Origin of the sequence: Streptomyces mesophilus (assembly GCF_011044995.1) — a bacterium.
GTDB classification, from domain to species: Bacteria; Actinomycetota; Actinomycetes; order Streptomycetales; family Streptomycetaceae; genus Streptomyces; species Streptomyces mesophilus.
Genome location: NZ_JAAKZW010000018.1, coordinates 1 through 57,671, shown reverse-complemented (window position 1 = coordinate 57,671; position 57,671 = coordinate 1). Strand labels below are relative to the sequence as shown.

The window sequence follows — 57,671 nt, the reverse complement described above, 5'->3', positions numbered from 1 at the left end:
CGCAGGTCTGCGGCGTCCCGACGTCCTCGCCATCGTGTCGCTGCCCGTCCTCGCCTCCTATCTCGCCCGCGACGAGACCACGCGGCCCGACGGCTTCGTGATCGAGACCCATGGCGCCGGCGGACACAGCGCCCCGCCGCGCGGCGCCCTGAAGCTCGACGCGGACGGAGACCCCGTCTACGGGCCACGCGACGTCCCGGACCTTGCCAAGATGGCCCCGCTGCGCGACCAGGGCATCCCGTTCTGGCTCGCGGGCGGCACCGCCCACCCCGAGCGCCTCGCGGCGGCCCGCGCCGCCGGTGCGGCCGGGGTGCAGATCGGCAGCGCCTTCGCCCTCAGCGAGGACTCCGGCATGGCGGCCGAGCTGCGCGATCAGGTCAAGTCCCGTGCACGGGAGGGGAGTCTGACGGTGCGCAACGACGCGGCGGCCTCCCCGACCTCGTTCCCCTTCAAGGTCGTCGCCCTGCCGGGAACCCTCTCCGAGCCCTCCGTACAGGCGGACCGACGCCGCGTCTGCGACCTCGGCTATCTGCGCACGCCCTACCGCACCCCCAAGGGCGCGCTCGGCTACCGCTGTGCCGCCGAACCCGCGGCGGCCTTCGCCCGCAAGGGCGGCGACACGGCGCAGGCCGAGGGCAAGGTCTGCCTCTGCAACGGGCTGCTCGCCACGGTCGGCCTGGGCTCGCGCCGCCCCGGCGGCACCGTCGAACCCCCGGTGGTGACCCTCGGCCAGGACCTCGGCTTCCTGACCGACCTCAGCCCGCGGGGCGAGCCGTACTCGGCGGTGGACGTGGTCGACTGGCTTACGGGTGCGGTGAGTTGACTCCGGTGTACGGTACGGCCGGTCGAGGCCGCGAGCGGTGCGTCAGCGCACGCCCGTCAGGTGCGCGTAGACGACCGTATTGCCCTGGTAGCCGCCTTGTACGCCGGGGCCCCCGGGCTGGTACGGGCCGCCGCAGGTGATCACGCGCAGCTCGGGGCGCCCGGTCGTGCCGTACACCTTGCTGTCGGGATAGGCGCCGCCGTCGTGCAGTTCGACGGAGTCCACGGTGAAGATCGCGGTCCGTCCGTCGGCGCGGTCGACCTCGACCGTGTGCCCGGGGCCGAGCTGCGACAGGTGGTAGAAGACGGCGGGGCCGGTCGCCGAGTCGTAGTGCCCGACCGCGAGCGCCGTGCCGGCCGCGCCCGGGGTGGTGCCCTGCTGGAACCAGCCCGCCAGCTGGGGCGTCAGGGGAGACGGCACGTCGAGCGACCCGTCGGGCAGCACATCGAGACCGACGAGCATCGACTCGACACCGATGGCCGGGATCCGGATCGTCAGCGGCTGGGAGGGCGCGAGCGCGGGGACGGCGGGTGCCTGTACGTGCTGCGGAGCCGGTACGGCGATCCGCGGCGGAGCCTCGACGGCATCCGCCTTCCGCACCCCCTCGGCCGCGAACCACGCCCCGATGAGCACCGCAAGCGCGGTCGTGCCGGCGAGCGGAGCCTTGACACCGGGGAGGCGGAAGCGGCCGGAGGAGGGCATGGGCACCTTCGTACGTTGCTTGCTTCTACGGGGAGTGTGGGGAGCGGGTGTTGCGGGGGACGGGGTTGGACGGGGTCGCGCGGACCGGGAGTTATGAGGCCTGCGCGACCCGGGAGTTACGACGCTTACGCGGACCCGTGCGTGAGGGCGGCTCGGCGGTTGCGGCGCCGGATCAGGAGCGTGCCGCCGACCCCGGCCGTGACGGCGAGCGCCGCGCCGCCCGCGATCTGCGCCGAGGTGTCGACCCGCTCGGGGGCGCCGCCGCCGAGCCCGGCCCGCACCCGGCCCTGCGGGATGACCTGCGGACGGGTGGTGGGCGTGACGACCGGGGCGGTCGGGCGTGTGGTGGGCGCGGTCGTGGGGGCGGCGGTTGTGGTCGGGCCCGTCGGCGAGGTCGCCGAGGAACCCGAGATGGTGACCCGCTGCGAACCGGCCGCGTCGCCGCCGGCGCAGACCACGGCCACGGTGTAGCTGCCGGGGTTCACATTGCTCCAGGTCGCCGACCCGCCCGCGAGGAGGGCCTGCTGGCCGCCGGCGAAGCTGCCGTTGCCGCCGCCGATCAGGGAGGCGCGGCCGCCCTTGGTGCAGGCCGAGGTGGTGGCCTGCACGGTGGAGCCGTTGACGGTGACCTTGATACCGGCCGCGTTGCCGCCCGCGACCGGCTGCGCACCCTTCTTGCCGGCCTCGGCCCCGTCCTTCGGCATCAGCGTCAGTGCGGCGCCGCCCGCGAGCACGGCGAGCACTACGACCGGGGCTGCTGTGGCGACGGTCCGTCGCACGTTCCGCTGCGTCCGCATGCGTATGCCTCCAGCGAAGCCCGGGGTGGCGGCACCCTGTCCGCCGCGGTCGCCTGGCACCCGCGCTCCATCCCCTTGAGCCAAGGGCCTCCGGGCCCTGCCCGCATGCGGGGAGCGGTATGAGGTGGTCGTGCGGGTGACGGGCTGGGCCGGATGGCTGACCTCCAGGGCACCTGCGCCCTGGAATGATGAGGCGGGTGGGCGGCCGGATCGCACCGGACCGCACCGGACCGCATCCGACGCATCCGACACAGCCGTCAGCCGGGGCAACAGAAGTCGAAGCGCTTCGACCCTCCCTGGACGCTCCTGGGACGTGCCCATAAAGTTGCGACGGATTTTGATCCCGCCAGATCGAAAGCAACGCGTCGAAGCGGTTCGCCGAGTCGGCCAGGGGGAGGGCCCGTATGGTCACCATCGCCGAAGTCGCCCGCAGGGCGGGGGTCTCGCCGAGCACGGTCAGCTATGTGCTCAGCGGCAAGCGCGCCATCTCCACGGAGACCAGGGAGCGGGTCCGGCGCAGCATCCATGAGCTGGGCTACCACCCCAACGCCGGCGCCCGGGCGCTGGCCGGCAACCGGTCCCATGTGATCGCGCTGATGATGCCGCTGCGGACGGACATGTATCTGCCGGTGATGATGGAGATCGCCCTCGCGGTCGCCACCACCGCCCGCACCCATGGCTACGACGTCCTGCTGCTCACCGGCGAGGAGGGTGCCGCGGCCGTGCGCCGGATCGCGGACAGCGCGTCGGCGGACGCGCTCATCCTGATGGACGTGGAGCTGGACGACGAACGGCTGCCGCTGCTCGACGAGATCGCACCCCCGGCGGTGCTCATCGGCCAGCCCGCCGACCCGGCAGGACTGACCTGTGTGGACCTGGACTTCGCGGCCGCCGGGGCGCGCTGTGTCGCCCATCTCGCCGAGCTGGGACACCGTGAGATCGCCCTGATCGGCGAGGCGCCGGCGGTGTACGCACGGCATACGGGCTTCGCCGAGCGCACCTTGCAGGGCGCCCGCGCCGCGGCCCGTGAGCTGGGGGTGCGGATGCTGCACCGGCCGACCGAAGGCTCGTACGACGCGATGGCCGCGCAGATAACCCGGATCTTCGACGAGCGGCCCGGCACGACGGGTCTCGTGGTGCAGAACGAGGCCGTCGTCGAACCGCTGCTCAGCCTGCTGCGGCAGCAGGGCCGCGCGGTGCCCGAGGACATCTCGGTCGTCGCGATCTGTCCCGAGCAGGTGGCCGCCCAGGCCTCCGTCCGCCTCACCTCGGTGGCGCTGCCCGCGCAGGAGATGGGCCGCCGCGCGGTGGAGCGGGTGGTCGACCGGCTCGAGGGCCGCGAGCATCGCCCCCTCGACCTCCTGGCCCCGCACCTCACCGACCGCGCCAGCTCGGGCCCGGCACCTGTCTGAGGCCGGGCACACAGACCCTCCGCTCGTACCCACCGAACGCGTAACCATCGAACAGCGGACAAGTCCGGCATCCCTCTGCGCGTGGCCGCACGGGTGGCTACGGCTCAGTTGCCGCCGACGGCCCGGAAGTTGCCGCAGTCCGCAGAAAACTTGAACCCGGATTTCGTGCCCCGCGCGCACCCGCCGCCGCACTTGCGGACGTATGAGATCCGATTGCTATGCTCGCCGCCCCGCAGCCGCAGAAGAGGCCCGGCAACGCGCTGAGCAGGGAGGGAGCGGACGGAAGTGGGCATAGCCCCCGAAGAGCCTGCCGCCGAGTTCCATGCCTTCTTCGAGCGCCACCACGCCGAACTCGCCCGCTTCGCCCACCTCGTGACCGGTGAGGCCGAGGCCGCCGACGACCTCGCGGCCGACGCGCTGCTCGCCGTCTGGGACCGCTGGGACCGGGTCCGCGCGGCCGACCACCCCGTCGCGTATGCCCGCGGGGTCGTGGCGAACATGGCGCGCAGCCGGATCCGCAGCGCCGTACGCGAGCGCCGCCGGGTCGCCCTGTACTGGTCCCGGCACGCCGAGGACAGTGCGGGACCGGACGTCGCCGCGGTGGTCGACGTGCGCCGCGCGCTGCGCAGACTCCCCTTCCGTAAACGGGCCTGCGTGGTGCTCCGTCATGCGCTCGATCTGTCGGAACGCGACACGGCGATGGCGCTCGGGATATCGGTGGGTACGGTGAAGAGCCAGACATCCAAGGCGGTGGCCGAGCTGCAGCGGCTGCTCGGCTCCGAGGAAGAGGGAACGACCTTGCTGCGGGCGGTGGAACGGAACCGGAGCCCTCAGGCGCCGGGCCCCGTCGCCCCGGCCCGGGAGGTCGGGCACTGATGGACGAGTTGCGCCGCGAACTGCGGGCCGCCGCCGAGCGGCACGAACCGGACAAGGCCCGTATGTGGGCCCGTATCGAACGGGGCATGGCCGAGGACACCGTCGTCACCGGCCGCGCCCAACGCCCGCCCACGCGCGGTTGGTTGCGGGTCGCGGGTGCGGCGGCGGGGGTCGCGGGGGTGCTCGCGGTCGCGGGTATCTCGGCGACGGCGGCGATGCGGGACGACAAGCCGGGGCCGTCCGCTGTGACCTCGGCGCCGCAGCCGGGCACACCGACGGCGGACCCGACGGCGACGGTGCAGGGTTCGGCGTCCCCGGATCCGTCCCGTACGCCCGACGCGCCCTCGGACAAGGAGTCCGGACCGGCGAGCACTCCCGACAAGTCCAAGTCTCCTCAACCGCCGCCGGCGACCGGGTCGCCCGGGACGACGGACGGGCCGCTGTGGTCGGACGGTTCGGTCAACCCGCACAGCAACGACTTCTGGGCGCAGAGCGATGTCACGGTGGACACCTCGAAGCCGCTCACGTCCCTGGTGGTCGAGCTGCGGATCGCGCGTACGGAAGGCGTCAAGTCCACGGGCGAATGGCGGACGTTGCCGGCGGAGGACTTCGTCTCCGATGTCGAGGAGACCGAGGACTTCCTGATCTACCGGTGGACGCTCCAGGCCGGGAAGACGGTCCCGGCGGGACGCCATGTGTTCGCGGGACAGTACGACCACAAGCAGGGCGGCCGCGACGCGAAGGGCGACTCGTACACGGCGGAGGCGACCGCGGAGGGCGAACGGGCGCGCGTGCGGGGCGACTTCGCCCGCACGTCCTAGTCACCCGGACAGTCCCCTCCCGCCCGGGGGTCAAGCCCTTCCAAGGCTATCGGCGCCCACTGACAACGCCGCCCCCGGCAACCTTTCCCGCCCCCGTGACCACTCCCTTGCGTCAACCCACACCCACGCAAGGAAACGTGGCATGAGAGCAAAGAACGAGACGCGTCCGCGGCACCGTCGGCGGATCACCCGGCGGCGGGCGCTGTTCGCCGGGGCCGGGGCGGTTCTGCTGACCGGCGGGGCGCTCGGCGCCACCTCGATGCTGTCCACGGCGGGCGCCGCCTCCGCCTGGCCGACGGCCAAGGGCAGCCAGGCGGTCAGCAAGTCGGTCGAGGTCTCCGGCACGCTGGACGGCGGCTACAAGCGCTACTACGGCAGCGGCGCACTCGGCGGCGGTGACCAGGGCGAGGGCCAGGACCCGATCTTCAAGCTCGCCGACGGCGCCGTGCTCAAGAACGTCATCATCGGCTCGCCGGCCGCCGACGGCGTGCACTGCATGGGCAGTTGCACCCTGCAGAACGTCTGGTGGGAGGACGTCGGCGAGGACGCCGCGACCTTCAAGGGCAAGTCCGCCTCGTCCGTGTACACGGTCTACGGCGGCGGCGCCCGCAAGGCGAGCGACAAGGTGCTGCAGTTCAACGGCGCCGGCAAGCTGGTCGTCTCCAAGTTCCAGGTCAACGACTTCGGCAAGCTGGTCCGCTCCTGCGGCAACTGCTCGACCCAGTACAAGCGCACCATCATCATCAACGACGTCGACATCTCCGCGCCTGGCACCTCGATCGTCGGCATCAACCAGAACTACGGCGACACCGCGGCCCTGCGCAACGTCCGTATCCACGGTGACAGCGGCAAGAAGATCTCCCCGTGCGACCGCTTCCAGGGCAACAACACGGGCGCCGAGCCCAAGAAGATCGGCTCGGGACCGGACGGCACGTACTGCCGCTACACCGCCGCGGACCTGATCTACAAGTAGGTCTCCGCGAAGGCCGGTTGACCGCAGCCACCCAGCTCGGCCCCCGGTGCGCCTTCGTGTGCGCCGGGGGCCTGGGCGCGTTGAGCGTCGGGTGCTCGGACGGCTCTGGGTCACAAGTCCGCGTACTCGTAAAGAAGTTCTGTCCGAAGCGTTGACGACGCCCCGGCTCCGCTCTAGCTTCAGCTCGTCATATTTCGTACGTCATATACGAGACGCCATACGCCATACGCGATGTACGACGGTGACGGCACCCCATCTCAGACAGCGAGAGCCGAGACTTCATGACCTTCGCAGCTCCCAGCCCGATCCCGTCCAGGACCGAGTATGTCCTGGAGGCGATCAAACACGGCATCCTCACCGGACAGCTGGTCCCCGGCCAAGCCCTGGTGGAGACCGAACTGGCCGCCCGCTTCGGTGTGTCCAAGACGCCGGTACGCGAGGCGCTGAAGACCCTGGCCGGCACGGGCCTGGTCCTCATGAGCCAGTACAAGGGCGCCACGGTGCGCATGGTCGACGCGGAGATGGCGCACGAGATCTACGACGTGCGGCTGCTGCTCGAACCCGAGGCGCTGCGCCGGGCCATCACCCGCAGGGCCGGTTTCGAGGAGGCCGCCGAGGCGCTCGGGCGCTCCGAGTCCGCGGCGGACGCGGCCGAACGGAGCCTCGCCAACCGGGACTTCCACCGCGCCCTCTACCTGCCCTGCGGCAATCCGCTGCTCGGCAAGATGCTGGACGAGGTCCGCGACCAGGCAGCCCTGGTCTCCGCGGTGGCCTGGGCGGCGCGGCCCTCCTGGGAGAAGGAGGCGGCCGAGCACGTGGAGATCCTGCGCCTGGCCCGCGCCGGAGACGCCGATGCGGCCGCCGCCGCGCTGCACGCGCACATCGCGGACTTCGTACGGCACGCCTTCCCCGGGCAGGACGGCCCCGACAGCACGGACGGGCCCGCCGCGGCGGGTAAGGCCGGAGAGGACTCTCGCGCATGAGCACCCCCGACTTCACCGCCCAGCGGACCGCGCTCGCCGATGTGGTCGCGATCCCCGTCACGCCGTTCGGCGAGGACGGCCGGATCGACGCCCCGGCGCACCGCGTCCTGCTGCGGCGCCTGCTCGACGCGGGAGTCCGTACGCTCACGCCGAACGGCAACACCGGTGAGTTCTACGCCCTCGATCCCCAAGAGCGCCGCGCCGTCGTCGAGTTGACGGCCGAGGCGACCGAGGGGGAGGCGGTCCTCATCGTCGGCGTCGGCCACGAGGTGCCCACGGCCATCGACGCCGCCCGGCACGCCCAGGACTCCGGCGCGCGAATGGTGATGATCCACCAGCCGGTGCATCCCTATGTGTCCGCCGACGGCTGGGTCGACTACCACCACGCGATCGCCGAGGCCGTCCCCGAGCTCGGCGTCGTCCCGTACATCCGCGCGGCGCGGCTGCCCGGTGGGCGCCTCGCGGAGCTGGGCGCGGCCTGCCCGAACGTGATCGGTGTGAAGTACGCCGTGCCCGACCCGGTGACCTTCGCGGCGTTCGCCCGCGACGCGGGCCTCGACCGTTTCGTCTGGGTCGCGGGTCTCGCGGAGTCGTATGCCCCCTCGTACTTCTCGGCGGGCGCGAGCGGCTTCACCTCGGGGCTCGTGAACGTCGCGCCGGCGCTGTCGCTGTCCATGATCGAAGCGCTTCGAGCCGGCGATCACCCGGCCGCGATGAAGGTCTGGGAGCAGATCCGCCGCTTCGAGGAACTGCGGGCCGAGGACGGCTCCGCGTACAACGTGACCGTGGTCAAGGAGGCCCTCGCCTCGCTCGGCCTGTGCCGCCGCGACGTCCGCCCGCCGAGCAGCCCGCTGCCGTCCGCCGTCCGTGCGGAGGTCGCGGCGATAGCCGGGGAGTGGTCGCTGTGAGCGAGCCGACACAGCTCAGGAGCAGTCAGTGGTACGAGGCCGGCGGGCTGCGTTCGTTCAGCCACCGCGCCCGCACGCGTCAGCTGGGCTATCTGCCCGAGGAGCACCTGGGCAAGCCGGTCGTCGCGATCCTCAACACCTGGTCGGACATCAACCCCTGCCACCAGCATCTGCGTGAACGCGCCCAGGCCGTCAAGCGCGGGGTGTGGCAGGCGGGCGGTTTCCCGCTGGAGTTCCCGGTCTCCACGCTCTCGGAGACCTTCCAGAAGCCGACCCCGATGCTCTACCGCAACCTCCTGTCCCTGGAGACGGAGGAGCTCCTCCGCTCGTACCCGGTGGACGGTGCGGTGCTGCTCGGCGGCTGCGACAAGAGCACCCCGGCGCTGCTCATGGGCGCCGCGTCGGCGGATCTGCCGGCGATCTTCGTTCCCGCGGGTCCGATGCTGCCGGGCCACTGGCGCGGGGAGACGCTCGGCTCGGGCACGGACATGTGGAAGTACTGGGACGAGCACCGCGCGGGCCGGCTCGGGGACTGTGAACTGACCGAACTGGAGAGCGGTTTGGCCCGTTCGGCCGGCCACTGCATGACGATGGGCACGGCCTCCACGCTCACCGCAGCCGCCGAGGTGCTCGGGATGACGATGCCGGGTGCGTCGTCCATTCCCGCGGTCGACTCGGGGCATGAGCGGATGGCCGCGGCGGCCGGACTGCGGATCGTCCCGCTCATACGGGAGGGCATCAAGCCCAGCGACATCCTCACCCGCGAGGCCTTCGAGGACGCGGTCACCACCGTGCTCGGCCTCGGCGGCTCCACCAACGCCGTGATCCACCTGATCGCGATGGCCGGCCGCGCCGGGGTCACCCTGACCCTCGACGACTTCGACCGCATCGCCCCCACGGTCCCGGTCCTCGCCAATGTCCGGCCCGCCGGCGGCCCGTATCTGATGGAGGACTTCCACTTCGCGGGCGGTCTGCCCGGCTTCCTCTCCCGGATCACCGACCTGCTCCACCTCGACCGCCCCACCGTCGCCCACGCCAGCCTGCGCGAGCAGCTGGAGGGCGCCCTCGTGCACAACGAGGCGGTGATCAGGCCGCGCACCAACCCCGTCGCGGACGAGGGCGGAGTGGCCGTGCTGCGCGGCAACCTGTGCCCCGACGGCGCCGTCATCAAGCACATCGCCGCCGAGCAGCACCTGCTCAAGCACACCGGGCCCGCGGTCGTCTTCGACGACTACCGCTCCCTTCAGCGCACCATCGACGACCCGGCGCTCGGCATCACCGCCGACCACGTGCTCGTGCTGCGCGGCGCGGGTCCCAAGGGCGGCCCCGGGATGCCCGAGTACGGGATGCTGCCGATCCCCAAGTACCTGCTCGAACAAGGCGTACGGGACATGGTGCGGATCTCCGACGCGCGGATGAGCGGCACCTCGTACGGCATGTGCGTGCTGCATGTCGCGCCCGAGTCGCACGTGGGCGGACCGCTCGCCCTGGTGCGTTCGGGAGACCTCATCACCCTTGATGTGGCGGCCCGTTCGCTCTCCCTCGACGTGGACGACGCCGAGCTCGAGCGCCGCCGCGCCGAGTGGAGCCCGCCGCCCGAGCGCTACGAGCGCGGCTACGGAGCCCTGTACGCCGAGCACATCACGCAGGCCGACACCGGCTGCGACTTCGGCTTCCTCGCCCGGCGGGGCCACAACCCCGAGCCCTACGCCGGCTGAGCCGCACCACCCGCACCACCTGCCCGAGATGTCGGACGACGTCCGCGAAGCGCTTCGAAGCACCGCGAACCGAGAACCGAGAACCGCCCCAGAACGGAGACCCGGTCATGGCCCAAGCCGCAGCCGTGGCGAAGCCGCCCCCGAAGCAACAGCCGCCGAAGCGCCGCAAGTCGGTGACGCCGCGCAAGCTCCCGTACCTGCTGATCGCGCCCGCGGCCCTGCTGATGCTGGGCTTCATCGCCTACCCGGTGATCAGCGTCTTCTACTACAGCCTCCAGCACTTCAACCCCACCAAGCCCTGGCGCAACGGGTTCGCGGGGTTCGAGAACTTCACGAAGATCTTCACAGACGACCCGCTGTTCTGGGACACGCTGCTGTTCAGCGCCAAGTGGGTCGTGGTCGAGGTCGGACTGCAGCTGCTCTTCGGGCTCGCGCTCGCGCTGATCGTCAACCAGACCTTCGTGGGCCGCGGACTCGGCCGCGCCCTGGTCTTCTCGCCGTGGGCCGTGTCCGGCGTGCTGACCTCGGTGATCTGGGTGCTGCTCTACAACTCCCAGACCGGTATCACCCGTTACCTCGCGGACTGGGGGATCGGCTCGTACGGCACCTCATGGCTGTCGGACACCGCCACCGTCTTCCCCGCGGCGATCGTCGCCGACCTGTGGCGAGGGGTGCCGTTCTTCGCGATCCTCATCCTCGCCGACCTGCAGTCCGTCTCGAAGGATCTGTACGAGGCCGCCGAGGTCGACGGAGCCAGCCGCATCCGGCAGTTCTTCCACATCACGCTGCCGCACCTCAAGGACGCCATCGTCCTGTCCACGCTGCTTCGCGCCGTGTGGGAGTTCAACAACGTCGACCTCCTCTACACCCTCACCGGCGGCGGCCCGGCCGGCGAGACCACCACGCTGCCGCTCTACGTCGCCAACACCAGCGTGGACGCCCACAACTTCGGCTACGCCTCGGCCCTGACCACGGTGGCCTTCGTGATCCTGCTCTTCTTCTCGTTCCTCTATCTGCGCCTCAGCAAGTTCGGAGGTGACCAGAAGTGATCACCGAAATCGCCCCCGCGGACACCAAGGTGAAGATCGTGGAGCCCCCGCGGACTCCTCGCGGCAGAGGCCTGCGCCGCCGCGCCTGGGACGAGGCGCCGCGCTGGCAGATCTATCTGCCGCTCGGCATCTACCTCCTCTTCACCCTGATCCCCTTCTACTGGATCCTGCTCTTCGCCGTACGCCCGGCGGGCTCGACCTCGCTCGTGCCCTGGCCGATGACCGGCGAGCACTTCGCGAAGGTATGGACCGAGCGCAGCTTCGGCACGTACTTCATGAACAGCGTCTGGACCGGTGTCGCCACCCTGATCATGACCACCGTGGTCGCGCTGATCGGCGGCTACGCGCTCGCCCGCTTCGACTTCAAGGGCAAGCGGGGCTTCATGCTGGCGCTGCTCTGCTCGCAGTTCGTGCCGGGCGCGCTGCTCCTGGTGCCGCTGTTCCAGATCTTCGCCGAGCTCCAGATGATCAACTCGCTGGTCAGCGTGGTCATCGCGGAGACGGTGTTCCAGCTGCCGCTGTCGATGATCCTCATCAGCGGCTTCATCAAGAACGTCCCGTACTCCCTTGAAGAGGCCGCCTGGGTCGACGGCTGCAGCCGGCTGCGCGCCTTCCTCACGGTGGTGCTTCCGCTGCTGAGGCCAGGGTTGATCGCCGTCGGCTCCTTCGCGTTCGTGCACGCCTGGAACCACTTCCTGTTCGCCCTGATGTTCCTGAGCGTCCAGGAGAAGCAGACCATCCCGGTCGGCCTCAACACCCTGCTCAGCGCGGACAGCGTGGACATGGGCGCGCTCGCGGCCGGCGGCATCATCGCGGCCGTCCCGGTGGTGATCGTGTTCGCGTTCATCCAGAAGTGGCTGATCACCGGCTTCAGTTCGGGGGCGGTGAAGGGATGAGCGCGCTCAAGGTGGTGCTCGCCGGGGCCCGCGGTCACGGCGTCTGGCATCTGCGCAATGTGCGCCGCCTCGCCGAGCGGGGCCTGGTCGAACTCGTCGGCGTCTGCGACACCGTGCCGGGGACTTCCACGGAGCTCGAAGGCTTCGACGGCGTACGGCAGGACGCCGACCTCGCCGCCCTGCTCGACGCCACCGGCGCGCGGCTCGCGATCCTGTGCACTCCCATCCCCACCCATGCCGACCTGGCGCTCACCGCCGCACGGCGCGGTGTCCATCTGCTCCTGGAGAAGCCTCCCGCGGCGTCCTTCGCCGACTTCCGGCGGATCCAGGACGGGGTACGGGAGGCCGGTGTGGCCTGCCAGATCGGCTTCCAGTCGCTCGGCTCGCGCGCCGTCCCCGCGATCCGGGCCCTGCTCGCCGCCGGTGAGCTGGGCGAGGTCACCGGGATCGGTGCGGCGGGCAACTGGTGCCGCGACGAGGCGTACTGGCAGCGGGCGCGCTGGGCCGGGCGGCGGCGCCTGGACGGCGTCGACGTGATCGACGGAGTGCTCACCAATCCGCTCGCCCACGCCCTGGCCACCGCGCTCGCCCTGGACGGGTCCACGCTGGCCGAGGACGTGGCCGGTGTGGAGACCGAGCTCTTCCACGCGTACGGCATCGAGGCCGACGACACCTCGTGTCTGCGCCTGACCACCGCGCGGGGCCGCCGGATCACCGTCGCGGCGACGCTGTGCGCCGAGCGGACCGCGGAGCCGTACGTGATGGTGCACTGCACCCGCGGCCGGGTCACCCTCTACTACCGCGAGGACCTGGTGCTGCTCCAGCGGCCGGGCTGCGGCCCCGAGGAGATCCACTACGGGCGGACCGACCTCCTGGAGAACCTCGTCGAGCACCTCACCGACGGCACCGAGCTCCTGGTGCCGCCGGAGCGGGCCGGGGCGTTCATGCGCGCGCTCGAAGTGATCCGGCTCGCGCCCGCGCCTCGCCAACTCCCGGGATCCGCCTGGCGGTTCGCACCCGACGGGCGTCGCGTCGTCCCCGGGATCGACGCGCTCACGGCCGAGTCCGCCGAGCGGCTCGCCCTGTACTCGGAGCTGGGCGCCGACTGGGCCATGAACTCCTCAGCAGCCATGCCAACAGCAGGCGACCGGGCCGAGCAGACGGAGGTGGAGGCACGATGACCATGGACGTACTGGGCGATCTGGACCTGCAGTGCGGCGAGCTGAAGGTGGCCCGCTACCGGACCTATCCGGAGGTCCCCAAGCGTCTGTCGCCGCGCCCCTATCTGCACCCCGTACGCACCCTCGCCGGCACCCTCGTCACCGAGGAGCGGCCCGAGGACCATCTGCACCACCTCGGCGTCGGTGTCGCGATCCCCGATGTCGAGGGGCACAACTTCTGGGGCGGCACCACCTATGTGCCGGGCCGGGGACCGACCGAGCTCGACAACCACGGCACGCAGGTGCACACCGGGTACTCGCTGCGCGACGAGGACGGATTCGTCGAGGAGCTCGACTGGACGACCGGCGGCGGGCAGGTCCTGCTGCGGGAGCACCGCACCGTCGCCGCCGTGCGGCTCGGCCCCGGCGCCTGGGTCCTCGACTTCACGTTCTCGCTCCTGAACGCCACCGGCTCCCCGCTGAGCTTCGGCAGTCCGCAGACCAACGGGCGCTCCGGCGCCGCGTACGGCGGCTTCTTCTGGCGGGCGCCCAAGGAGGCCATCGCGCCCCGGGTGTTCACCGCGCAGGCCGAGGGCGAAGTGGAGGTGCACGGCACCCGCGCCGACTGGGTGGCGTTCACCGGCTCGGCCTGGTCGCTGGTCTTCGCCGCGGGCACGGACCGTACGCGCAAGGACCCTTGGTTCGTACGGGCCGCCGGCTACCCCGGCGTCGGCTCCTCGCTCGCCTTCGACGAACGCCTTCCGCTCGGTGCGGGCAAGACGCTGGTCCGCCGGGTCCTCACCGTCGTGGCCGACGGCCGGCTCGGCAAGGACGCGGCCGCCGAGCTCGTGCACGAGGCCACCGAGGCGGTGGGCCGGTGAGCACCTCCTTCGGCGCCGACCTCGGCGACGGCACGTACCGCAATCCGGTCCTGAACGCCGACTGGTCCGACCCCGACGTGCTGCGCGTCGGCGAGGACTACTACCTGACCGCGTCCAGCTTCGGCCGCGTCCCGGGTCTGCCCCTGCTGCACTCCCGTGACCTGGTCAACTGGACCCTGATCGGGCACGCCTTGGACCGCCTCGTACCGGAGGAGTCCTTCGCCGAGCCCCGGCACGACTGCGGGGTCTGGGCGCCGTCCCTGCGCCATCACGACGGACGGTTCTGGATCTTCTGGGGTGATCCCGACCAGGGGATCCACCAGGTCAACTCCCCGTCCATGGAAGGTCCTTGGACCTCCCCGCACCTCGTCAAGGAGGGCAAGGGACTCATCGACCCCTGTCCGCTGTGGGACGAGGAGAGCGGCGAGGCGTATCTCGTGCACGGCTGGGCGCGCTCACGGTCCGGCGTGAAGAACCGGCTCACCGGTCACCGGATGCGACCCGACGGCACGGGGCTGCTCGACGAGGGCAAGGTGATCGTGGACGGGGACGCCATCCCCGGCTGGTTCACCCTCGAAGGGCCCAAGCTCTACCGGCACGACGGCTGGTACGTGATCCTCGCGCCCGCCGGGGGAGTGGAGACCGGCTGGCAAGGGGCGCTGCGGTCGCGGGACTTCTTCGGCCCGTACGAGGAGGGCATCGTCCTGTCCCAGGGGGACACCCAGGTCAACGGACCCCACCAGGGCGGCTGGGTGCGCACCCACAACGGTGAGGACTGGTTCCTGCACTTCCAGCAGCGCGGCGCCTACGGACGGGTCGTCCACCTCCAGCCGATGCGCTGGAGCACCGACGGCTGGCCGGTCATCGGGGACGACGGGGCGCCCGTCGCCGTCCACCCGAAGCCCGACCTGCCCGAACAGGCCCTCGCCGTACCGGACATGGACGACGACTTCCCCGGCGGGCACTTCGGACCGCAGTGGCAGTGGACCGGCAACCCGGACGCCTCCTGGACCGACGGCGGCCCACGCTCCGCGGACGGGCTGCGGCTCAGCTGTGTACCGACAGCGGCGGCCGGCGATCTGCGGCGGGTGCCGAGTGTGCTCACGCAGCGGCTGCCCGGCGCCCCCGCGACCGTCACCGTCGACCTCGACCTCCGCTCCGGCGTGCCCGGTGCGCGTGCCGGGCTCGTTCTGCTCGGCGACGCCTACCGGTGGGTGGGTCTGGAGCGGGGCGCGGACGGGGCCGTCTCGCTCGTGCACCGTTTCGGGGAGACGGTGGCGGTGCACGAGCGGGACGCCGCGTACGCCAGGACCTTGACCCGGGGGAGCGGCGCACGGCTGCGGATCGAGGCGGGGGCGGGCGGCCGGTGCCGGTTCCTCGCCGACACCGGGGACGGATTCCGGGCCGCGGGGCCCGAGTTCGTGGCCGCGCCCTGGCGGTGGGTGGGCGCGCTGCTCGGACTGTTCGCGCTCGCGCCGGAGGCTCCTTCCACACCTGCCTCACAGGACACGGGCTTCGCCCACTTCACGCACTTCCGGATACGGGCCGACTGAGCGCCCGCCCGAACCGGGCACCACGTACGACCGCACCCGCCGAACCGGGCACCAAGCACCACCGCACCCGCCGAACCGGGCACCAAGCACCACCGCACCCGCCGAACCGGGCACCAAGCACCACCGCACCACGTCACGCACGCCAACTCCCTACTGCCGCATGCCTTTTTCAGGAGCCGCAATGCCGCATACCGTACGCAAACGACGCCGCCTGGCCGCCGTCGGCGCCCTGACCGCCTGCCTCGCGGCCGCCGCGACGCTCCCCGCGTCCGCCGCCACGTCCGCCGTGGCACCCGGCAAGGGCGGCCGGCCCACCGTGCTCAAGGTCCCCGCCCAGTACCCCACCGTGCAGGCCGCCGTGGACGCGGTGCCCGCCGGCAACACACGGCCCGTGACGATCGAGCTGGCGCCCGGCACGTACCGCGAGAAGGTCAGAATCGGGGACGAGCAGCACCGCATCACACTCGTCGGCACCGGCGACGACCGCGACGACACCGTGATCGTCTTCGACACCCCCTCGGGGGAGCCGAAGCCCGAAGGCGGGACACAGGGTTCCTCGGGCAGCGCCACCGTGATGGTGCGCGGCGACGACTTCACCGCCCGCAACCTCACCTTCGTCAACGACTTCGACGAGGCCGCGCACGAGATCAACGGGGAGCAGGCGCTCGCCGTGAAGACCACCGGGGACCGGCTGTTCTTCGAGGACGTCGCCTTCCTCGGCAACCAGGACACCCTGATGACCGACACCCCGGCGCTCACCGAGATCTCCCGGGTCTACGTCCGCGACTCCTACATCGAGGGCGATGTCGACTTCATCTACGGGCGGGCCAGCACCGTCATCGAGAAGTCGGTGATCAAGGCCCTGAGCCGCGGCTCCGACACCAACAACGGCTATGTGACCGCGCCTTCGACCTGGAAGGACAACCCGTACGGAATGCTCATCACCGACTCCACGGTGATCAGCGACGCCCCCGACGGGACCTACCACCTCGGCCGCCCCTGGCATCCGAGCGGCAACCCGGACGCGATCGGCCAGCTCCTGATCCGCGACACGAAGCTGCCCGCGGCGGTCAAGGCCGCGCCCTGGAGCGATATGAGCGGCTTCTCCTGGCGCGACGCTCGCTTCGCCGAATACCGCACCTACGGACCGGGCGCCGCACCCGCGGGCCCGGACCGCCCGCACCTCGACCCCGCGCTCGCCGACGACTACGAGCGCTCCGACTACCTGCGCGGCTGGGACCCGTGCTGAGCACCGAGCCGACGGCGGTGAGCGTCCGTTCGGAGCACGCCGCCCCCACACCACGACCCCGCTGGGCCACACCCTCGACACGAAGAGAGCCGATCATGAGCAGTAACCCGTTCCGTACCGGACGCGGGCGCCGCGGCGCCACCGCACTCGCCCTCGCCACCGTGCTCGCCCTGACCGCCGCGGCCTGCGGCGACGACGGGTCCGGCGCGGGCGGCGACAAGGGCGACGAGGGCTCCGGCAAGGGCGAGATCACCTTCTGGGACAACAACGGCGGTGTGCGCACCGACATCTGGAAGGAGATCATCGCCGACTTCGAGAAGGCCAACCCGGACATCAAGGTCAAGTACGTCGGGATACCGGCCGAGTCCGTCCAGTCCAAGTACGACACCGCCATCCAGGGCGGCGGTCTGCCGGACGTCGGCGGCATGGGCACGGCGATGCTCTCCGCCTTCGCGGTGCAGGGCGCGCTCGACCCGGTGGGCGACCGCATCGACAAGAGTGCGCTCAAGGGCAAGCTGACCCAGGCGATGGTCGACAGTGTGCTCTCCGCGGGCGGCGGCAAGGAGCTGTACACGGTCCCGACCTCCGCGAACAACGGCACGCTGTGGTACCGCACCGACCTGTTCGAGGAGGCCGGTCTCGAAGAGCCTTCGACCTGGCCGAAGTTCTTCGAGGCCGCCGAGAAGCTGACCGACACGGGCAAGAACCGCTTCGGCTACACCATCCGCGGCGGCGAGGGCTCCATCGCCCAGGCGCTCGACGCGACGTACGGACAGTCGGGGATCACCGAGTTCTGGGACGGCGACAAGACCACCGTCAACGACCCGAAGAACGTCGAGGCCCTGGAGAAGTACGTCGGCCTCTACAAGAAGGCGACGCCGTCCGCCGACGTCAACAACGACTTCAAGAAGATGGTCGCGCAGTGGGACAGCGGCCAGATCGGCATGCTGAGCCACAACCTCGGCTCGTACCAGGACCACTTGAAGGCGCTCGACGGCAAGTTCCGCGGCATCCCGAACCCCACGCAGGAGGACGGGACCCGGGTGCAGATCTCCAACCCGGTGGACGGGCTCGCCCTGTTCAAGTCGTCGAAGAACAAGGAGGCGGCCTGGAAGTTCATGGAGTTCGCCGTCGGCCACGAGTCCAACAGCAAGTGGAACGAGTCGGCCGGCGCCATCCCCTCCAACACGGAGGCGGCCGGTGACGAGTGGATCCAGAAGGCGGAGGCCACCAAGCTCGCGGCCGGGGCGCTCAACGACGGCACCATCAAGATCGTCCAGCTGCCGTACTACCTGCCGGACTGGAACGCGATCTCCAAGGCCGACAACGAGCCCAACTTCCAGAAGGTCCTGCTCGGCAAGATGTCGGCGAAGGACTTCCTGGACACCCTCGCCGAGCAGCTGAACGAGGCGCAGGCGGAGTGGAAGCAGCAGCAGTAGGACTCCTCCTCCGCGGTACGGGTGGCCGCGCCGCAAGCGGTGCGGCCACCCCTGCTCGTATCCCTCCTGCGAAAGCGAGGCACAAGGACGTGTCCCTCACCCGTAGACAGATCGGCGCGGCCGGAGTGCTCGCGGCGGCCACCGTGGCCGCCGGCGCGGGTACCGCGACCGCTGCCTTCGCGGCCGGGGGCGGCAGGCACCCGGGCCGCACCCTGTTCATCGCCGGCGACTCCACAGCAGCGCAGAAGTACGCGGACGCGGCGCCCGAGACCGGCTGGGGGATGGCCCTGCCCTTCTTCCTCGGGCGTGGCCTCACCGTCGCCAACCACGCGGTCAACGGCCGCAGTTCGAAGAGCTTCCTCGACGAAGGCCGCCTGGACGCGATCCTGCGTGTGATCGCCCCCGGTGACCTGCTGCTCATCCAGTTCGGGCACAACGACTCCAAGTCCACCGACCCCACCCGCTACACCGAGCCGTGGTCGACGTACCAGGAATGTCTGCGCCACTACGTGGACGGGGCGCGCGCGGCCGGCGCGCGGCCCGTGTGCGCGACCTCGGTCGAACGGCGCCGCTTCGACGAGGCGGGACGGGCCGTACCGACGCACGGTGAATACCCGGCGGCGATGCGGGAGTTGGCCGCCGAGCAGCGCGTTCCGCTGCTCGACACCCAGGCGCTGTCCCTCGAGCTGTGGGACAAGCTCGGCGCCGAACCCGCCAAGGCGTACTTCAACTGGACGCCCGAGAAACAGGACAACACCCACTTCAACCCGCTCGGCGCCATCGAGGTGGCGCGCATGGCCGCGGGCGAACTGCTGCGCACCCGCGTCCTGGCCCCGCGCGAGCTGCGCCGCCTGGACGACGAGATCCCCGCCTCGTGGATCACCTGGCCGACCGCGCCCGCGAGCTGAGGCTCATCCGGCCGACCGCGCCCGCGAGCCGAGGCTCACCCCCGTGAACTGACAAGGAGCCGCCCGTCATGTCCCGTACCGCCAGACGCACCTCCCGCACCTCTCACACGACCCGCACCCTCCTGCTCGTGACCGCCACGGCCACCGCGGCCACCCTCTGCATCGGCGCCCCGGCCGAGGCGAAGGGCCACGACCCCGCCCGCGCGACCCTCCCCGCCGGTGACGGCTGGGCCTCCGAAGGCGCCGGAACCACCGGTGGATCCAAGGCCGCCCGCGAGCACGTCTACACCGTCGACACCTGGGAGGAGTTCCGTACGGCCCTCGCGCAGGGCGGTACGGCCCCGAAGATCATCAAGGTGCGCGGCACCCTGAACGCCACCGCGAGCGGCTGCGAGGCCTTCGAGGCCGAGGGCTACGACTTCGCGAAGTACCTCGCCGACTACGACCCCGCGGTCTGGGGCCTCGACACCCCGGTCAGCGGCCCCCAGGAGGACCTGCGTGCCGCATCGGCCGCCGCGCAGAACGAGGGCATCAAGGCCTTCGTGCCGTCCAACACCACGATCATCGGTGTCGGCCGGAACGCCGGCATCACCGGCGGCAGCCTCCAGATCAAGGACGCGGACAACGTCATCGTCCGCAATCTCACCGTCGAGAGCCCGCTCGACTGCTTCCCGCAGTGGGACCCCACCGACGGGGCGACGGGCGCCTGGAACTCCGAGTACGACGCCGTGGTCCTCTACCACTCCACCCGTGTCTGGATCGACCACAACACGTTCACCGACGGCCGCCACCCCGACAGCTCGCTGCCCTCGTACTACGGGGAGACCTACCAGCAGCACGACGGCCTCCTGGACATCGTGCGCGGCGCGAACCACGTCACCGCCTCCTGGAACTCCTTCGAGGACCACGACAAGACGCTGATGATCGGCAACAGCGACAGCGCGACCGCCGACGACACCGGCAAGCTGAAGGTCACGCTGCACCACAACCGCTTCACAGGCGTCGTCGAGCGCGCGCCCCGGGTCCGTTTCGGCCAGGTCGACGTCTACAACAACCACTTCGAGGTCAAGCCCGGCCAGAAGTACGGGTACAGCTTCGGCGTCGGCAAGGAGTCGCGGATCTTCGCGGAGAAGAACTCCTTCTCGCTGCCGACGGGCGTGGGCGCGGGCCGCATCCTCAAGAAGTGGAGCGAGGCCCCGCTGACGGCCCAGGGCAACTACGTCAACGGCAAGGAGACGGACCTGATCGCCGTGCACAACGCGGAGTTCCCCGCCGAGCTCCTGCAGTCCGGCGCCGGCTGGACCCCCGAGCTGCGCACCAAGGTCGACGACCCGCGGGGCCTGGCCCGGCAGCTCGCGGCCAGGGCGGGCGCCGGCAAGATCTGCTGACACCCGGCCCGCCTCGGCACCGAGCAGCCCGGAGCGCCAGGGAGCCCTGGAGCGCCAACCAGCCCCGGAGCGGCGGCATTTGACCTGCCCGTCCATGCCGCCGCTCCGGTCTTCTCAGACCTCGCTTCCCCCGATACGATTGTCCGGAGTTTCGAAAGCCGCCCGAAATCCCGGACAACCACCGGAGGGGGCGAGGGAAGGGGAGACGTATGGGACGCCTCGTACCGGCTGTGACCCGGGCCATGGACATTCTCGAGCTGTTCCTCGGGCCGGACGACACCCTCTCCGCCCCCGAGATCACCCGCAAGCTGGGGCTTCCGCGTACCACTGTGCACGAACTGGTGGCGACTCTGACAGCCCGCCGCTACCTGGATTCCGTGCCGGGCCAGACCGGCCGCTACCGCCTGGGCGTGCGTACCTATCAGCTCGGCAGCACCTACGGCGAGCGGCTGGATCTCGCCGCCGAGGGCCGCGACGTGGCCCGCAAGGTGGCCGAGACCTGCGACGAGACCGTTCATGTGGCGATCCTCGAAGGCACCGATGTCATCTATGTCGCCAAGGTCGACTCCACCCATGCGGTGCGGATGGTGTCCGCCGCCGGCCGCCGGCTTCCCGCGCACTGCACGGCCGTCGGCAAGATGCTGCTCGCGACGCTGCCGGAGCAGGACCTGCGGTCCCGCATCGAGAGCGCCGAACCCCTCTCCGCGCTGACCGACCGGAGCATCACCGACCCGGACGCCCTGCTCCAGCACCTCACGGGCATCCGCGAGCAGCAGATCGCCGTGGAGGAACGGGAGTCGAACCCGGATGTCTCCTGCGTCGCCGCCCCGGTACGCAACTCGGCGGGCCAGGTCGTGGCCGCGCTCAGCATCTCCGTACCGATGATCCGGTGGAGCGACGAGCGCCAGGAGGAGCTGACGCAGCTCGCGGCCAAGGGCGCCCAGGAGCTCTCCGAGCGGCTCGGGTTCGGACGGGGGCGCCGGTGACCAGGGCGACGGCGACCGGCTCGGCACGCATCGAGGTCGCCCTGCGTGCGAGGGCCGAGCTGGGGGAGGGCCCGACCTGGGACCCGGCCGGGCAGCGGCTTCTGTGGGTCGACATCCTCGGCTCCCGTATCCATGGCTTCGACCCGGTCTCGGGGCGCCGCACCGTGCAGCTCACCGAGCAGCACGTGGGCGCCGCGAAGCCGCGCGCCGGTGGCGGCACGGTGGTCAACCTCCGTGACGGCGTGGGGCTTTACGACCCCGACGGCACCTTCCGCTGGCTGCACCGCGACCCCCTGCCCGGCCGGCGCGGCAACGACGCGGCCGTCGCGCCGGACGGTGCGCTCTGGTACGGCACGATGCGCTACGACGAGAAGCCCGGCGGCGGCGCCCTCACCCGTATCGCCGCCGACGGCAGCGCGACGACGGTGCTCGACGACGTGGCCGTGAGCAACGGCACGGGGTGGAGCCCGGACGGCTCGCTGATGTACTACGCCGACTCCCCGACGGGCCGTGTCGACGTCTTCACGATGGACGGCGTCCGGGCCACGGACCGCCGCCCCTTCGTCCGTATCGACAAAGGCCAGGGCTTCCCCGACGGACTCTGCGTGGACGCCGAGGGGTACGTCTGGGTGGCGCTGTGGGACGGCGGCGCGGTCCGCCGCTATGCGCCGGACGGGGCCCTGGACCGCGTGGTCGAGGTGCCCGTCGGGCGGCCCACGGCCTGCGCGTTCGGCGGCGCCGCGCTCACGGACCTGTACATCACGACGGCGGCGGTGGGCGACCCGCACCCGCTCGCGGGTTCACTTTTCGTCGTACGGGACGCGGGCCTCGGTCTGCCCCAGGCGGCCTTCAAGGGCTGAGCTCGACCCAACTGAAAGCGCCCCGGGACCATTTGGTCCCGGGGCGCCTCAGCGAGCAAGGCCGTCAGGCACCCGCCCGCCGCTTGTTCCACACGTCGAACCCGACCGCCGCGAGCAGTACGAGCCCCTTGATCACCTGCTGGTAGTCGGTGCCGATGCCCACGAGCGACATGCCGTTGTTGAGCACACCGAGCACCAGACCGCCGATGATCGCGCCGAGCACCGTGCCCACACCGCCGGACATCGACGCACCGCCGATGAACGCGGCCGCGATCGCCTCGAGTTCGAAGTTGATACCGGCCTGCGGGGTGCCCGCGTTGAGCCGGGCCGCGTACACACAGCCGGCCAGGGCGGCGAGCACACCCATGTTCACGAAGACCAGGAAGGTCACGCGCTTGTCCTTGACGCCGGACAGCTTGGCGGCCGCTTTGTTGCCGCCGAGCGCGTACACATGCCGCCCGACCACCGCGTTGCGCATCACGAAGCCGAGCGCGATGAGCAGCCCGGACATGATGAGCAGCACGATCGGGACGCCCCGGTAGCTGGCGAGCAGCATCGTGAACACCATCACCGCGGCCGCGATCGCCGCGCACTTGGCGACCCACAGCTTCAGCGGCAGGACTTCCAGCTCGTACGCGAGCTGGCGGCGCCGGTCACGCCACTGCTGCCAGAGCACCACCACGGCGACCGCGGCGCCGATGAACAGCGTCAGGTTGTGGTAGTTCGTGTCCGGCCCCACCTCGGGCAGGAAGCCCTGGCTGATGTTCTGGAAACCCTTGGGGAAGGGGGAGATCGACTGCCCTTCCAGAACGATCTGCGTGGCACCGCGGAACAACAGCATTCCGGCGAGTGTGACGATGAACGAGGGGATCCCGACGTATGCGATCCAAAAGCCCTGCCACGCACCGGCGATCGCCCCGATCACGAGCGAGGCGGCCAGCGCGAGCGGCCAGGACCAGCCCTGCTCGACCATGAGGACCGCGGCGATCGCCCCGACGAACGCGGCGAGCGAACCCACCGAGAGGTCGATGTGGCCGGCGATGATGACGATCATCATGCCGATCGCGAGGATCAGGATGTAGCTGTTCTGCTGGACGATGTTGGACACGTTGCGCGGCATGAGCAGCGTGCCGTCGGTCCATATCTGGAACAGGACGACGATCAGGCCGAGCGCGATCAGCATCCCGTACTGACGCATGTTGCCGCGCATCGCCGCCATCAGCGCACCGGTCAGCTGTGCGCCGGAGCGGTCCTTCGACGGGGCGCTCGGTGTGGGGGGTTGGTCGGTGGTGACGGGGCTCATGACTCGTTCCTTGCGTGCTGGGTCATCTGGCGCATGAGGACTTCCTGGGTGGCCTCGGCCCGCGCCACCTCACCGGTGACGCGTCCTGCGGCCATGGTGTAGACGCGGTCGCACATGCCGAGCAGTTCGGGCAGCTCGGAGGAGATGAACAGGACCGCCTTGCCGCGCGCCGCGAGCTGGTCGATGACCGTGTAGATCTCGTACTTGGCGCCCACGTCGATGCCGCGGGTCGGCTCGTCGAGGATCAGCACCTCGGGGTCGGCGTGGATCCACTTGCCGAGCACGACCTTCTGCTGGTTTCCGCCGCTGAGCCGGCCCACCGTCTCGTACACCGTGGGCGCCTTGATCTTCAGCGAGGTGCGGAAGGATTCGGCGACCCTGCGTTCCGCGTGCTCGTCGACCACACCGCGCCGGGCCAGTTTCGGCAGCGAGGCCAGCGAGATGTTGCGGTTGATGTCGTCGATCAGGTTCAGACCGTAGGTCTTGCGGTCCTCGGTGACGTACGCGAGTCCCTGCTTGATGGCGTCGGGGACCGTACGCGTGGAGACCTCCTGGCCGTCGACCAGGACCCGGCCTCCGTCGTACACCCCGTAGGAGCGCCCGAACACGCTCATCGCGAGCTCGGTGCGGCCCGCGCCCATCAGACCGGCGATCCCCACGATCTCCCCGCGCCGCACCTCGAGCGAGGCCGAGTCGACCACCTTGCGCTCGTGGTCGATCGGGTGGCGCACCGTCCAGTTCTCGACGGCGAGCGCCACCGAGTGCGGGCCCTCGTACGCGGTGCGCTCGGGGAAACGGCGGTCGAGATCGCGGCCGACCATGCCCCGGATGATCCGGTCCTCGCTCGCCTCGACGGCGTCGAGCGTCTCGATGGTGCGGCCGTCGCGCAGGATCGTGACCCGGTCGGCGACCCTGCGCACCTCGTTCAGCTTGTGCGAGATGAGGATGCAGGCGATCCCCTGCGCCTTGAACTCCAGGATCAGATCGAGCAGCGCCCGGCTGTCCTCGTCGTTCAGGGCCGCGGTCGGCTCGTCCAGGATCAGCAGCTTGACCTGCTTGGAGAGCGCCTTCGCGATCTCCACCAACTGCTGTTTGCCGACGCCGAGATCGGCGATCCGGGTCTGCGGCTTCTCGGCCCCGAGGCCCACCCGCTTGAGCAGCGCCGCGGCGTGCCGCAGCGTCTCGCTCCAGGAGATGATGCCGCGGCTCGCGTGTTCGTTGCCGAGGAAGATGTTCTCCGCGATCGAGAGATACGGGACGAGCGCGAGCTCCTGGTGGATGATCACGATGCCGCGCTGCTCGCTGGCCCCGATGTCCTTGAACGCGCAGCTCTGCCCCTCGAAGAGGATCTCTCCCTCGTAACTCCCGTGCGGATGAACGCCGCTGAGCACCTTCATCAGTGTCGACTTGCCGGCGCCGTTCTCGCCGCAGACCGCGTGGATCTCGCCGGGGGCGACGCTCAGGTCGACCCCGGACAGCGCCTTGACGCCGGGGAAGGTCTTGGTGATGGCCCGCATCTCGAGGACGGGGGCCTGCACGTCGTGCTTGTCGGTGGTGGCCGTGCTCACTTCAGCTGACCCTCGGTGTAGTAGCCCTCGTCGACCAGCGTCTGGTAGTTCGTCTTGTCGATGCTGACCGGGTCGAGGAGGTACGACGGGACGGTCTTGGAACCGTTGTCGTACGACTTGGTGTCGTTGACCTCCGGCTTGCCGCCTGTCAGCATCGCGTCCGCCATCTGCGCGGCCTGCTTGGCGAGCTTGCGGGTGTCCTTGTAGACGGTCTGCGTCTGCTCACCGGCGATGATCGACTTGATCGAGGCCAGCTCGGCGTCCTGCCCGGTCACCACCGGCAGCGCCTTGCCGCCGCTGCCGTAGCCGGCGCCCTTCAGCGCGGACAGGATGCCGATCGAGATGCCGTCGTACGGGGAGAGGACCGCGTCGACGTCGTCGGAGCCGTAGTTCTTGGAGAGCAGGTCGTCCATCCGCTTCTGCGCGGTGCCGCCGTCCCAGCGCAGCGTGGTGACCTGGTTGAGGCCCTTCTGCCCGGACTTGACCACCAACTGACCCTTGTCCATATAGGGCTTGAGGGTCTCCATCGCGCCGTCGAAGAAGAACTTGGTGTTGTTGTCGTCGGGCGAGCCCGCGAACAGCTCGACGTTGAACTTCTCGCTCTTCTTCTCGTCCAGCTTCAGGGCGTCGACGATGTACTGGGCCTGCAGCTCGCCGACCTTGTGGTTGTCGAAGGTGGCGTAGTAGTCGACGGCCTCCGTGCCGCGGATCAGGCGGTCGTAGGAGATCACCGGGATCCCGGCCTCCTTTGCGCGGCCGAGCACATCGGTAAGCGAGGACCCGTCGATGGCCGCGATCACCAGGGCCTTGTGGCCCTTGGCGATCATGTTCTCGATCTGCGCGACCTGGTTCTCGACCTTGTCGTCGCCGTACTGCAGATCGGTCTTGTAGCCCTTGGCCTCGAGCTCCTTCTCCATGTTCTTGCCGTCGGCTATCCACCGCTCGGAGGACTTGGTGGGCATGGCGATCCCGACGGTGCCGCCCTTGGCGTCACCGGACTTCTGCTCCTTGGAGCCGCCCTCGCTGTCCTGGCCGCAGGCGGACAGGGCGGTGAGGGCGGTGAGCGCGGCGAGGGAGGTGAGGATGCGGGTGCTGCGGTGCTTGCGCATGGTCGATGGGTCCTCTCGGGCGTACGGGTGCGGGTGGGGGGATACGAACGGTGAAGCGCGGGTCAGTCCTGCGGCAGGGGGAAGCGCTTCAGCTCACCGGGCAGCCGCGAACCGAGCGGGGACATCCCGGAGTCGGCTCCGAGGCGGGCGAGCAGATCGAGGACGAGCCGGCCGCGGCGGACCCGTTCGCGTGCGGTGGCCAGCGCGGTGTCGCGCATATGGGCGCCGTACGGATAGATGCCGGGCGCCTTGCTGAGACCGAACTTGAGATAGACCGGCGCGGCCCTGCGGATCAGCTCGGGGACGTCGTACATCCGCACATAGCCGCCGAGGTCGTCGGGCGCCTCGACATAGAGGTCGACGGGGGCGCTGCTGACCCGCCGTATCTCGGTGAGCTGCTGGAGGCTGAGGTCCGAGGGCACATTGAGGGAGTCGGCGCCCAGGCGCTCCCAGACGCTGTACGAGGCCGGGTTGACCGGGCCGACGAGCGCGGAGACCTTGAACGTGGTGTCGGTGGGCAGCACGCCCTGCGCGCGCATCCGGTGCAGCAGCCAAAGGACGCCCTCGTCGGCGACGAGCAGGCACTTCACGCCCAACTCGGCGGCGCGCACGGCGTCTTCGACGCAGCCGGCCAGCTGATCGTGACCCCGTGCCCGCAGGCCCGCGCCGCCGGAGGGGGTGCGGGTCGCCGCGCCGGCGTCCCAGGTGCCGCGGGGGCCGGTGAACAGGCAGAGTTCGATATCGCGTTCGGCGCAGGCCGCGACCATCTCGGCGATCTCGCCGTCGGTCAGCATCCAGATGCCGCTGCCCTGGCTGACGCGGTGGATGGGCACGTCGAGCTGTTCGCTCTCCTTGAGCACGACGGCGAGCGCCTCGGGCCCTTCGACGCTGGGTATCTCGGTGCGCCAGCGCCCGCCGTCGGGAAAGGCATACGGCGAGCTGTCGGCCTCGCGCAGCTCGGCGGCGCCGAAGCCGAGGCGGCTCAGGGCCGGTTCTCCGGGGGAGTGGGGCACGGCGATCCTTTCGGTTGTTCGAAATCTCGGGCGACGTTCGGAGGTCGGAGGAGGGGTGGAGAGCGGGGTGGAGGGCGGATGGAGAGAGGGGTGGTGAGAGGGCTGGAGAGCGGGGCGTACGGCGTGGGCGCGGGCGTCCGCCGAGGTCAGGCCTTAGGGCCTGAGCAGGACCTTCCCGACCCCCGGATCCCCGCTGCCGACCAGGGAGACGGCCTTGTCGTAGGCGCTCAGCGGCAGTTCATGGGTGATGAGGGGCGCCGGGTCGAGGACGCCGGAGCCGAAGGCGCGCACGGCGTACGACCAGGCCGCGGACGGTGCGCCGAACACGCCGTACACCGTGGTCTGCTGCATGGCCAGCGCGACGGGGTCGACGCCCTGCGCGCCCGGAGCGGGGATGCCGGTGAGGGCGACCCGTCCGCCGCGGCGGGTCAGGGCGATGGCCAGCGCGGCCGAGCGCGCGGCGCCGGCGGTCTCGACGACCAGATCGAAACGGCCGGCCTGTGTCTCGGCCTCGGAGGGGTGCAGATGTCCGGTGGCTCCGAACTGCCTTCCCTGCTGGGCCCGTTGCTGCCTGGGCTCGATCAGCGCCAGCTCGCCCGGGGTGTACGCGGCGAGCAGCTGTACGGCGAGCAGCCCGAGCGTGCCGCCGCCGACCACCGCGATCCGCTCGGCCGTGCGGGGCGCCCCCTTCATGACCGCGGAGGCCACGACCGCCGCGGGTTCGAGGAGGGCGGCCGCCCGCAGATCGGCCTCGTCGTCCAGGAGATGAAGGAGCCGGGCCGGCACGGTCACGTACGCGGCGAACGCCCCGGGCCGGGTGAAGCCCGTCTCGTCGTAGGCGGCCGTGCACAGGCTGGTCTCACCGCACCGGCACCGCTCGCACGTCTGGCAGTTGCGGAAGCCCTCCGCCACCACCTTGCGTCCGACGAGCGCCGGATCGACTCCAGAGCCCACGGCCTCGACGGTGCCCGCCCACTCGTGGCCGGGTGTCACGGGGTAACGGACATAGCCCGGGGGCCGGTTGCCGTCGAACAGCTCGCGGTCGCTGCCGCAGATCCCGGCCGCGTCCACCCGGCAGCGCACCTCACCGGACTCGGGGTCCTCCGTGGCCTGCCGCTCCAGACGCCACGTGCCGGGCCCCTCCAGGACGACCGCTTCGTGCGTCACCGGTCGGCCCCGGCCGGATCGCGCTTCTCCCAGCCCTCGGCCCACAGGTCGAACCGGGCCTGCTGCTGGGGGAATTCGGCGGCCGCGTCGACATCGAGCTCGACGCCGAGACCGGGTGCGTCGCTGAGGTGGAAGTAGCCGTCGATCACCTCGGGCGCGCCCTTGACCACCTTCTTGATCTCCGCGTCGGCGAAGTCGTTGAAGTGCTCCAGGATCTTGAAGTTCGGGGTGCTGAAGCCGACTTGGAGCGAGGCGGAGGTCAGGACCGGGCCGCCGACATTGTGCGGAGCGATCAGCATGTAGTGGGTCTCGGCGGTCGCGGCCAGCTTCCGGGTCTCCCAGATGCCGCCGATATGGCCGACGTCCGGCTGGATGATGTCGACGGCCTGGCTCTCGAACAGCTCGCGGAACTCGATGCGGTCGTGGATCCGCTCACCCGTGGCCATCGGGATGTCGACCTTCGCGGCCACCTTCTCCAGTGCCTTGAGGTTCTCCGGCGGCACCGGCTCCTCCAGCCACGCCGGCCGATACGGTGCGAGGTCCTTGGCGAGCCGTACGGCAGTGGAAGGCGAGAACCGGCCATGCATCTCCAGCATCAGCTCGGCCTCGGGCCCGATCGCGTCCCGTACGGCCTCGATCAACGAGACGGCGTACAGGCTCTGTTCGTGGTCGAGCTCGAAGTGCCCGGTGCCGAACGGATCGATCTTGAGCGCCTTGTACCCGCGCGCCATGACCTGCTGCGCCGCCTTGTGGTACGCCTCCGGGGTCCGCTCGGTGGTGTACCAGCCGTTCGCGTACGCCTTGACCTTGTCGGTGACCTTGCCGCCGAGCAGCTGCCACACCGGCACCCCGAGCGCCTTGCCCTTGATGTCCCAGCAGGCCATCTCGATCACGGCGATACCGGACATCACGATCTCGCCGGCCCGCCCGTAGTCCCCGTACTTCATGCGCTTGACGAGGTCCTCGATCGCGAACGGGTCCGAGCCGACGATGTGGTTGGCCGCGGCCTCGCGCAGATAGCCGACGAGCGCGTCGGTGCGTCCCAGCATCCGGGTCTCGCCGACGCCGGTGAGGCCCTCGTCGGTGTGCACCTGTACATAGGTGAGATTGCGCCAAGGGGTGCCGACTACGTGGGTGCTGATGCCGGTGATGCGCACGGCAGTTGACCTTCCCGGTTGTTCGAGATTTCGTCACACGTTCGAAATGCTGGCGTGACAGTAACCGATGCGTTCGGGGAGGTGTCAATGGTCACAACCAGGTCCGTTGCCGGGGAACTTGAGGACAGCGCGAAGGGGCGGGCGGCCGGGCCACCCGCCCCTCGTGCGCGCTCCTACTTGCTGCCGAGGTAGTAGCTCACCTGCGGCGGCTGGTTGTAGCCCGTGTTCTGCCACGCCACCCCGAGCCGGTACACGGGGTCGTGCATCAGCGTCGGCAGCCGGTACTCGGTGGGATGGGGTGTCGTGTAGAGCCTGAGCGCCGTGGAGTCGGCGTTGCGCCAGAGCATCTCCTCGCGCCAGTCGCCGAGCAGGTCCGCGGTGAGCGCCGGGTTGCCCTTGGTCCAGTTGCCGGAGCGTGCGTCGGTGTCGGACCAGATCCGCGTGAGCTCGCTGTCGCCGTCGTACTTGAGAATCTGCCCGTAGCCCGACCCCGCCGACCCCGACCAGCGGTGGTCGAGCAGCTCGCGGTGCGGATCGCCGTCCCACCAGAGCGCAGAGTTGTACGAGGCCGCGCCGCCGAAGCCCGGCACCGCGTCGCCGATCTTCGTCCCGTTCGCGGCATAAAGGCCGCCGCCGCTCGACCAGCACTCGGCCCCGGTGTGCGCACGCGTCAGATCCGCACAGATCCCGCGCCCCACGTCCGTCCCCGTGCGACTGCCCCACAGGACCTGCCCCGTACGGGCGTCATGCATCTCGAAGCCGTACGCGGAGTCGGTGTGCTCGTGCACGTTGAAGGACTCGAGCCCGGGCCGTGCCGGGTCCAGATCGCCGACGTGCAGGGCGTCGCCGTGCCCCAGCTTCGTGGTCCACAGCCCGCTGCCGTTGTCGTCGACGGCCATGGCGCCGTACAGGATCTCGTCCTTGCCGTCCCCGTCCACATCGGCGACGGCGAGGTTGTGGTTGCCCTGCCGGTCGTAGCCCTTGCCGTAATTGCTTGAGCTGTTGGTGTCGAAGGTCCAGCGGCGGGAGATCTGCGAGCCGTTCCAGTCGTACGCGGCGATCGCGATCCGCTCGTAGATCCCCCGGCTGAAGATCATGCTGGGCCTCGACCCGCTCACGTACGCGGTGGCGGACAGCAGCCGCCCCTCGCGGTTCCCCCAGGTGTCACCCCAGTCGGCCACCGACCCGCGCGCGGGTCGGAAGGGCTCGGAGTCCATGACGCGGCCGGTCCGTCCGTCGAACACCGACAGGTACTCCGGTCCGCTCAACACCGCGCAGTTACCGTCCAGATGGGACGCGGTCGCGCTCCCGATCACGGTGCCCGCGCTGTCCTTGGACCCGTCCGAGGTCCGGGCGGCCAGCTCCGCCTTGCCGTCGCCGTCGTAGTCGTACACCTGGAACGAGTCGTAGTGCGAACCGCTGCGCACATTCGTCCCCAGGTCGATCCGCCACAGCCGCTCACCGCTCAGCTCGTACGCGTCGTAGACCGTCGGACCCGTACAGGTACCGGAGTTGGCCACGTCCGTGGCGTTGGACGGCGCCCACTTGAGGACCAGCTCGTACTGGCCGTCGCCGTCGAGATCCGCGGCCGAGGCGTCATTGGCCGTGTAGGTGTAGGCCACCCCGTCGCGGGTGGTGCCGCCGGCCGGCTTCCGCAGCGGGATGTCCTTGCGCCCGGCGCTCCACACTCCGGCCTTCTCGCCCGGCCGCTCCACACCGCCGACGACCGCCCGGATCTCATACGTGGCGCCGGAACTGCCGCCCGTATCAAGGAAGTTGGTCTTTGCCGTCTCCTCGATCAACGAGCCGCCGCGGTACAGCCGGAACGACACGGCGTCCGGATCGTCCCCGAGCATCCGCCAGCTGACCAGCACCCCACCGGAGGCCGGCACAGCGACGAGCCCGCGGTCGAGCCGTTCGGCGACCCGCGCCGCGGCGAGCGCCTTCGCGGCACTGTTCACGGGCGCGGACGGCTCGTCCGCGGCGGCACTCGCGAACCGGTCGACGGCGAAGGACCCGGCTCCGCCGAGCACGGCGGTCGCGACGAGCGCGGCGAGCAGATGTCTGGGACGGCGGCGGTGGCGCCGGCCGGGCGGGGGGAGCTGCGGCATCAGGACCTCACGGGTGGGGGCTGGGGACTGCTGACGTACTCCGGTCGCCGCTGAGGGCCCGCAGGTTGCCGCCTCCGCGTGACCTCCGCGTCACCTCTGCGTTCACTCGAACGGCCGCGCGTGGATCGCTGTCACCTCGCCCCCGGGTTTCGCTGTCCGTTACGACCTGGAGGTGGCCACGTGCCGGACGACACGGGCAGGACAAGCGCGGACGACGAAGTCAGGCGCCTGCGCGCACGCGTCGCCGCGCTCGAGGCCGAGGCCCAGGCGCAGCCGGCCGGACGCCCCCGGCGGCGCGGCCGCTCCACACTCGCGACCGTCCTCATCGTCCTCGGCTGTCTCCTCGCGCCCCTGAGCGTCGTGGCCGCCTGGGCCTCCGGCGTCATCGGCGACACCGACCGCTACGTGTCCACCGTGCAGCCGCTCGCCGCCGACCCCGACGTCCAGGACGCCGTGGCGGCCCGTGTGACCGACGCGGCGATGGACCACATCGACCTCCAAGACCTCCTCTCCTCGGCGGCGAGCGACGAACGCCCGCTCCTGGAGAAGGCCCTCGGCAAGCTCGGCAACTCCCTCGAGGACGCCGTCCGCAGCTTCGTGAACGACAAGGCGCGCGACGTCGTCGCCTCCGACGCCTTCGAGACGCTGTGGACCGAGCTGAACCGCAAGGCGCACGCCGCCATGAACAAGGCGCTGACGGGCGACGGCGGCGGCGCGGTGCAACTCGACGGGAACACCGTCACCGTCGACCTCGCCCCCGTCGTCGAGCAGGTGAAACAGCGCCTGATCGACAACGGGCTCACGCTCGCCGAGAAGATCCCCGAGGTGCACACGGACTTCGCCGTGGCCAAGTCCGAGGACATCACCAAGGCCCGCACCGGCTTCCGGCTGCTCCAGCTCGTCGGCAACTGGCTGCCGGTGCTCGCCCTGCTCCTCGTCGCGGGCGGCGTCCTGCTCGCCCGCAACCGCCGCCGCGCCGTGGTCACCGCGGCCCTGTGCGTGGCCGTCACCGTCGCCCTGCTCGGTCTCGCGCTCACGGTCTTCCGGCCCGTCTACCTGGACGCCCTGCCCGAGGGCGTCTCGCAGCCCGCGGCCGGTTCGGTCTACGACGCGCTGACCCACTTCCTGCGCACGACCGTACGGATGACCGTCGCCCTCGGCGTCATCGTCGCCCTCGCGACCTGGCTGACCGGCACGGGCCGGCGGGCCGGGCTCGTACGGAACCTGTGGTTCTCGGGCATCGGCGCCGTACGCGGCACCGCGGACCGCGCGGGGATGAACCTCGGACCGGTCGGTCCCTGGGTGGCCGGACACCGCAAGTGGATCGTCTGGGTCCTGATCGCGGCCGCCGTCCTCACGTATCTGCTCTGGAGCTACCCGACGGGCTGGGTCGTCATCGGCCTGGCACTGGCGCTGCTGTTCGCGCTGGCCGTCGTGGACTTCCTCGCCGGACCCTCCGGCGACACCGAGACCGACACCGACACCGCACAGCCCGCGGACCCCCCGAAGACCCCGGTTTCCTGACAGCTCACCAAAGGAGAGCGCCATGACCATCGCCGCCGACTACCCGCTGCTCAACCTCTTCTGGACCATGCTCCTGCTGTTCTTCTGGGTGCTCTGGTTCTTCCTGCTCTTCAAGGTCATCGGCGACATCATTCGCGACGACTCCCTCAGCGGCTGGGGCAAGGCCGGCTGGCTGATCTTCACGATCCTGCTGCCGTTCCTCGGCGTCTTCGTCTACGTGATCGCCCGCGGCCGCTCCATGGGCGAACGCGATGTCGCCCAGGCGAAGAAGGCCGAGGCCGCCTTCAAGGACTACGTACGCGAAGCAGCCGGCACCGACGGCGCCGCCGCGGGCCCGTCGAAGACCGACGAACTCGCCAAGCTGGCCCAGCTCAAGGAGAGCGGCGCGCTCACCGAGGCGGAGTTCGCGAAGGCCAAGGAGAAGTTCCTCGCCTGACAGCCGGGTTCCGGCAGCCGGTTTCTGACCACCGGCTGCCTCCGACCGGCGGCCGATGTCCGATCAGGGGAGTGACGACGTGGACAGCAGCACCTCGGAGCAGAGCCCTTCGACCGAGAAGGGCACGGCCCTGCTGCGCAGCACCCTGCTCAGCCCGGGCTACCTCCGGCTGCTGCTGCTCTGCGCCCTGATCGGCATCCCGGTCGCCCTCGCCTGCTTCCTCTTCCTGACCGCCGAGCACGAACTGCAGCACCTGGTCTGGGAGAAGCTCCCCGAAGAGCTCGGCTACGACCGCGCCCCCTGGTGGTGGGCCCTGCCGACGCTGCTGCTCGCCGGCCTGATCCTCGCGCCGATCATCACGCGGATGCGCGGCCGCGGCGGCCACGTTCCCGTGCATGGCCTGGGCGGCGCACCGATCGGCCCGCTCGACCTGCCCAGCGTCGTGCTCGCCGCGCTCGCCGCCCTGCCGCTCGGTGTCGTGCTCGGCCCCGAGGCGCCCCTGATGGCGATCGGCGGCGGCCTCGCGCTGCTCGCCGTACGGGGAATGAAGCAGCAGGCCGGGCAGGGTCCGGTGGCCGCGAAGGCGCCCATGCTGCTCGCGACCGCAGGATCGACCGCCGCGATCTCCAGCATCTTCGGCGGCCCGATCGTGGCCGCCATCCTCGTCGTCGAGAGCGCGGGCCTCGGCGGCGCGGCGCTCGTGATGCTGCTCCTTCCCTGCCTGATCGCCAGCGCCACCGGGGCGCTGGTCTTCACCGGGTTCGGTGACTGGACCGGTCTTTCGATCGGTGCGCTCCACCTGCCGAAGGTGCCGCCGGACATGACGCCCGACGCGGGTGACTTCCTGTGGGGCGTACCGGTCGCCGCCCTGATCGGCGTGGCCGTCGCTTACCTGCGTGGCCTCGGTTACCTGGTGGAGCGCTGGCTCGGCGAGCAGACCGCGTTCCGTATCGTCCTGTGCGCCCTCGGCGCCGGAGTCCTGCTCACGCTGTACGCGCTGCTCACGGACCGCTCCCCGGAAGAGGCCGCGCTCTCCGGGCAGTCGGCCCTCGGGGCACTCGCCGCCGATCCGCACAACTGGTCCGTGGTGGCGCTGCTGCTGCTGTTCCTGTGCAAGGGCCTCGCCTGGAGCCTCTGCCTCGGCAGCCTGCGCGGTGGCCCGATCTTCCCGGCGATCCTGCTCGGCGGGGCCATCGGCATCGCCTGCTCGGGACTGCCGGGGCTCGGCACCACACCCGGGCTCGCGCTCGGCATGGCGGCCGCGAGCGCGGTCGTCACCGGGCTGCCCCTGAGCGCCTCGGTCCTCACCGTGCTGCTGCTCGGCAACGACGCCCACAACCAGATGCCGCTCATCGTGATCGCGGTGGTCGTGGCCCTGGTCGCCGCCCAGCTCGTACCACCCCGCGACCAGCAGGCCGTGCTGCCGAACGCGCCCTGAGCAGGGGCCCGTCACCGCCTCGCCCGTCACCGCCGGGCCCGTCCCGCACCGTACGGACGGGGCCCGCATCCCCGTACGGCAGAAGGGAGCCATCCGGACATGGCGCGAGTCGACGCGGACGCCGCCCGGCGGATGACCGAGGCGCTGTTCATCGAGCGCTCCCTGCGCAGCCGGTCCTCCACCCGTTTCTGGGCGCTGCTCGTGCTCGCGTCCGTGATCGCCGGCGCGGGCGTCATCGGCGACTCCACGGCCACGGTGATCGGCGCGATGATCGTCGCCCCGCTGATGACCCCGATCCTGGGCAGCGCCCTGGCTCTGGTCCTCGCCGACCGCGACCACGTGCTGCGCGGCGTGCTGCTCGTCCTGCTCGGCGCGAGCGCCGTCGTCGTGATCGGCATGCTGCTCGGCTGGATCGTCTCGCCGCCCGACGCCTTCGCCTCCAACAGCCAGGTCTCGTCCCGGATCAGCCCCCGCCTCATCGATCTGCTCGCCGCCCTGGCCACCGGTACGGTCGGCGCGTTCGCCCTGGTCCGCACCGATATCTCGGACACCCTGCCGGGCGTCGCCATCGCGATCTCCCTCGTACCGCCGCTTGTGGTCACGGGCCTGCTGATCACCGCGCACCGCTACCACGACGCCGGTGAGTCGGCGCTGCTCTTCGCCACCAACGTGGCCGCGATCGTCGCCACCGGCACCATCGTCTTCCTCGTGTACGGGGTACGGGACGCGGCCGCCGAAGCAGGGCTGCACGTCGGCGAGTTCAGCGGCCGCACGCTGGCCGTCATCCTCGGCGTCGTGGTCCTGATCGCCGTCCCGCTCACCACGGGCACGGTGAGCGTGGCCCGCGACCGCTCGCTCGCCGCCGGCGCCCGGCCGGTCGCCGAGGCGTGGGCGGCCACCGGTCAATGGCAGATCGCCTCCGTCGAGGCCCGCAACGGCATCATCGTGATCGGTGTCCTGGGCCTGCCGCCCCAGCCGGCCCCCGCTGCTCTGCGCACCGCGCTCGACCGCCACGGCATGCGCGACGCCGACCTCGAACTCCACCTGGTCGGCGGCCGTACGCACTGGTGTCCGGCGGACACCGACACGTGCACGGTGCAGGAGTCACCCCGCAGTTGACGCCCGCCACCCCATCGGGCGCGGCGCTGCTGCATTCGGCCGCATCTTGCTGAGGGATCGTCACATCTGTGGCGTGGGACTGCCGCCCGTCCGGTCGCCAGTCTTTACGTTGCCTTGAGCAATCGCATCAGGCAGCCGGACGAAGGACCTCCATGCCGGGACATCTCCGCGGGCTCACTCGCCTGTCTCTCAGTACGACGACGGCGCTCGCGCTGCTCTACGGCTCGCAGGCGGCCGCCGTGCCCGCGGTGCCGGCACCGCCCGACGATCCGCGGAGCGCGGTCAGCATCACCAAGACCAATGACACGGGCGGCGATCCGCTGGAGCCCGGCGACGAGTTCGTCTACACCCTCACCGGCCAGTGCTCGGGACTGACCGTCGACTGTGTGGACTTCACCGTCACCGACACCCTGCCCGAGGGCCTGGACGTCACCACCCTGCCGCAGTCCACCAGCAGCCGAGATGTCACCTACGACGAGTCGACCCGGCTGCTGACCGTCACCTACAAGCAGCCCCTGCAGAACCCCGCCGGCAAGACCGGCCTGCGGGCGGGCCAGGCGGGCAGCATCGAGATCGGCATGCGCGTGCCGGCCGACACCCCGCTCGAAGACGGCACGGTCATCACCAACACGACCGAGGTGAAGGCCGACAACGCCGACCCCGCGACCGCCGCCACCGACGTCACGGTGACCATCCCGCGCGTGGTCAAGCCCGTCGCCACCAAGAGTTGGAAGGACGGCTCGGCCGTCGCGGGCAGCGGCGAGACCAGCACGATCACCCTGGGCGTACGGAACAACTCCTCGTCGTCCGCGGAGGTCAGCGAGCTGTCGGTGTCCGACACGAGCGCGGAGACCTTCGAGAACTTCGACTTCGCCGGCGCCTCGGTCACCGCGTTCCCCAAGGGCGCCGACACCGCCCGCCTCCAGGTCACCACCGCCGACGGCAGGACGCACACCGGCGCCGCGATCAGCGAGCCCGGTGAACTGCCGCTGCCCCGGGGCGTGGACCCCGAGGACGTGGTCGGCTTCGAGGTCGTCTTCACCAACAGCAAGGGCGACCCGCTCCCGTACGACGAGACGGGCGGCACCGTCGACGTGGAGCTGAAGCTCCGCGACACCAAGCGCTCCGACGGCTCCCCGCTGCGGCCCACGGACAAGATCACCGTCAACAACTGCGCGACCCCCGCCGTCAAGGAGAAGACGGAGGGCGAGGTCGAAGGCACCGACGCCTGCGCCCCGTACGACATCCTCCCCGACATCCTGGTGCTCCAGCCGACCAAGCGGTTCTACCCGGACACCGACGGGGACTTCGGCCAGGAGACCGGTGAGCATGCGGTGCTCGGCGAGAACTCGCCGGTCAGCACCGAGGTCGACGTGAAGAACGCGTCGCCGTTCCCGGTGAAGTCGATCACCGTCACCGAGCCGTCCGCCGACACCACCAGCGAGTTCGACAAGCTCGACGTCGACAAGGTCCGGCTGCGCTTCCCCGAGGGCGCCACCGGGGCGAAGCTGACGGTCACGTACGCCGACGGGTCCACCTTCGAGTAGACGTACACCGAGAACACGACGGTGGACGTCGCCAAGCGCGGCACCACCGTCACCAAGGTCGAGGTGACCTACACGGGCGTGGACGCGGACGGCAACCCGGCCATCGCGGAAGGCGCCACCGCAGGGCTCGACCTGCACGGCACCCTCACCGACGACGTCACCGCGGAGGACCTGCCCGGGGGCAGCAGCCCGGGGGTCGACAACTGCGCCTCGTACAAGGGCGACGCGGGCCGCACCGACGGCAGCGGCACCGCCTCGGGGGATGCCTGCAAGAACCTGCCGATCGAGGAGCCGAACACCTCCGGCAGTGGCACCAAGGACTCCTCGCAGCACGAGATCCCGGCCGACCAGCCGATCACGATGAACCTGAAGGTGACCAACAACGGCAACAAGCCGCTGGTCCGCCCGACCGTCACCGACCCGTCGGCGGGCCCGGACGGATCTCCCGCCTCCACCTCCCCGTTCGACGTCCTGCAGATCACCTCGGTGACCGTCAGTCCGTCGGACGCTCCGGTGACCATCGAGCTGTGGGACCCGACGGCGAACGCCTGGGTCGCCTACGACGCGACGGACACCGCGCTCCTGGAGCGCGCCACCGGCGTACGCGGCGTCTACGACGGCGAGATGGCGCCGCAGACCGGCTTCACCCTGACCGTGGTCGCCGAGCGGCGCCCCGGGGTGCCCGACGGCACCACGCTGCAGAACTGCTACTCGATCGACGCGGGCGGCGACTACACGCCCGGCGCCCCGGTCTGCGGTCCCTCGATGGACACCGCGCCCGCGTCCGACTCGGCCTCCCTGAACAAGTCGATCAGCCCGGGCTCGCTGCCCGAGTATGTGCCGGGCCTGCCGCGCCAGCACGCCGACATGGCGCTCACCATCGCCAACACCGGCAACATGTCCGCCAAGACGCTGCAGATGACCGACCGCGACGCCGACTTCTTCGACGCCGTCGACCTCGTCTCCATCAAGTCCAATCAGATGCCGGCCGGCGCCAACCGCGTACAGATCGACGCGTACGTGAACGGCGCCTGGGTGAACGGCACCCCGGCCTCCTCGGCCGCACTGCCCGCCGGCGTGAACGCCGCCGACGTCACCGGCATCCGCGTCACGTACAGCTCCACCAGCACCGCCAACGGCGGCTACGTCATCAAGCCGGAGTGCGCGAGCAGCAGTTGCTCGGGCATCCTCGTCCTGGACGTCAGCCCCCGCGAATCCCTGCGCTCCAACGGCGAACCGGTCCCCAGCCACTTGGAGGACACGGTCAGCGGGTCGTTCCTCACCAAGCTGCAGCCCGCGGACAAGCCCAAGGCGATCGACCCGGTGAGCGCCACCCTCGACCTGGTCAAGGGAACGCCGCGGATCACCATCAGCAAGGACCCCGACACGGTGCTCGCTCCCGGCGAGGACGCGCCCTTCTATCTGAAGGTCACGAACACCGGTACGGCGAACGTCCCGAACCTGGTCGTCAAGGACGCGCTGCCCGAGGGCATCCAGTTCGTCGACACCTTCGCGGGCGACAACGGCGAACCGTACAAGGTCATCAACACGGCCGTGCCGGACGGTACTCCGCCGGTCCCGGCCCCCGAGTTCACGCAGACCACGTCCGGCGACCGCGTCTCCGGACTGACATGGGACTTCTCTCAGCAGGCGAACGGTGATCCCTGGGTCTTCGCCCCGGGCGCCACCCTCACCATCGAGATCCACGTGAAGCTCGAACCCGGCATCGACGCCGGTGACGTGGTCACCAACAAGACCGGCGCGACCTCCTCCGACCCGGACCTCGCCTGCGAGGCCGCCTCGGAGACGGACGGCGCCTTCGGCAGCGGCCTGTACTGCACGGCCACCGCGACCCTCACCGCCAAGTCGGGCGCGGCCTTCGCGGCCCGCAAGTGGGTCTCCGGCAACGACTCGCTCGGCTGGTACCACACCCGCGACAAGAAGACCGTCCCGGTCGGCGACTCCTCCTGCCTGTCCACCACGGACGCGTCCGGCCGCCGCTACACCGCCAACCCCTGTATCGCGCTGGTCAATCCGGGCGACGAGTACCACTACCTGATGCGCATCCAGAACGCCGGTACGGAGGCGGGCACCGCGATGCGGATCGTCGACCGTTTCCCGGTGCAGGGCGACAAGGGCGTCATCATCGACCAGTCCCGCGGCACGGCCTGGGACAAGCGCCCCACGCTCGCCTCCGAGCCGCAGCTCGACGGCCCGGGCACGATGACGGTCTCGTACGAGAACTCCGAACCCCTGTGCACCGACGACCTCGACATGGGCGGCGCGGGTTCGGGCGAACCGCGGTGCCCGGCCTCCACCTGGGACGACGCGTACGGCGCGCAGGCCGTGGGAGCCCGCTACGACCTGGCGTTCTCCCCGGCCATGGCGCCGGGCGAGAAGGTGGACATCAGCTGGGCGATGGACACCCCGCTCGACGTGAAGAAGAACGGCGACCCGACGATCGCCTGGAACTCCTACGCCCACAACGAGACCACCGACCGCGCCGGCAGCCCCCGGGTGCTTCAGCCCAACGAGCCCATTCAGGTCGGAGTCGCCCTCGCCTACGGTGACTTGAAGCTGGTCAAGCGGATCGGCGACAGCCCCGACGCGCTGGATCCGGTGCTGGCCCGGGTGCCGTTCCCCTTCCACGTCAGGTGTGTGATCCACCCCGAGGGCGGCCGTCCGCGGATCGTGCTCGACGAGGACTACCGGGTCTCCGCGAACAAGCCGGTCACCGTCAGCGGTATCCCGGCGGGCGCGGAGTGCGAGGTCTGGGAGACCTCGGCGCACGGCGGCCAGGCCACGCACACCAAGGACAACCCGGCCGAGGTCACCATCGATCCCGGCTTCGGCACGACGACCGTCGAGACGGCCCGGATCACCAACGCCTTCCGCTTCGGCTCGCTCCAGCTGGTCAAGGAGCTGGACGGCGACGCCGCCTCGTACGCGAAGGACCGCGAGTTCGACGTCAGGGTCACCTGCGCGCTGCCGAATGCGGCGGGCAAGCCGACCGATGTGATCCTCCGCAGGCAGTACACGGTGACGGCGGACTCCCCGGTGACGATCAAGCCGCTGCCGGCCAACACCCGTTGCTGGGCCTCAGAGGTCGACACGGGCGGCGCCGACACCGCCGTCGTGGACCACGGCACTCCCCGTACGGCGGTCGTGGTGACCGAGGACGGCGGCCCGCAGGACCGGGCGACGATCACGGCGACCAACACCTTCGACGCGGCGAAGCTCGTGATCAACAAGAAGGTGATCGGCGAGGACGAGGCCGGCTCGTACTCCTTCGCGCTGGCCTGTACGACGGCGCAGGGTGAGGTGGCCCTCGCGGCCGGGGACCGGTCCTTCCGCCTCCCGGCCGGCGGCAAGCGCACGGTCACGGTCCCCGAAGGCGCGCACTGCACGGTCAAGGAAGTGGGCGTCCCCGCCGAGGCGACGGTCACCTACTCGCCCAAGGGCGGCACGGTCGACGTGACCGGCTCGGCCTCGGTCACGGTGACCAACAAGTTCCCGCCCCCGCCGAACCCGGACGGCCACGACAAGGACGAAAGAAAGCTGTAACAATTCACGATGCGAGACGATTTCGGGGCGCCATTGACGCCGTCGAAATGCACTGCCATTCTCTGTGCTGTGAGTCAAGCCGACCTTCTCGTATCGCGTCTGCACGTCGATCTCCGACGGCACGCCAGCGCACTCTGTGCCGCCGGCCGCTGAAACGCGCCCAGCTGACCACACCACGGGCAAAACCCTTGTGAGGCCCGAGGCTTCGGCTGCCTGAGCGGCAAGCCCACCCACTCCTTCACCGGTGCCGGACGACTTCTCTTCGCCTGCCATCGGAATTTCCGCGATCTCCTCTCGCGTCATCCCCATGCTGCATTTCCGTTGTTGAATTCCGCGTACCCAGAAATGGAAAAGGAATACGACGTGCACACCACAACCCGGCGCAATTTCCTTGCCCTGAGCGGCATATCCCTCCTGGCCGCCGCGGGCTGCGGCACCGCCGCAGGCAGTGCCGGCGGAGCCCGCAACACCACCACCGTCCGCTACCAGGGCTCCTCCGGCGCCGTGTCGCCGCTCGAACTCGCCGCCGCCCTCGGCCACCTGGGCGACCTGAAGCTGGACTGGGTCGGCGACACCATCAGCGGCCCGCAGGACATCCAGTCCGTGGCCTCAGGACAGACGGACATCGGCGGCGCCTTCAACGGGGCCGTCGTCAAACTGGCCGCGCGCAAGGCCCCCATCACGTCGGTCGTCAGCTACTACGGCGCCGACCAGCACGCCTTCAACGGCTTCTACGTGAGCGAGAAGAGCACCATCCGCGGCGCCCGCGACCTCGTCGGCAAGAAGGTCGGCATGAACACCCTCGGCGCCCACCACGAGGCGATGCTCGACATCTACCTCAAGAAGAACGGCCTGAGCCCGTCCGAGGCCGAGCAGGTGGAGCGGATCGTCGTCCCGCCCGTCAACACCGAACAGGCCCTGCGCCAGGGCCAGATCGAGGTGGCGGTCCTCGGCGGCATCCTGCGCGACAAGGCCCTGGAGACCGGCGGCATCCGCAAGCTGTTCAGCGACTACGACCTGCGCGGCTCCTTCAGCGCGGGGACCTACGTCCTGACCGACCGGTTCATCGAGCAGAACCCCGAGACCGTGCGCACGCTGGTCACCGGCGTGGGCAAGGCCCTGGACTGGTCGCGCGCCACCTCCCGCGAGGAGGTCGTGGCCCGCCTGTCCGAGATCATCGCCAAGCGCAAGCGCAACGAGAGCGCCGAGGCCATCAAGTACTTCCGCTCCTACGGCGTCGCGGCCCCCGGCGGACGGATCGAGGCGGAGGAGCTCTCCGTCTGGTCCGACTGGCTGACCGACCGCGGCGAGATCAAGGGCGGACAGGTCGACATCCCGGACCTGTACACCAACGAGTTCAACAAGACCCCTGCCACGAAGGGGAGTTGAGCGCGCGATGACCGCGAAGATCAGCCTGCGGGGTGTGACCAAGACCTTCCCCGTACGAGGCCCTCAGCCCGATGTCACCGCCCTTGACGGGATCGACCTCGACATCGCCGACGGCGAGTTCACCGTCATCGTCGGCCCGAGCGGCTGCGGCAAGTCCACGCTGCTCGATCTGCTCGGCGGCCTTTCCGAACCCGGCGGCGGACAGATCCTGCTCGACGGAAAGCCCGTCACCGGTCCCGGCCTCGACCGGGGCATCGTCTTCCAGCAGTACGCGCTGCTGCCCTGGCGCACCGCCCGCGGCAACGTCGAGTTCGGCCTCGAAGCCACCGGAGTGCCCCGCCGGCAACGGGCCGCGCGCGCCGACGAATACCTCGCCCTCGTCGGCCTCACCGGCTTCGAGGAGCGCCACCCCCATGAGCTCTCCGGTGGGATGCGCCAGCGCGTCGCGATCGCCCGCTCCCTCGCGTACGACCCGGACGTCCTGCTCATGGACGAACCGTTCGCCGCACTCGACGCACAGACCCGAGAGCTGCTCCAGGACGAGCTGCTCCGGATCTGGCAGCGCACCGGCAAGACCATCGTCTTCATCACCCACGGCATCGACGAAGCCGTACGCCTCGGACAGCGCGTCGCCGTGCTCACCTCGCGGCCCGGACGCATCAAGGACGTGGTGACGATCAGCCGCGGCGAGCACGGACCCGATGTCGACCCGCGCGCCACACCCGAGTTCGCCCAGCACCGGCACGAGATCTGGAGCCTGCTCCGCGACGAGGTCAGCCGGGCCCAGGACCAGGAGAGGCAGGCGGCAGCGCTATGAGCATCACCACCGAGAAGACGCTCGACGAGGTCGCGCCGGCTCCCGAAGTACGGGCCGCCCCCGTTGCCCTGCCCCCTGTCGAGCGGACAGCCGCGCGCCGCGCGGGCCGCCTCGCCTTCTCCGCGCTCACCAAGTCGATCGCGATCGCCGCGCTCCTGCTCACCTGGGAGATCGCGCCCCGCCTCGGCCTGGTCGACCGGATCTTCCTGCCGCCGTTCTCCGAAGTGGCCGTCGCCTGGTGGGAGTTGCTGGGCAGCGGCGAGCTGGCCGAGCACACCTGGGCCAGCCTCACCCGCTCGCTGACCGGCTTCGGGCTCGCGGTCGCCATCGCCGTACCGCTCGGCCTGCTCATCGGCTGGTACCGGCCGGTCGCCGACCTGCTCGGACCGCTGCTCGAAGTCTTCCGCAACACGGCCGCGCTCGCCCTGCTCCCGGTGTTCGTGCTGCTGCTCGGCATCGGCGAGACGTCCAAGATCTCCATCGTCGTGTACGCGTGCACCTGGCCGGTTCTGCTGAACACCATCAGCGCCGTACGGACCGTCGATCCGACCCTGCTCAGGCTGGCGAAGTCGATGGACCTGCCGGCGCCGAGGATCTTCCAGAAGGTGATCCTGCCCGCGTCCGTGCCGACCGTCTTCACCGGCATCCGGCTCGCGGGCGCGGTCGCCATCCTCGTCCTCGTGGCCGCCGAGATGGTCGGCGCCAAGGCCGGGCTCGGCTATCTCGTCAACGCCTCGCAGTTCAACTTCGCGATCCCGCAGATGTACGCCGGGATCATCACCATCTCCGCCATCGGCGTGGCCTTCAACCAGCTCCTGGTGGCCATCGAGCGCCGCTTCACGTCCTGGCGCACCCCCAACGGAAGCTGAGGAGCCACCCGCCATGACCGCCGCCCCGCCACGACAGTTCCACCTCAACGCCTTCCTGATGAACGCGGGACACCACGATGCCGCGTGGCGCCATCCGCGCACCCGGCCGGAACGGATCACCGATCTCACGTACTTCCAGGAGCTCGCCCGCACCGCCGAACGCGGCCGTCTCGACTCGGTGTTCTTCGCGGACGGTGTCGCCCTGTGGGGCAACGCGCGTTACAACGCGGTCGGCGGCTTCGAGCCCCTCACCCTGCTGTCCGCGCTCGCCACCTCCACCGAGCACATCGGCCTGATCGCCACCGTCTCCACCACCTTCAACGAGCCCTTCCACGTGGCCCGCAAGTTCGCCTCCCTCGACCACCTCAGCGGCGGCCGCGCCGGCTGGAACATCGTCACCTCCGGGAACGCCGCGGAGGCCCGGAACTTCGGCCGTGAGGAACACCTCGACCATGCGGTGCGCTATGAGCGCGCCGCCGAATTCCTCGATGTGACACGGCAGTTGTGGGACAGCTGGCGCGACGACGCACAGGTGGTGGACCGGGAGCGAGGCGTCTATACGGAAGAGGGCGCGGTCCAGGCGATCGAGCACCGGGGCGAGCACTTCCGTGTGGACGGGCCGCTGAACGTGCCGCGTCCTCCTCAGGGCCACCCGCTCCTCGTACAGGCCGGGTCGTCCGAGGACGGCAAGGAGTTCGCGGCCCGGTACGCGGAGGCGGTCTTCACCGCCCAGCAGACCCTCGGCGACGCCCAGACCTTCGCCAAGGACCTCAGGTCACGCCTTGCCAAGTACGGCCGCACGGCGGACCAGTTGAAGATCCTGCCGGGTATCTGCCCGATCCTCGGCGACACCGAGGCCGAGGCGCTCGCCCTGGAGGACGAACTCACCGGGTTGCAGATTCCCGCGTACGGACTCCAGCAGCTCTCCGGGATGCTCGGCACCGACCTGACCGGACTGCCGCTCGACGGACCGCTGCCCGAACTCCCCGCCGAGCACGACATCAACGGCAACAAGTCCCGCTTCACCCTGGTCGCCGAACTCGCCCGCCGCGAACAGCTCACCATCCGCCAGCTCATCGCCCGGCTCGGCGGCGGCCGCGGCCACCGGGTCGTGGCCGGTACGCCCGAGCAGATCGCCGACACCCTCGAGGACTGGTTCACGCAAGGCGCCGCGGACGGGTTCAACATCATGCCGCCCCATCTGCCGGGCGGACTCGAGGACTTCGTGGACCAGGTGGTCCCGATCCTGCAGCAGCGGGGTCTGTTCCGCACCGAGTACACGGGCCGCACCCTGCGCGACCACTACGGCCTGGCCCGCCCGGCGGGCCGGTCCCTCTGACCACTCCCCGTAGAGAAATCCGCAGAGAAGACCGCAGAGAAATCCGCCCACCTCAGAAAGGCAGTGCCCGCATGTCCGTCACCGATTTCGACATCCGCCGCGTCGGCGGCCGCATAGGCGCCGAGATCCTCGGCGTGGACCTCTCCGCCGACCTCGCCCCGGCGGTCGTCGCCGAGATCAACACCGCGCTCCTCGAGCACAAGGCGCTCTTCTTCCGCGGCCAGGAGCTGGACGACGCGGCCCAACTGCGCTTCGCCGCCCACTTCGGCGAGCTCACCACCGCGCACCCGACCGTGCCCTCCGTCGACGGCCAGCCGAACATCCTGCCCGTCGACGGCGACGGCGGAAACCGCGCCAACCAGTGGCACACGGACGTCACCTTCCTGCGGACGCCGCCCAAGGCATCCACCCTGCGCAGCCTCGTCGTCCCGCCCTACGGCGGCAACACCCTGATCGCCAACTCGGCCGCCGCGTACCGCGATCTGCCCGCCCCGCTGCGGGAGCTGGCCGACCGGCTGCGTGCCGTCCACACCAACGACTACGACTACGCCGCACCCAAGTCCGAGAAGGCCGCCGAACACCGCCGGCAGTTCATCTCCACCAAGTACCGCACCGAACACCCGGTGGTCCGCGTCCACCCCGAGTCGGGTGAGCGCGGCCTGTTCATCGGCGGCTTCGCCCAGTCGCTCGTCGGCCTGTCACCGTCCGAGTCCCGCGACATCCTGCGGATCCTCCAGTCGTACGTGATCCGCCCGGAGAACGTCGTCCGCTGGACCTGGGCCCCGGGCGACCTGGTCCTCTTCGACAACCGCATCACCCAGCACTACGCCCCGGACGACTACGGCGACCTGCCGCGTCTGCTGCACCGGGTGACGGTCGCCGGTGACGTACCGGTAGGTGTCGACGGGGAGCACAGCCGGGTCCTGGAAGGGGGCGAGGCGGCGCACTACACGCCTGCCGCTGCCTGAGCCTTACGCCTTCACGCTTCACGCTTTGCGTACGGGGCGGGCGAGGTGACCTCGCCCGCCCCGTACGCGGGTGCGGCGGCCGGATCCGGGCGCCCGATCAGGTGAAGTACCCCGCGGGTGCGCGCGCCAGCGCCGTGCCGCAGGGTGGCCGCCGCCCAGCATCTCCGGTGTGATCATCGAACGGAGGGGCGGCGCGGCGACGAGGCGGCGCCTCGTGCTGGTCACGCTCCTGAGCCTGGGGTGCTGGGCCTGGGCCACGGCCGGTGCCACGCACGCGCACGGCCCCGGTACCCCCGCTGTCACGCACGGCCCCGGTGCCGCCGGGCTCGCCCTCACCGTCACGGTGAACGCCCGCCCCGGCCCCGACGCCGTACGGCAGGGAATCCGCACCCGGGCCCCGGTCGTGACGACGTATCACCTGACCAACCGGGCCGACGCGGACCTGTACGACATCCGCCTCCTCGACCCCACCCTGCCCGGCGCCCGGATCCACTGCCCCGGCGGCGGCAGCGAGGTGCGGCTGCTGACCGGGCTGCGCTCGGTGCGCTGCACGGCGGCCGGCCGCGCGCGCCCGGGGACCTGGACCGGCACCGTCCGGGCGACCGGACGCCAGCCGCAGCTGAACGAGACCGTACGAGCCCACGCGCGCTCCGGATACGCGGGCGTCCACGCGGGCCTGCGCCTCACGGAATCCGCGCGGGTGACCGGCGCCCGCGCGGCCGAGGTCCGCTACACGCTGACCAACCCCGGCAACCGCGCCCTGTACGACATCCGGCTCACCGACTCCGCGCTCACCCCCGCCCGCATCAGCTGCGCCGGCGGACGCGCGGTCGTCGCCCACCTTCCCGCGGGAGCCACGGCCCACTGCACGGCGCGCGTCACGCGCGCACCCGGCCGCTACACCAGCCACGGCACGGCCGTCGGCAACGACCGCCTCCGCACGCTCACTCCCCGAGGCGGGCTGGCACGCCCCGCCGACCTCACGGCACGCGCCACTGCCGGCTTCACCATCCAGGCCCCGCCACCACCGCGTTCGCGTCCGGCGCGCCCCGCCACGCCGCCGCCCGCTGTCCCGAGGCCACCGGTCACCGCCCTGGTCGTCGCCCCGCCGCCCGCCGAGGTGCTCCCGCTGCTGATGCCGCCGCCGGGTGTGGAGGCGGCACTGGGCGCGGTGCCCCCGCCGCCTGCCGCCCCTCCCGCCGTACCGCCTGCCGCACCTCCAGCCGTACCGCCTGCCGTGCCTCTCGCCGTACCGCCTGCCGTGCCTCCCGCCGTACCGCCTGCCGAGAACCCACCGGATGTCCCGCCCGCCGCGCAGCCCCCCGCCCGGAACCCGCTGCTCGGTCTGTTCGTCCGCCCGGACCACAGCCCGACCGGGCTCGGCCTGCTGACCGCGCTGTTCCTCGTACTGCTGCCCGCGGCCCTGGCGGCCGCGGTGCTCGGCGCGCGCAGGCGCTGAACCGAACAGGACGGACCACCCTCCAGATGACCGAAACCCTCGCCATCGTCGTCGGCGTCGCCCTGCTCGCCGCGGCCGTCGTGCTGGTCAAGCACCGTTTCTGGCCGCTGGGCCCCGACGACGAACCGCGGGAGGACGTGGCCGAGTACATCTCGATGATGGTCGGCGTCCTCTACGCGCTCATCCTCGGACTGGCCCTCGTCTCCGTCTGGGACAGCCACTCGACGGCGGAGGACCACACCGCCGCCGAGGCGAGCGCCGCGCACCAGATCCACCTGCTCGCCGACGGACTGGCGCCCTCGCAGGCAGGGGCCCTGCGCGACCGGATCGAGGCCTACGCGCGGCACGTCACCGAAGCCGAATGGCCGGTGATGGCCCGGGGCGAGCAGCCCGACGACACCGGCTGGCACCTCCTGCACGACGTACGCGCCGCCGCACAGCTCCCCGTCGACGCGACCCCGGCCCAACAGGTCGCAGGCCTCGAGACGTTGGGCCGGCTCGGCACCCTGGACGATGCGCGCCGGGGCCGCGAGTCCGACGCGGGGGAGAGCCTGTCGCCGGTGATCTGGCTCGGACTGATCGTCGGCGGACTGCTCACGGTCGCCTTCATGTTCATGTTCGGCGTCAAGCGCAGCTTCACCCATGTCGTGATGGTGATGGGCCTGTCCGCGCTGATCACGTTCACCGTGCTGCTGATCTATCAGCTCGACAGCCCCTTCAAGGGACTCTTCGCGGTGGGACCGGACGCGTTCACGCGGTACTTCTGACCTTCCGGCTGTACGTCCGGGCGTTCGGCTGTACGTCAGGGCGTTCGCTCTCAACTCGCCTCGCTCGCTGGGCTGTCCACCGGGCTGTCCACCGGAGCCTTCGCCCGCGGATCGACCGCGTCGAGCACCGGCAGAGGACGCGGATAGGGCGCGCCCAGACCGTACGCCTCCGCGAGCTTGTCGGCGAAGGCGGCGGCGATACGGAGTTCGCCGTTGGGGTTGGGGTGGGTGCCGTCCCAGGTGTGCTCGGGCGCGCGGAACTCCGCGGCGGTCTCGGCCACCTGGACACCCTCCTCGGCGGCCACCTTCCGCAGCACCTCGTTCGTCGAGGCCACGAGGGCCGCGAACTCCGGGTCGTCCAGGGCCTTCCGCGTCTCGAGCACGGTCCCGATCAGGACCTTCAGGCCGGGCGCGGGCCGGCGCGCGTTCGCCAGGAACTCCCGCAGATTCGCGGCGAACTGAGGAGGCGTCACCCCGTACCAGAACAGGTCGTTGATCCCGAGAAGCACGAGCAGATACTCCGGCTCGTACTCGGCGACCTTCTCCTCGATGACGTCCTTCTCCTGGACGTACGGGCGCCCCCACTGGGCGTCGTGGTCACGGTCGAAGTCGGGATCGGCGTAGGTGGCGTCGTCGTCACCGACCTCCGCGGTGCGGGCGTTGTCCAAGGTGTCCTTGGGCCCGACGAGATCGATGCTCAGCCCCTGGTTCTTCAGGTGCTTCCAGAAGAAGTACCGCCAGGTCCAGTCACCGCTGCTGCCGTGACTGATCGAATCCCCGACGATCATGAGGGGGATGTCGCCCTCGGCCGGCTTCTTCATGTGACGCTCCTTGCGTGGGTGGACGGATCCTTCAGCCAGCCCTCACCGGGCAGATACCGCCGCACGACACGCGCAGGGACTCCGGCCACCACGCAGTGGTCGGGGAACGTGCCGCGCACCACGGCACCGCCCGCGACCACCACATTGCGGCCGAGGGTGGTCCCCGGCAGCACGATCGCCCCGGTGCCGAGCCAGCAGCCGTCCCCGATGACCACGGGGGAGTTGGCCGGTGGCTGGCTGCCGACTGGGGTGTCCGGATCGGTGTACGTGTGGTTCTGGTCGGTCACGTAGACGTACGGCCCGAGGAACACGTCGTCGCCGATCGTTACGGACCCGTGCCCGACGATGTGGCTGCCGCGGCCCACACAGCACCGCGCCCCGATCCGGACCACGAGCCCCGGCTCCGGCTGCTGCCCCGGCCCGAAGAACCCGGCCGAGATGCTGACCTGCGCCCCGACGAGGGTCCCCGCACCGATGGCGATGGCCCGTTCACCGAACACGGCGCCCGGCGGAAACGCGAAGCACGCCCCCTCCCCGAGCCGTGCGAACCGATAGGGCCCGGGCCGTGCCGCGGACACCCGCCCGTACGTCTCGGCGAAAGCCCAGGCACGCTGCACGAGGGCGCTGCACAGACGGTGCACCAGCGGGACTGACATGAGGACTGGATAACCCCTGCGCCCGGCCGCCGATCACCGACGCCGAGACCGGCGGCGCACATTCCATCGTCCGGCTCAACGCGGGCAGCGCCCGGACCCGTTCCGGAGATTCCGGGGATCGGGCCTGATCCACAAGACAGGCCCCAGCCCTCGAACATGGACCAAGGCCCTATCCCTCGAACACGGACCAGCAGATCTCGTTCCGCAGCCGCTGGTCGTCGAGGACGAGCTCGCGGATCGGCCCGGGCAGCCGCTCCCGCTGCCATCGGCACTCGGCCCGCCCCGCGGCGTCCCCTTCGGCGGCCCGTACCGCCTTGATCGCATACGCGGCCGCACCGAGCTCATGCGCGGCGACATGGGCGACGCACGCGGCCTGCCCTGCGGCATACGCCGTATGCCGCGCCGCCCCGCGCAACTCCCTTGCCGCGCCCATGGCATGACCGCCCGCCGCCCTGGCCTCCATCATCTTGAGCTCACCCCGCACCCACGCCCGCGCGGCCCCGATCGCCTCACGGGGCCGCGAGTCCCCGGGCACCTCGGCCTCGAACAACCCGAGCACATGCTCCGCACACTCAGCGGCCCACAGTGCGAGCAGGTGGTGATCCGTATCGGTGAGCGTCCCGCCCCGCCGCAGGGTCACGAACCGCGGATCGCGCACCTTGGGAAGAATCACTGTCGCCTCTCCTCGTACCCGGGAAGAACCACAGTCGCCCCTCCTCGCACATCGGCACCTCGCTGCCCCTACTCTCTCCCGTATGAGGGTCCTGATCATCGGCGGCAGTGGCTTCCTGGGCACGGAACTGATCCGCCAGGCCGTGGCGGCGGGACACGAGACGATCGCCACGTTCACCACCCGGCGCCCCGGCCCGTCCCCCGACGTCGCATGGCGGCACCTCGACGTCAGGCACGCGGCGGATGTGGCCGGGCTGATCGCCGACGTCGCCCCCTCCGTGGTGCTCAACGCGTCGAGCGGCGGGGCGCATTGGGAGGTCACCGCCGATGGCGCGGCCCACGTCGCGCTGTCCGCCGCCCGGCATGGCCGCCGCCTCGTCCATGTCTCGAGCGACGCCGTGTTCTCCGGCGCCCGCACGCACTACGACGAGAGCTGCCCGCCCGACCCGCTCACCCCGTACGGCGCGGCGAAGGCCGCCGCGGAGACGGCCGTACGCCACCTGGCACCCGCCGCGGCCGTGGTACGCACCTCTTTGATCATCGGCCATGGCCGGTCCACGCACGAACGCCTGGTGCACGCCTTGGCCGTCGGCTCCCGTGCGGGTGTGCTCTTCACCGACGACATCCGCTGCCCGGTCCATGTGACCGATCTGGCGGCCGCGTTGTGGGAGCTCGCGCGCTCCGACGCACCCGGAATGTTCCACCTCGCGGGCCCGGACGCCGTGAGCCGCCACGAGCTCGGCGTCCTCATCGCCCGCCGCGACGGCCTCGACGCCACCCGCCATCCCACCGGTCTCCGCACGGACGCCCCGCACCCCGGCCCCCTCGATGTACGCCTTGACAGCTCGGCGACTCAGCGGCAGTTGAGAACAAGGCTGCGTGGTGCGCGCGAGTTCCTCGGTTGAGGGAGGGGCAAGGGGGAATGGGGTCTTGATCGAGGGTTGCGCGTAGGCGAGGGTCGGTCCACCGCCAACGGGGGAGATCGTCGGCGACCTCCAGGGTCGGTGATCTCCGGAGCGGCTCCGTGATCTCCGGGCGTGATCTCCGGGAACGGCACGGCAGGCGAGGGAAGGGCGGCATGGAGGCGGAGCGACGTGGGCGTGCGGTGGACGCGGTGCGCAGGACGGCACTCGGGCTGGGACTGCGGGTCGACGACGTCGTGGTCGTTCACGACTCGGACCGGGCCGCCCTGCGGCTGCTTCCGTGTGACGTGCTGGCCCGGGTCGGGCCCGCGGAGGCGGACGGGTTCGCGTTCGAGGTGGAGGTGGCCCGGCGGGCCGCCGCGGCCGGGGCTCCGGTGGGTGAGCTCGAGTCCCGGGTCGATCCCGGTGTCCATCTGCGCGACGGCTTCGTCATCTCGCTGTGGAGGTACTACGAGTCCGCCGGTACGGAGATCGCGCCGGCCGCGTACGCCGACGCGCTCCTACGCCACCATGCCGCCCTGCGCCGGACCGAGCTGGACGCACCGCATTTCACCGAGCGGGTCGACGCCGCACTGAGGGAGGTCGACGACGTCGACCGCTCACCCGAACTGCCCGCGGTCGAACGGGATTTCCTCAGCGCCACGCTCGCCGGCCTCGCGTCCGCGATCGGCAGCGACCCCGAGCGTGACCAGCTGCTGCACGGTGAGCCGCACCCCGGCAACCTGCTCGACACGAGGAAGGGGCCGCTCTTCGTGGACCTCGCCACGTGCTGCCGGGGGCCGGTCGAGTTCGACCTCGCCCACGCCCCCGAAGCCGTGGACGCGTACTACGCCGGGGCCGATCTCGCTCTCGTCGGTCAGTGCCGCGCCCTCAACTGGGCGTTGTTCTCGGCCTGGCGCTGGCGTGAGGACGACCGGATGCCCGACCGGGAGCACTGGCGGGCGGAGGGCCTCGACCGGATGCGTGCCGCCCTCGGCCGCTGAGCCCCCGCCGCCCGCCTCGCTCACCCCGCCCCGCACAGCGGCAGCACCACCGACCGCGACCCGAGCACCCCCGTCCGCACCGCCGCCCAGCACGCCACCGCCGTCGGCTCCACGGCGAGCCCGCGCCGGGCCAGGTCGCGGCGGGCCGCGTCCAGGTCGGGCTCGGGGACCGTGAGGAAGCCGCCGCCGAACTCCCGTACCGCGGAGAGGATTTGACGGGCACGCGGGGGGTGCGGGATCGCGATGCCGGCGGCCGCGGTGTCCCGTAGCGGCGCCGGATCAGTCAGGTCGGGCGAGCCCGCCGCCCACGCGCGGGCCAGCGGCGCGACCGCCTCGGCCTGCACCGCGTACAGCGCGGGCAGCCGGTCGATCAGGCCGGCCGTGTGCAGTTCGCGCAGGGCCAGTGCGGCGCCGAGCAGCAGGGTGCCGTTGCCGACGGGGACCACGAGGGCGTCCGGCAGGCGTCCGCCGAGGTCCTCCCAGATCTCGAAGACGTACGTCTTGGTGCCGTGCAGGAAGTACGGATTGTGCACATGCGAGGCGTAGAAGGTGCCCGGTGCGTTCGCGGCGGCGCGGGCCGCGCGGGCCGTCGCCTCGCGGTCGCCGGGCACCTCTTCGACCTGCGCGCCGAACTGCCGGATCGCGGTGAGCTTCTTGGCGGCGGTACCGGCCGGAACGTACACGGTGCAGGGCAGTGCGGCACGGGCGCAGTACGCCGCCACCGCACGCCCCGCGTTGCCGCTGCTGTCCGCGATGACCTGCTCGGGACCGAGGCGCGACGCGAGTTCGGCGAGCATCACCGCGCCGCGGTCCTTGAAGGACAGCGTCGGCATCAGGAAGTCGAGTTTGGCCGAAACCTGCCCGGTCAGCGCGACCAGTGGCGTACGCCCCTCGCCGAGGCTCACGGAGGGGTTTGCGAGCGGGAGCGAAGACCCGTACCGCCACAGGGAGTTGACCCTGCTGCCCAGGGTCTTCAGATCGCCGGGCGTGGGATGGAAGTCCAGGTCGAGGGGGCCTTCGCAGACGGGGCAGCACCAGGCGAGGGTGCCGCCGGGCACCCGCGTGCCGTCCTTGGGGCAGACACAATCCGGCAATGAAGTCATGAGCACACGCTAATCACGCCTGGTCGCGACGGTGTGTCATGTCGGCCGTATGGCACGTCTGTTACGTGTGCGCAGGACCCTTGTGGGATTCCTATGGATCCGTCAACCTTTCGCTCAGCGATCCGGCGGACACGTACCGGCATCGGGTTGGCATGCCCATGCGTAACGCTCGGAAGCCGTTCCACGCACGCCGCATCACCCGTTCCACGCACCCCCCGCACCACCCCCCACCAGTGCACCATCCACGAGGAGGATCCCTCAGATGGCACAGAAGCGTCCCGCACGGCGAAGACTGGCAGGCAGATCACTGGCAAGCGTCGGCGCCATGGCCGTGGCGGCCCTCGCGCTCGGCGTGGTCTCCGCCCCCCACGCAGGCGCGGCTCCCGTCGGCACGATAGAGAACGCCGGCGCATCGGGAGCGATACCGAACAGCTACATCGTCACGCTCGACGAGGATGCCGCGAAGTCGGACTCCGCGAAGGGCAAGGCGCTCGCCAAGGAGTACGGCGCTCAGATCGAGCGTACGTACAAGGAGGCGCTCAACGGCTACGAGATCGAGGCCACCGAGGCCGAGGCGGAACGATTCGCCGCTGATCCGGCCGTCGAATCGGTCACCCAGAACCGCACGTTCAAGATCTCCGCGACGCAGCCCAACCCGCCCTCGTGGGGCCTGGACCGCATCGACCAGAAGACCCTGCCGCTGAACCAGAGTTACACCTATCCGGACAAGGCCGGTGAGGGCGTCACCGTCTACGTCATCGACACCGGTGTCCGGATCACCCACAGCGACTTCGGCGGCCGTGCCTCCTACGGCTACGACGCGATCGACAACGACAACACCGCCCAGGACGGCCACGGCCACGGCACGCACGTCGCCGGTACGGTCGCGGGCGGCTCCTACGGTGTGGCCAAGAAGGCGAAGGTCGTCGGCGTCCGGGTCCTGAACAACTCCGGTTCAGGCACCACCGCCCAGGTTGTCGCGGGTATCGACTGGGTCACCCGCAACGCGGTCAAGCCGGCCGTCGCGAACATGAGCCTCGGCGGCGGCGCCGACTCGGCCATCGACACCGCCGTACGCAACTCGATCGCCGCGGGCATCACCTACGCGGTGGCCGCCGGCAACGAGTCCACGGACGCCTCGACCCGCTCGCCCGCCCGCGTCGCCGAGGCCATCACGGTCGGCGCGACCACGAGCAGCGACGCCAAGGCGAGCTACTCCAACTACGGTTCGGTGCTCGACCTGTTCGCCCCGGGCTCCTCGATCACCTCGGCGTGGAACACCTCGGACACCGCCACCAACTCCATCTCCGGTACGTCGATGGCCTCCCCGCACGTCGCGGGCGCGGCGGCGATCCACCAGTCGCTGAACCCGTCGGCCACCCCGGCCCAGACGCGTGACGCCCTGGTCGCCGCGACCAGCACCGGCGTCGTGACCAGCCCGGGTACCGGCTCGCCCAACCGCCTCCTGCAGGTCGGCGGCGGCACCACCAACCCGCCGGGCAAGGCCTTCGACAACGCCACGGACTACGCGATCGCCGACAACGCCACCGCCGAGTCGCCGATCACCGTCAGCGGCGTGACGGGCAACGCCCCGGCCACGCTCCAGGTCCCGGTCGTCATCCAGCACACCTACATCGGTGACCTGCAGCTCCAGCTGATCGCCCCGGACGGCACGGCGTACACCCTCAAGGGTTACGGCACGGGCGGCAGCAGCGACAACATCAACACCACGTACACCGTGAACGCCTCCTCCGAGGTCGCCAACGGCACGTGGAAGCTCCGGGTCAGCGACAACGCGAACTACGACACCGGAAAGATCGACTCGTGGGGGCTGCGGTTCTGAGGCTCCCCGCTTGCTGAACGGCTCGTGAGGACGACCGCCCCGGACCTCGTCCGGGGCGGTTTCTCACGCGTTCTGTTCCGTACGCGGGCCTCGCGCCTTCTGTTCCCGTACGCGCTCTCACGCCTTCTGTTCCCGTACGCGCGCGTAATGCCGGGCGGCCCGTGCGCGGTTGCCGCAGGCCGCAGAGCACCACTCGCGGCGCGGATGATCCTTGACGAAGAACAGGACACAGCCCGGGCCCTGGCAGGCGCGCAGGTCGTCGAGACCGGGCCCGGCGAACAGGTCGACGGCACCCTGCGCGATCGAGGCGAGCACCGCCGTCACGGGCGGACCGTCGTGCTGGAGAGACGAGGCGGGCGACTTCTCCCACCGCAGCTCACGCCAGCACGGGGCTTCGGCGGCGCGCTCGTTGAGCATGTCCAGGGCGGCCTGCGGAGGCCGGGCGCCGCGTACGGCACAGGCCGCGATGGCCCGTACGGACTCCCGGAGTTCACGGGCCCGCTCCAGATCGGCCTCGTCGACTGACCGCAGAACGGACGTGGACAGCGGGACCGGAAGCCGGTCGTTCACACCCTCCAGCCAGAGTGCGAGCTGTTCCACCATCCGCAGCCCGTCCTGGGGCCGGCCCCGGACGGCATACGTGGCGTTGGCCAGCTCGATGGGCAACGGTTCGCCGAGCTGTGGCCCCGTGGTGACCTTCTGCACCACGTCAGGGTAGTCGGCGCCGGGGCCCATCGAGCCGGCCGTGCTCAGGCGAGGGTGCGGCGCAGGAACCCGCGGATCAGCTCCGCGATCTCCTCGCCGTGGGTCTCGAGGGCGAAGTGGCCCGTGTCGAGCAGGTGGAGCTCCGCGTCGGGCAGATCGCGCAGGAAGGCGCGGGCGCCTTCGGCACCGAAGATCTCGTCGTGCTCGCCCCAGGTGATGAGGACCGGCGGCCGGTGGGTGCGGAAGTACTCCTGGAAGGCGGGGTAGCCGCCGAGGTTGAACTGGTAGTCCCAGAACAGCTGGAGCTGGATCTCCTTGTTGCCCGGACGGTCGAGATACGCCTGGTCGAGGGCCCAGGTGTCGGGGCTCACGCGGTCGAGGCGGTCGGCGGGCACACCGTGGGTGTACTGCCAGCGGGTCGCGTCCGCGGTGAGCAGCTCACGTACCGCCGCTTCGTTCGCCGCACGGTCCTCGGCGTGCGCAAACAGCACGTCCCAGAAGGAGGTGAAGCCCTCCAGATAAGCGTTCCCGCTCTGCGTGACGATCGCCGTGACCCGGTCCGGCTGCCGGGAGGCGATACGCAGCCCGATCGGCGCCCCGTAGTCATGGATGTACAGGGCGAACGTGTCCAGACCCAGCTTGTCGAGCAGCCCCAGGGTGATCTCGGTGAGCCGCTCGAAGGAGTACCCGAACTCCTCGTGGGACGGCATCGCCGACTGCCCGAAGCCGATGTGGTCCGGTGCGATCAGGTGGTACTCGTCGCTCAGTCCGGGCTCGGCGAGCAGCTTCTGGAACATCGCCGAACTCGACGGGAACCCGTGCAGCAGCACGAGCGCCGGCTTCGTGGGGTCGCCCGCCTCGCGGTAGAAGACGTCGTAGCCCTGGATCTGGACGGTGTGGTGGCGGACGGGGTGGGGGC

50 protein-coding genes and 1 pseudogene (1 of these 51 running past the window's edge) are annotated in these 57,671 nt (G+C 70.7%); 36 read left to right on the top strand and 15 right to left on the bottom strand.

Annotated elements, in window-relative coordinates; all coding sequences use genetic code 11:
* Positions 1–823: part of a nitronate monooxygenase coding region (locus tag G6045_RS08415; protein ID WP_206343421.1), annotated on the top strand (this coding region is incomplete at its 5' end). Its footprint begins 108 nt before the window's first position; the window shows 823 of its 931 annotated nt.
* 42 nt (positions 824–865) lie between these two features.
* On the opposite strand, the gene G6045_RS08410 is transcribed toward G6045_RS08415, so the two are convergent.
* Both G6045_RS08410 and G6045_RS08405 read right to left on the bottom strand, forming a co-directional pair.
* Entirely contained in the window at positions 866–1,525 is a 660-nt protein-coding gene (locus tag G6045_RS08410) for a class F sortase (RefSeq protein WP_165331213.1), read from the bottom strand.
* Positions 1,526–1,650: 125 nt separating this feature from the next.
* On the bottom strand, positions 1,651–2,322 hold the full coding sequence (locus G6045_RS08405) for a hypothetical protein (RefSeq protein WP_165331212.1): 672 nt from the start codon (positions 2,320–2,322) through the stop codon (positions 1,651–1,653).
* Positions 2,323–2,726: 404 nt separating this feature from the next.
* Between G6045_RS08405 and G6045_RS08400 the strand changes: the two genes are divergently transcribed.
* The 18 genes and pseudogenes from G6045_RS08400 (at position 2,727) to G6045_RS08315 (ending at position 22,382) form a co-directional block, all read left to right on the top strand.
* Positions 2,727–3,734 (top strand): LacI family DNA-binding transcriptional regulator, encoded by a 1,008-nt coding sequence (locus tag G6045_RS08400; RefSeq protein WP_165331211.1) that lies wholly within the window; start codon positions 2,727–2,729, stop codon positions 3,732–3,734.
* Between the two features lie 285 nt (positions 3,735–4,019).
* On the top strand, positions 4,020–4,610 hold the full coding sequence (locus tag G6045_RS08395; protein ID WP_165331210.1) for a SigE family RNA polymerase sigma factor: 591 nt from the start codon (positions 4,020–4,022) through the stop codon (positions 4,608–4,610).
* Positions 4,610–5,431 (top strand): hypothetical protein, encoded by an 822-nt coding sequence (locus G6045_RS08390; protein WP_165331209.1) that lies wholly within the window; start codon positions 4,610–4,612, stop codon positions 5,429–5,431. Before G6045_RS08395 ends, G6045_RS08390 begins: the two co-directional genes overlap by 1 nt.
* A 142-nt stretch (positions 5,432–5,573) precedes the next feature.
* Positions 5,574–6,404 (top strand): pectate lyase, encoded by an 831-nt coding sequence (locus G6045_RS08385; protein WP_165331208.1) that lies wholly within the window; start codon positions 5,574–5,576, stop codon positions 6,402–6,404.
* Positions 6,405–6,685: 281 nt separating this feature from the next.
* Complete coding sequence (locus G6045_RS08380; RefSeq protein ID WP_165331207.1) at positions 6,686–7,387, top strand: GntR family transcriptional regulator; 702 nt, start codon at positions 6,686–6,688, stop codon at positions 7,385–7,387.
* Positions 7,384–8,295: a dihydrodipicolinate synthase family protein gene (locus tag G6045_RS41300; RefSeq protein WP_165331206.1), complete on the top strand. Its 912-nt coding sequence runs from the start codon at positions 7,384–7,386 to the stop codon at positions 8,293–8,295. The genes G6045_RS08380 and G6045_RS41300 overlap by 4 nt, the downstream gene beginning before the upstream one ends.
* A complete protein-coding gene (gene araD / locus G6045_RS08370; RefSeq protein WP_165331205.1) occupies positions 8,283–10,013 on the top strand; it encodes an L-arabinonate dehydratase in 1,731 nt (576 codons plus the stop codon). Before G6045_RS41300 ends, araD begins: the two co-directional genes overlap by 13 nt.
* Before the next feature lie 107 nt (positions 10,014–10,120).
* Positions 10,121–11,062, top strand: a complete 942-nt coding sequence (locus G6045_RS08365) for a carbohydrate ABC transporter permease (protein WP_165331204.1) — start codon at positions 10,121–10,123, stop codon at positions 11,060–11,062.
* The gene (locus G6045_RS08360; RefSeq protein WP_408056317.1) at positions 11,059–11,958 is read left to right on the top strand and encodes a carbohydrate ABC transporter permease; all 900 of its coding nucleotides are present in this window, start codon (positions 11,059–11,061) and stop codon (positions 11,956–11,958) included. Before G6045_RS08365 ends, G6045_RS08360 begins: the two co-directional genes overlap by 4 nt.
* The gene (locus G6045_RS08355) at positions 11,955–13,139 is read left to right on the top strand and encodes a Gfo/Idh/MocA family protein (RefSeq protein ID WP_165331203.1); all 1,185 of its coding nucleotides are present in this window, start codon (positions 11,955–11,957) and stop codon (positions 13,137–13,139) included. The genes G6045_RS08360 and G6045_RS08355 overlap by 4 nt, the downstream gene beginning before the upstream one ends.
* Positions 13,140–13,141: 2 nt before the next feature.
* Positions 13,142–13,999, top strand: coding sequence for a DUF6807 domain-containing protein (locus G6045_RS08350; RefSeq protein ID WP_165331218.1), 858 nt, complete (start codon positions 13,142–13,144; stop codon positions 13,997–13,999).
* Positions 13,996–15,552, top strand: a complete 1,557-nt coding sequence (locus tag G6045_RS08345; RefSeq protein ID WP_165331202.1) for a glycoside hydrolase family 43 protein — start codon at positions 13,996–13,998, stop codon at positions 15,550–15,552. Before G6045_RS08350 ends, G6045_RS08345 begins: the two co-directional genes overlap by 4 nt.
* Positions 15,553–15,793: 241 nt before the next feature.
* Positions 15,794–16,801, top strand: a pseudogene (locus G6045_RS08340) (pectinesterase family protein); the annotation flags it as partial.
* 95 nt (positions 16,802–16,896) lie between these two features.
* Complete coding sequence (locus G6045_RS08335) at positions 16,897–18,240, top strand: ABC transporter substrate-binding protein (protein ID WP_165331200.1); 1,344 nt, start codon at positions 16,897–16,899, stop codon at positions 18,238–18,240.
* Positions 18,241–18,329: 89 nt separating this feature from the next.
* On the top strand, positions 18,330–19,148 hold the full coding sequence (locus G6045_RS08330; RefSeq protein WP_165331199.1) for a rhamnogalacturonan acetylesterase: 819 nt from the start codon (positions 18,330–18,332) through the stop codon (positions 19,146–19,148).
* A 68-nt stretch (positions 19,149–19,216) separates the two neighbouring features.
* Positions 19,217–20,536 (top strand): pectate lyase family protein, encoded by a 1,320-nt coding sequence (locus tag G6045_RS08325; RefSeq protein ID WP_165331198.1) that lies wholly within the window; start codon positions 19,217–19,219, stop codon positions 20,534–20,536.
* A gap of 209 nt (positions 20,537–20,745) precedes the next feature.
* Complete coding sequence (locus G6045_RS08320) at positions 20,746–21,522, top strand: IclR family transcriptional regulator (protein ID WP_165331197.1); 777 nt, start codon at positions 20,746–20,748, stop codon at positions 21,520–21,522.
* Positions 21,519–22,382 carry an SMP-30/gluconolactonase/LRE family protein gene (locus G6045_RS08315; protein WP_165331196.1) on the top strand — a complete coding sequence of 288 codons (864 nt, stop codon included), beginning with the start codon at positions 21,519–21,521 and terminating at the stop codon, positions 22,380–22,382. Before G6045_RS08320 ends, G6045_RS08315 begins: the two co-directional genes overlap by 4 nt.
* Positions 22,383–22,446: 64 nt before the next feature.
* Here G6045_RS08315 and mmsB read toward each other — a convergent pair whose 3' ends face one another.
* From mmsB to G6045_RS08280, 7 genes are all read right to left on the bottom strand, one after another.
* Positions 22,447–23,685: a multiple monosaccharide ABC transporter permease gene (gene mmsB, locus G6045_RS08310; protein ID WP_165331195.1), complete on the bottom strand. Its 1,239-nt coding sequence runs from the start codon at positions 23,683–23,685 to the stop codon at positions 22,447–22,449.
* Positions 23,682–25,223: a multiple monosaccharide ABC transporter ATP-binding protein gene (gene mmsA, locus G6045_RS08305; RefSeq protein WP_165331216.1), complete on the bottom strand. Its 1,542-nt coding sequence runs from the start codon at positions 25,221–25,223 to the stop codon at positions 23,682–23,684. The genes mmsB and mmsA overlap by 4 nt, the downstream gene beginning before the upstream one ends.
* A 26-nt stretch (positions 25,224–25,249) precedes the next feature.
* A complete protein-coding gene (gene chvE, locus G6045_RS08300; RefSeq protein WP_165331194.1) occupies positions 25,250–26,362 on the bottom strand; it encodes a multiple monosaccharide ABC transporter substrate-binding protein in 1,113 nt (370 codons plus the stop codon).
* Positions 26,363–26,424: 62 nt separating this feature from the next.
* Complete coding sequence (locus G6045_RS08295; RefSeq protein WP_165331193.1) at positions 26,425–27,375, bottom strand: U32 family peptidase; 951 nt, start codon at positions 27,373–27,375, stop codon at positions 26,425–26,427.
* A gap of 153 nt (positions 27,376–27,528) precedes the next feature.
* Positions 27,529–28,542 carry a zinc-dependent alcohol dehydrogenase gene (locus G6045_RS08290; RefSeq protein ID WP_408056315.1) on the bottom strand — a complete coding sequence of 338 codons (1,014 nt, stop codon included), beginning with the start codon at positions 28,540–28,542 and terminating at the stop codon, positions 27,529–27,531.
* On the bottom strand, positions 28,539–29,699 hold the full coding sequence (locus G6045_RS08285) for a mandelate racemase/muconate lactonizing enzyme family protein (RefSeq protein ID WP_165331191.1): 1,161 nt from the start codon (positions 29,697–29,699) through the stop codon (positions 28,539–28,541). The genes G6045_RS08290 and G6045_RS08285 overlap by 4 nt, the downstream gene beginning before the upstream one ends.
* A 173-nt stretch (positions 29,700–29,872) precedes the next feature.
* A complete protein-coding gene (locus G6045_RS08280) occupies positions 29,873–31,810 on the bottom strand; it encodes a rhamnogalacturonan lyase (RefSeq protein WP_165331190.1) in 1,938 nt (645 codons plus the stop codon).
* A gap of 180 nt (positions 31,811–31,990) precedes the next feature.
* On the opposite strand from G6045_RS08280, the gene G6045_RS08275 reads away from it, so the two are divergent.
* The 14 genes from G6045_RS08275 (at position 31,991) to G6045_RS08215 (ending at position 49,046) form a co-directional block, all read left to right on the top strand.
* A complete protein-coding gene (locus G6045_RS08275) occupies positions 31,991–33,334 on the top strand; it encodes a hypothetical protein (protein WP_165331189.1) in 1,344 nt (447 codons plus the stop codon).
* Positions 33,335–33,356: 22 nt separating this feature from the next.
* A complete protein-coding gene (locus G6045_RS08270; protein WP_165331188.1) occupies positions 33,357–33,770 on the top strand; it encodes an SHOCT domain-containing protein in 414 nt (137 codons plus the stop codon).
* Positions 33,771–33,849: 79 nt separating this feature from the next.
* Positions 33,850–35,208: a chloride channel protein gene (locus G6045_RS08265; RefSeq protein WP_328707701.1), complete on the top strand. Its 1,359-nt coding sequence runs from the start codon at positions 33,850–33,852 to the stop codon at positions 35,206–35,208.
* A gap of 99 nt (positions 35,209–35,307) precedes the next feature.
* Positions 35,308–36,327: a TIGR00341 family protein gene (locus tag G6045_RS08260; RefSeq protein WP_165331186.1), complete on the top strand. Its 1,020-nt coding sequence runs from the start codon at positions 35,308–35,310 to the stop codon at positions 36,325–36,327.
* Positions 36,328–36,479: 152 nt separating this feature from the next.
* Complete coding sequence (locus G6045_RS41295; RefSeq protein WP_235967701.1) at positions 36,480–37,874, top strand: isopeptide-forming domain-containing fimbrial protein; 1,395 nt, start codon at positions 36,480–36,482, stop codon at positions 37,872–37,874.
* 21 nt (positions 37,875–37,895) lie between these two features.
* Positions 37,896–41,438 (top strand): DUF5979 domain-containing protein, encoded by a 3,543-nt coding sequence (locus G6045_RS41290; RefSeq protein ID WP_328707700.1) that lies wholly within the window; start codon positions 37,896–37,898, stop codon positions 41,436–41,438.
* Positions 41,439–41,447: 9 nt separating this feature from the next.
* A complete protein-coding gene (locus G6045_RS42350; protein ID WP_408056314.1) occupies positions 41,448–41,591 on the top strand; it encodes a putative leader peptide in 144 nt (47 codons plus the stop codon).
* A 210-nt stretch (positions 41,592–41,801) separates the two neighbouring features.
* Positions 41,802–42,827, top strand: coding sequence for an ABC transporter substrate-binding protein (locus G6045_RS08245; protein WP_328707699.1), 1,026 nt, complete (start codon positions 41,802–41,804; stop codon positions 42,825–42,827).
* Between the two features lie 7 nt (positions 42,828–42,834).
* Positions 42,835–43,644 (top strand): ABC transporter ATP-binding protein, encoded by an 810-nt coding sequence (locus G6045_RS08240; RefSeq protein WP_165331184.1) that lies wholly within the window; start codon positions 42,835–42,837, stop codon positions 43,642–43,644.
* Positions 43,641–44,513, top strand: coding sequence for an ABC transporter permease (locus G6045_RS08235; protein WP_165331183.1), 873 nt, complete (start codon positions 43,641–43,643; stop codon positions 44,511–44,513). The genes G6045_RS08240 and G6045_RS08235 overlap by 4 nt, the downstream gene beginning before the upstream one ends.
* A gap of 13 nt (positions 44,514–44,526) precedes the next feature.
* The gene (locus G6045_RS08230; RefSeq protein WP_165331182.1) at positions 44,527–45,852 is read left to right on the top strand and encodes an LLM class flavin-dependent oxidoreductase; all 1,326 of its coding nucleotides are present in this window, start codon (positions 44,527–44,529) and stop codon (positions 45,850–45,852) included.
* 71 nt (positions 45,853–45,923) lie between these two features.
* Entirely contained in the window at positions 45,924–46,820 is an 897-nt protein-coding gene (locus G6045_RS08225; RefSeq protein WP_165331181.1) for a TauD/TfdA dioxygenase family protein, read from the top strand.
* A gap of 169 nt (positions 46,821–46,989) precedes the next feature.
* Positions 46,990–48,279, top strand: a complete 1,290-nt coding sequence (locus tag G6045_RS08220; RefSeq protein WP_165331180.1) for a hypothetical protein — start codon at positions 46,990–46,992, stop codon at positions 48,277–48,279.
* 26 nt (positions 48,280–48,305) lie between these two features.
* The gene (locus tag G6045_RS08215) at positions 48,306–49,046 is read left to right on the top strand and encodes a bestrophin-like domain (RefSeq protein ID WP_165331179.1); all 741 of its coding nucleotides are present in this window, start codon (positions 48,306–48,308) and stop codon (positions 49,044–49,046) included.
* A gap of 50 nt (positions 49,047–49,096) precedes the next feature.
* On the opposite strand, the gene G6045_RS08210 is transcribed toward G6045_RS08215, so the two are convergent.
* From G6045_RS08210 to G6045_RS08200, 3 genes are all read right to left on the bottom strand, one after another.
* Positions 49,097–49,867 (bottom strand): SGNH/GDSL hydrolase family protein, encoded by a 771-nt coding sequence (locus G6045_RS08210; protein ID WP_165331178.1) that lies wholly within the window; start codon positions 49,865–49,867, stop codon positions 49,097–49,099.
* A complete protein-coding gene (locus G6045_RS08205; protein WP_165331177.1) occupies positions 49,864–50,523 on the bottom strand; it encodes an acyltransferase in 660 nt (219 codons plus the stop codon). The genes G6045_RS08210 and G6045_RS08205 overlap by 4 nt, the downstream gene beginning before the upstream one ends.
* Before the next feature lie 169 nt (positions 50,524–50,692).
* Positions 50,693–51,196: a putative immunity protein gene (locus G6045_RS08200; protein ID WP_165331176.1), complete on the bottom strand. Its 504-nt coding sequence runs from the start codon at positions 51,194–51,196 to the stop codon at positions 50,693–50,695.
* 82 nt (positions 51,197–51,278) lie between these two features.
* On the opposite strand from G6045_RS08200, the gene G6045_RS08195 reads away from it, so the two are divergent.
* Positions 51,279–52,100: an SDR family oxidoreductase gene (locus G6045_RS08195; RefSeq protein WP_165331175.1), complete on the top strand. Its 822-nt coding sequence runs from the start codon at positions 51,279–51,281 to the stop codon at positions 52,098–52,100.
* Positions 52,101–52,273: 173 nt separating this feature from the next.
* Positions 52,274–53,101, top strand: a complete 828-nt coding sequence (locus G6045_RS08190; protein ID WP_165331174.1) for an aminoglycoside phosphotransferase/kinase family protein — start codon at positions 52,274–52,276, stop codon at positions 53,099–53,101.
* Positions 53,102–53,121: 20 nt separating this feature from the next.
* On the opposite strand, the gene G6045_RS08185 is transcribed toward G6045_RS08190, so the two are convergent.
* On the bottom strand, positions 53,122–54,204 hold the full coding sequence (locus G6045_RS08185; protein WP_165331173.1) for a pyridoxal-phosphate dependent enzyme: 1,083 nt from the start codon (positions 54,202–54,204) through the stop codon (positions 53,122–53,124).
* 262 nt (positions 54,205–54,466) lie between these two features.
* Between G6045_RS08185 and G6045_RS08180 the strand changes: the two genes are divergently transcribed.
* On the top strand, positions 54,467–56,047 hold the full coding sequence (locus G6045_RS08180) for a S8 family peptidase (RefSeq protein WP_165331172.1): 1,581 nt from the start codon (positions 54,467–54,469) through the stop codon (positions 56,045–56,047).
* 117 nt (positions 56,048–56,164) lie between these two features.
* Here G6045_RS08180 and G6045_RS08175 read toward each other — a convergent pair whose 3' ends face one another.
* Entirely contained in the window at positions 56,165–56,752 is a 588-nt protein-coding gene (locus G6045_RS08175) for a CGNR zinc finger domain-containing protein (protein WP_328707698.1), read from the bottom strand.
* A gap of 44 nt (positions 56,753–56,796) precedes the next feature.
* The coding region (locus G6045_RS08170) for an alpha/beta fold hydrolase (protein ID WP_235967699.1) at positions 56,797–57,671 on the bottom strand (875 nt) is incomplete at its 5' end.

What these genes read in the sequence shown, in the direction of transcription:
- G6045_RS08205 (WP_165331177.1), bottom strand. Translation starts at nt 50,523, where the DNA reads ATGTCAGTCCCGCTGGTGCACCGTCTGTGCAGCGCCCTCGTGCAGCGT.
- G6045_RS08190 (WP_165331174.1), top strand. Translation starts at nt 52,274, where the DNA reads ATGGAGGCGGAGCGACGTGGGCGTGCGGTGGACGCGGTGCGCAGGACG.
- G6045_RS08270 (WP_165331188.1), top strand. Translation starts at nt 33,357, where the DNA reads ATGACCATCGCCGCCGACTACCCGCTGCTCAACCTCTTCTGGACCATG.
- G6045_RS08210 (WP_165331178.1), bottom strand. Translation starts at nt 49,867, where the DNA reads ATGAAGAAGCCGGCCGAGGGCGACATCCCCCTCATGATCGTCGGGGAT.
- G6045_RS08185 (WP_165331173.1), bottom strand. Translation starts at nt 54,204, where the DNA reads ATGACTTCATTGCCGGATTGTGTCTGCCCCAAGGACGGCACGCGGGTG.
- G6045_RS08235 (WP_165331183.1), top strand. Translation starts at nt 43,641, where the DNA reads ATGAGCATCACCACCGAGAAGACGCTCGACGAGGTCGCGCCGGCTCCC.
- G6045_RS42350 (WP_408056314.1), top strand. Translation starts at nt 41,448, where the DNA reads ATGCGAGACGATTTCGGGGCGCCATTGACGCCGTCGAAATGCACTGCC.
- G6045_RS08240 (WP_165331184.1), top strand. Translation starts at nt 42,835, where the DNA reads ATGACCGCGAAGATCAGCCTGCGGGGTGTGACCAAGACCTTCCCCGTA.
- G6045_RS08355 (WP_165331203.1), top strand. Translation starts at nt 11,955, where the DNA reads ATGAGCGCGCTCAAGGTGGTGCTCGCCGGGGCCCGCGGTCACGGCGTC.
- G6045_RS08230 (WP_165331182.1), top strand. Translation starts at nt 44,527, where the DNA reads ATGACCGCCGCCCCGCCACGACAGTTCCACCTCAACGCCTTCCTGATG.
- G6045_RS08390 (WP_165331209.1), top strand. Translation starts at nt 4,610, where the DNA reads ATGGACGAGTTGCGCCGCGAACTGCGGGCCGCCGCCGAGCGGCACGAA.
- G6045_RS08385 (WP_165331208.1), top strand. Translation starts at nt 5,574, where the DNA reads ATGAGAGCAAAGAACGAGACGCGTCCGCGGCACCGTCGGCGGATCACC.
- G6045_RS08320 (WP_165331197.1), top strand. Translation starts at nt 20,746, where the DNA reads ATGGGACGCCTCGTACCGGCTGTGACCCGGGCCATGGACATTCTCGAG.
- G6045_RS08365 (WP_165331204.1), top strand. Translation starts at nt 10,121, where the DNA reads ATGGCCCAAGCCGCAGCCGTGGCGAAGCCGCCCCCGAAGCAACAGCCG.
- G6045_RS08350 (WP_165331218.1), top strand. Translation starts at nt 13,142, where the DNA reads ATGGACGTACTGGGCGATCTGGACCTGCAGTGCGGCGAGCTGAAGGTG.
- G6045_RS08410 (WP_165331213.1), bottom strand. Translation starts at nt 1,525, where the DNA reads ATGCCCTCCTCCGGCCGCTTCCGCCTCCCCGGTGTCAAGGCTCCGCTC.
- mmsB (WP_165331195.1), bottom strand. Translation starts at nt 23,685, where the DNA reads ATGAGCCCCGTCACCACCGACCAACCCCCCACACCGAGCGCCCCGTCG.
- G6045_RS08400 (WP_165331211.1), top strand. Translation starts at nt 2,727, where the DNA reads ATGGTCACCATCGCCGAAGTCGCCCGCAGGGCGGGGGTCTCGCCGAGC.
- G6045_RS08215 (WP_165331179.1), top strand. Translation starts at nt 48,306, where the DNA reads ATGACCGAAACCCTCGCCATCGTCGTCGGCGTCGCCCTGCTCGCCGCG.
- G6045_RS41300 (WP_165331206.1), top strand. Translation starts at nt 7,384, where the DNA reads ATGAGCACCCCCGACTTCACCGCCCAGCGGACCGCGCTCGCCGATGTG.
- G6045_RS08225 (WP_165331181.1), top strand. Translation starts at nt 45,924, where the DNA reads ATGTCCGTCACCGATTTCGACATCCGCCGCGTCGGCGGCCGCATAGGC.
- G6045_RS41295 (WP_235967701.1), top strand. Translation starts at nt 36,480, where the DNA reads ATGCCGGGACATCTCCGCGGGCTCACTCGCCTGTCTCTCAGTACGACG.
- G6045_RS08280 (WP_165331190.1), bottom strand. Translation starts at nt 31,810, where the DNA reads ATGCCGCAGCTCCCCCCGCCCGGCCGGCGCCACCGCCGCCGTCCCAGA.
- G6045_RS08405 (WP_165331212.1), bottom strand. Translation starts at nt 2,322, where the DNA reads ATGCGGACGCAGCGGAACGTGCGACGGACCGTCGCCACAGCAGCCCCG.
- G6045_RS08180 (WP_165331172.1), top strand. Translation starts at nt 54,467, where the DNA reads ATGGCACAGAAGCGTCCCGCACGGCGAAGACTGGCAGGCAGATCACTG.
- G6045_RS08380 (WP_165331207.1), top strand. Translation starts at nt 6,686, where the DNA reads ATGACCTTCGCAGCTCCCAGCCCGATCCCGTCCAGGACCGAGTATGTC.
- G6045_RS08195 (WP_165331175.1), top strand. Translation starts at nt 51,279, where the DNA reads ATGAGGGTCCTGATCATCGGCGGCAGTGGCTTCCTGGGCACGGAACTG.
- chvE (WP_165331194.1), bottom strand. Translation starts at nt 26,362, where the DNA reads ATGCGCAAGCACCGCAGCACCCGCATCCTCACCTCCCTCGCCGCGCTC.
- G6045_RS08325 (WP_165331198.1), top strand. Translation starts at nt 19,217, where the DNA reads ATGTCCCGTACCGCCAGACGCACCTCCCGCACCTCTCACACGACCCGC.
- G6045_RS08260 (WP_165331186.1), top strand. Translation starts at nt 35,308, where the DNA reads ATGGCGCGAGTCGACGCGGACGCCGCCCGGCGGATGACCGAGGCGCTG.
- G6045_RS08335 (WP_165331200.1), top strand. Translation starts at nt 16,897, where the DNA reads ATGAGCAGTAACCCGTTCCGTACCGGACGCGGGCGCCGCGGCGCCACC.